The 56,645-nt window shown below is 68.9% G+C and carries 53 protein-coding genes and 1 tRNA gene (1 of these 54 running past the window's edge); 38 read left to right on the top strand and 16 right to left on the bottom strand.

The features are described from left to right. The 6 genes from ABZX37_RS15365 to ABZX37_RS15340 all read left to right on the top strand — a co-directional run. Positions 1-562: the 3' portion of an SDR family oxidoreductase gene (locus tag ABZX37_RS15365; protein ID WP_354739844.1), read on the top strand. The gene continues 182 nt to the left of window position 1, outside the view; 562 of the gene's 744 nt are visible here — the last part of the coding sequence; the start codon falls outside the window, past its left edge; its stop codon occupies positions 560-562. A gap of 26 nt (positions 563-588) precedes the next feature. Beyond that, the gene (locus ABZX37_RS15360) at positions 589-1,545 is read left to right on the top strand and encodes a PDR/VanB family oxidoreductase (RefSeq protein ID WP_354739842.1); all 957 of its coding nucleotides are present in this window, start codon (positions 589-591) and stop codon (positions 1,543-1,545) included. 182 nt (positions 1,546-1,727) lie between these two features. After that, positions 1,728-3,053 carry an MFS transporter gene (locus ABZX37_RS15355; RefSeq protein WP_354739840.1) on the top strand — a complete coding sequence of 442 codons (1,326 nt, stop codon included), beginning with the start codon at positions 1,728-1,730 and terminating at the stop codon, positions 3,051-3,053. Between the two features lie 146 nt (positions 3,054-3,199). Beyond that, complete coding sequence (locus ABZX37_RS15350; RefSeq protein WP_354739838.1) at positions 3,200-3,769, top strand: XRE family transcriptional regulator; 570 nt, start codon at positions 3,200-3,202, stop codon at positions 3,767-3,769. Between the two features lie 73 nt (positions 3,770-3,842). Further along, positions 3,843-4,466 (top strand): DUF4190 domain-containing protein, encoded by a 624-nt coding sequence (locus ABZX37_RS15345; RefSeq protein ID WP_354739836.1) that lies wholly within the window; start codon positions 3,843-3,845, stop codon positions 4,464-4,466. A 76-nt stretch (positions 4,467-4,542) separates the two neighbouring features. After that, complete coding sequence (locus ABZX37_RS15340; protein WP_354739834.1) at positions 4,543-4,851, top strand: hypothetical protein; 309 nt, start codon at positions 4,543-4,545, stop codon at positions 4,849-4,851. Between the two features lie 9 nt (positions 4,852-4,860). Here ABZX37_RS15340 and ABZX37_RS15335 read toward each other — a convergent pair. After that, positions 4,861-4,933, bottom strand: a tRNA-Thr gene (locus tag ABZX37_RS15335). A 209-nt stretch (positions 4,934-5,142) separates the two neighbouring features. Between ABZX37_RS15335 and ABZX37_RS15330 the strand changes: the two genes are divergently transcribed. From ABZX37_RS15330 to ABZX37_RS15305, 6 genes are all read left to right on the top strand, one after another. Further along, complete coding sequence (locus ABZX37_RS15330) at positions 5,143-6,648, top strand: threonine/serine exporter family protein (RefSeq protein WP_354739832.1); 1,506 nt, start codon at positions 5,143-5,145, stop codon at positions 6,646-6,648. 84 nt (positions 6,649-6,732) lie between these two features. Then, a complete protein-coding gene (locus ABZX37_RS15325; RefSeq protein ID WP_354739830.1) occupies positions 6,733-8,184 on the top strand; it encodes a trehalose-6-phosphate synthase in 1,452 nt (483 codons plus the stop codon). A gap of 41 nt (positions 8,185-8,225) precedes the next feature. After that, positions 8,226-10,760 (top strand): trehalose-phosphatase, encoded by a 2,535-nt coding sequence (otsB, locus tag ABZX37_RS15320; protein WP_354739828.1) that lies wholly within the window; start codon positions 8,226-8,228, stop codon positions 10,758-10,760. Positions 10,761-10,890: 130 nt separating this feature from the next. Beyond that, the gene (locus tag ABZX37_RS15315) at positions 10,891-11,424 is read left to right on the top strand and encodes a hypothetical protein (protein WP_354739826.1); all 534 of its coding nucleotides are present in this window, start codon (positions 10,891-10,893) and stop codon (positions 11,422-11,424) included. Between the two features lie 39 nt (positions 11,425-11,463). Beyond that, the gene (locus ABZX37_RS15310) at positions 11,464-12,069 is read left to right on the top strand and encodes a sigma-70 family RNA polymerase sigma factor (RefSeq protein ID WP_354739824.1); all 606 of its coding nucleotides are present in this window, start codon (positions 11,464-11,466) and stop codon (positions 12,067-12,069) included. After that, on the top strand, positions 12,066-13,163 hold the full coding sequence (locus ABZX37_RS15305) for a hypothetical protein (RefSeq protein WP_354739822.1): 1,098 nt from the start codon (positions 12,066-12,068) through the stop codon (positions 13,161-13,163). Before ABZX37_RS15310 ends, ABZX37_RS15305 begins: the two co-directional genes overlap by 4 nt. Here ABZX37_RS15305 and radA read toward each other — a convergent pair whose 3' ends face one another. Beyond that, complete coding sequence (radA, locus tag ABZX37_RS15300; RefSeq protein WP_354739820.1) at positions 13,164-14,525, bottom strand: DNA repair protein RadA; 1,362 nt, start codon at positions 14,523-14,525, stop codon at positions 13,164-13,166. A gap of 43 nt (positions 14,526-14,568) precedes the next feature. Continuing rightward, positions 14,569-15,261 carry a hypothetical protein gene (locus ABZX37_RS15295; protein ID WP_354739818.1) on the bottom strand — a complete coding sequence of 231 codons (693 nt, stop codon included), beginning with the start codon at positions 15,259-15,261 and terminating at the stop codon, positions 14,569-14,571. A gap of 274 nt (positions 15,262-15,535) precedes the next feature. Between ABZX37_RS15295 and ABZX37_RS15290 the strand changes: the two genes are divergently transcribed. From ABZX37_RS15290 to ABZX37_RS15235, 12 genes are all read left to right on the top strand, one after another. Beyond that, complete coding sequence (locus tag ABZX37_RS15290) at positions 15,536-16,027, top strand: CarD family transcriptional regulator (protein WP_009084200.1); 492 nt, start codon at positions 15,536-15,538, stop codon at positions 16,025-16,027. A gap of 67 nt (positions 16,028-16,094) precedes the next feature. Then, a complete protein-coding gene (locus tag ABZX37_RS15285) occupies positions 16,095-16,739 on the top strand; it encodes a 2-C-methyl-D-erythritol 4-phosphate cytidylyltransferase (RefSeq protein ID WP_354740058.1) in 645 nt (214 codons plus the stop codon). A gap of 5 nt (positions 16,740-16,744) precedes the next feature. After that, positions 16,745-17,209, top strand: coding sequence for a 2-C-methyl-D-erythritol 2,4-cyclodiphosphate synthase (gene ispF, locus ABZX37_RS15280; protein WP_354740056.1), 465 nt, complete (start codon positions 16,745-16,747; stop codon positions 17,207-17,209). Between the two features lie 203 nt (positions 17,210-17,412). Beyond that, entirely contained in the window at positions 17,413-19,410 is a 1,998-nt protein-coding gene (locus ABZX37_RS15275; protein WP_354739817.1) for a hypothetical protein, read from the top strand. Further along, positions 19,407-20,879, top strand: coding sequence for a hypothetical protein (locus ABZX37_RS15270; protein WP_354739815.1), 1,473 nt, complete (start codon positions 19,407-19,409; stop codon positions 20,877-20,879). Before ABZX37_RS15275 ends, ABZX37_RS15270 begins: the two co-directional genes overlap by 4 nt. Positions 20,880-20,934: 55 nt before the next feature. Continuing rightward, complete coding sequence (locus ABZX37_RS15265; protein ID WP_354739813.1) at positions 20,935-21,621, top strand: HAD family hydrolase; 687 nt, start codon at positions 20,935-20,937, stop codon at positions 21,619-21,621. Between the two features lie 44 nt (positions 21,622-21,665). Continuing rightward, on the top strand, positions 21,666-23,051 hold the full coding sequence (cysS, locus tag ABZX37_RS15260) for a cysteine--tRNA ligase (RefSeq protein ID WP_354739811.1): 1,386 nt from the start codon (positions 21,666-21,668) through the stop codon (positions 23,049-23,051). A gap of 31 nt (positions 23,052-23,082) precedes the next feature. Further along, the gene (gene rlmB, locus ABZX37_RS15255; protein WP_354739809.1) at positions 23,083-24,039 is read left to right on the top strand and encodes a 23S rRNA (guanosine(2251)-2'-O)-methyltransferase RlmB; all 957 of its coding nucleotides are present in this window, start codon (positions 23,083-23,085) and stop codon (positions 24,037-24,039) included. A 36-nt stretch (positions 24,040-24,075) separates the two neighbouring features. Continuing rightward, the gene (locus ABZX37_RS15250) at positions 24,076-24,747 is read left to right on the top strand and encodes a TetR/AcrR family transcriptional regulator (protein ID WP_354739807.1); all 672 of its coding nucleotides are present in this window, start codon (positions 24,076-24,078) and stop codon (positions 24,745-24,747) included. 247 nt (positions 24,748-24,994) lie between these two features. Then, positions 24,995-26,428 (top strand): MBOAT family protein, encoded by a 1,434-nt coding sequence (locus tag ABZX37_RS15245; protein ID WP_354739805.1) that lies wholly within the window; start codon positions 24,995-24,997, stop codon positions 26,426-26,428. Positions 26,429-26,646: 218 nt separating this feature from the next. Next, positions 26,647-27,012 (top strand): hypothetical protein, encoded by a 366-nt coding sequence (locus ABZX37_RS15240; protein ID WP_354739803.1) that lies wholly within the window; start codon positions 26,647-26,649, stop codon positions 27,010-27,012. 36 nt (positions 27,013-27,048) lie between these two features. Next, on the top strand, positions 27,049-27,864 hold the full coding sequence (locus ABZX37_RS15235) for a hypothetical protein (protein WP_354739801.1): 816 nt from the start codon (positions 27,049-27,051) through the stop codon (positions 27,862-27,864). Between the two features lie 4 nt (positions 27,865-27,868). Here ABZX37_RS15235 and ABZX37_RS15230 read toward each other — a convergent pair whose 3' ends face one another. From ABZX37_RS15230 to ABZX37_RS15205, 6 genes are read right to left on the bottom strand one after another with little or no spacing between them, the layout of a single operon-like run. Beyond that, positions 27,869-28,519: a class II aldolase/adducin family protein gene (locus tag ABZX37_RS15230; protein ID WP_354739799.1), complete on the bottom strand. Its 651-nt coding sequence runs from the start codon at positions 28,517-28,519 to the stop codon at positions 27,869-27,871. Beyond that, entirely contained in the window at positions 28,520-29,968 is a 1,449-nt protein-coding gene (locus ABZX37_RS15225) for an FGGY-family carbohydrate kinase (RefSeq protein WP_354739797.1), read from the bottom strand. Beyond that, positions 29,965-31,005 carry a 2-hydroxyacid dehydrogenase gene (locus tag ABZX37_RS15220; RefSeq protein WP_354739795.1) on the bottom strand — a complete coding sequence of 347 codons (1,041 nt, stop codon included), beginning with the start codon at positions 31,003-31,005 and terminating at the stop codon, positions 29,965-29,967. The genes ABZX37_RS15225 and ABZX37_RS15220 overlap by 4 nt, the downstream gene beginning before the upstream one ends. 53 nt (positions 31,006-31,058) lie before the next feature. Continuing rightward, positions 31,059-31,514 (bottom strand): ribose-5-phosphate isomerase, encoded by a 456-nt coding sequence (locus tag ABZX37_RS15215; RefSeq protein ID WP_354739793.1) that lies wholly within the window; start codon positions 31,512-31,514, stop codon positions 31,059-31,061. Then, the gene (locus ABZX37_RS15210) at positions 31,514-33,199 is read right to left on the bottom strand and encodes a dihydroxyacetone kinase family protein (protein WP_354739791.1); all 1,686 of its coding nucleotides are present in this window, start codon (positions 33,197-33,199) and stop codon (positions 31,514-31,516) included. Before ABZX37_RS15210 ends, ABZX37_RS15215 begins: the two co-directional genes overlap by 1 nt. A gap of 3 nt (positions 33,200-33,202) precedes the next feature. Next, entirely contained in the window at positions 33,203-33,886 is a 684-nt protein-coding gene (locus ABZX37_RS15205) for an HAD family phosphatase (protein ID WP_354739789.1), read from the bottom strand. A 104-nt stretch (positions 33,887-33,990) separates the two neighbouring features. Between ABZX37_RS15205 and ABZX37_RS15200 the strand changes: the two genes are divergently transcribed. The 4 genes from ABZX37_RS15200 (at position 33,991) to ABZX37_RS15185 (ending at position 38,248) form a co-directional block, all read left to right on the top strand. Continuing rightward, a complete protein-coding gene (locus ABZX37_RS15200) occupies positions 33,991-34,602 on the top strand; it encodes a histidine phosphatase family protein (RefSeq protein ID WP_354739787.1) in 612 nt (203 codons plus the stop codon). Between the two features lie 7 nt (positions 34,603-34,609). Beyond that, positions 34,610-35,404, top strand: coding sequence for a DeoR/GlpR family DNA-binding transcription regulator (locus tag ABZX37_RS15195; RefSeq protein WP_354739785.1), 795 nt, complete (start codon positions 34,610-34,612; stop codon positions 35,402-35,404). 76 nt (positions 35,405-35,480) lie between these two features. Then, positions 35,481-36,812 (top strand): MFS transporter, encoded by a 1,332-nt coding sequence (locus ABZX37_RS15190; protein ID WP_354739783.1) that lies wholly within the window; start codon positions 35,481-35,483, stop codon positions 36,810-36,812. Continuing rightward, positions 36,809-38,248 (top strand): FGGY family carbohydrate kinase, encoded by a 1,440-nt coding sequence (locus ABZX37_RS15185; RefSeq protein ID WP_354739781.1) that lies wholly within the window; start codon positions 36,809-36,811, stop codon positions 38,246-38,248. Before ABZX37_RS15190 ends, ABZX37_RS15185 begins: the two co-directional genes overlap by 4 nt. Before the next feature lie 107 nt (positions 38,249-38,355). Here the strand turns inward: ABZX37_RS15185 and ABZX37_RS15180 are convergent, their stop codons facing one another. Both ABZX37_RS15180 and ABZX37_RS15175 read right to left on the bottom strand, forming a co-directional pair. Next, entirely contained in the window at positions 38,356-38,826 is a 471-nt protein-coding gene (locus ABZX37_RS15180) for a hypothetical protein (protein WP_354739779.1), read from the bottom strand. 615 nt (positions 38,827-39,441) lie between these two features. After that, complete coding sequence (locus tag ABZX37_RS15175; protein ID WP_354739777.1) at positions 39,442-41,121, bottom strand: hypothetical protein; 1,680 nt, start codon at positions 41,119-41,121, stop codon at positions 39,442-39,444. 130 nt (positions 41,122-41,251) lie between these two features. Here ABZX37_RS15175 and ABZX37_RS15170 point away from each other — a divergent pair, with 130 nt between their 5' ends. The 5 genes from ABZX37_RS15170 (at position 41,252) to ABZX37_RS15150 (ending at position 47,221) form a co-directional block, all read left to right on the top strand. Further along, the gene (locus ABZX37_RS15170) at positions 41,252-42,481 is read left to right on the top strand and encodes a DUF445 family protein (RefSeq protein ID WP_354739775.1); all 1,230 of its coding nucleotides are present in this window, start codon (positions 41,252-41,254) and stop codon (positions 42,479-42,481) included. Between the two features lie 133 nt (positions 42,482-42,614). Then, positions 42,615-43,790, top strand: coding sequence for a DUF445 family protein (locus ABZX37_RS15165; protein ID WP_354740054.1), 1,176 nt, complete (start codon positions 42,615-42,617; stop codon positions 43,788-43,790). Between the two features lie 46 nt (positions 43,791-43,836). After that, positions 43,837-45,060: a DUF445 domain-containing protein gene (locus ABZX37_RS15160; RefSeq protein WP_354739774.1), complete on the top strand. Its 1,224-nt coding sequence runs from the start codon at positions 43,837-43,839 to the stop codon at positions 45,058-45,060. A 53-nt stretch (positions 45,061-45,113) separates the two neighbouring features. Next, entirely contained in the window at positions 45,114-46,430 is a 1,317-nt protein-coding gene (locus ABZX37_RS15155) for a hypothetical protein (protein WP_354739772.1), read from the top strand. 104 nt (positions 46,431-46,534) lie between these two features. After that, entirely contained in the window at positions 46,535-47,221 is a 687-nt protein-coding gene (locus tag ABZX37_RS15150) for an NAD(P)H-binding protein (protein WP_354739770.1), read from the top strand. On the opposite strand, the gene ABZX37_RS15145 is transcribed toward ABZX37_RS15150, so the two are convergent. From ABZX37_RS15145 to ABZX37_RS15135, 3 genes are read right to left on the bottom strand one after another with little or no spacing between them, the layout of a single operon-like run. Further along, positions 47,218-48,102: a metal ABC transporter permease gene (locus ABZX37_RS15145; RefSeq protein WP_354739768.1), complete on the bottom strand. Its 885-nt coding sequence runs from the start codon at positions 48,100-48,102 to the stop codon at positions 47,218-47,220. The genes ABZX37_RS15150 and ABZX37_RS15145 overlap by 4 nt on opposite strands. A gap of 3 nt (positions 48,103-48,105) precedes the next feature. Beyond that, positions 48,106-48,942 carry a metal ABC transporter ATP-binding protein gene (locus ABZX37_RS15140; protein ID WP_037808198.1) on the bottom strand — a complete coding sequence of 279 codons (837 nt, stop codon included), beginning with the start codon at positions 48,940-48,942 and terminating at the stop codon, positions 48,106-48,108. Then, entirely contained in the window at positions 48,942-49,853 is a 912-nt protein-coding gene (locus ABZX37_RS15135; RefSeq protein WP_354739765.1) for a zinc ABC transporter substrate-binding protein, read from the bottom strand. Before ABZX37_RS15135 ends, ABZX37_RS15140 begins: the two co-directional genes overlap by 1 nt. A gap of 178 nt (positions 49,854-50,031) precedes the next feature. Here ABZX37_RS15135 and ABZX37_RS15130 point away from each other — a divergent pair, with 178 nt between their 5' ends. The 4 genes from ABZX37_RS15130 (at position 50,032) to ABZX37_RS15115 (ending at position 53,732) form a co-directional block, all read left to right on the top strand. Further along, a complete protein-coding gene (locus tag ABZX37_RS15130; protein WP_037809317.1) occupies positions 50,032-51,132 on the top strand; it encodes a LacI family DNA-binding transcriptional regulator in 1,101 nt (366 codons plus the stop codon). Positions 51,133-51,296: 164 nt separating this feature from the next. Continuing rightward, positions 51,297-51,788, top strand: a complete 492-nt coding sequence (locus ABZX37_RS15125; RefSeq protein ID WP_354739763.1) for a carbonic anhydrase — start codon at positions 51,297-51,299, stop codon at positions 51,786-51,788. Between the two features lie 23 nt (positions 51,789-51,811). Beyond that, entirely contained in the window at positions 51,812-52,687 is an 876-nt protein-coding gene (locus ABZX37_RS15120; protein WP_354739761.1) for an A/G-specific adenine glycosylase, read from the top strand. A gap of 91 nt (positions 52,688-52,778) precedes the next feature. Beyond that, positions 52,779-53,732 carry an N-acetylmuramoyl-L-alanine amidase gene (locus ABZX37_RS15115; RefSeq protein WP_354739759.1) on the top strand — a complete coding sequence of 318 codons (954 nt, stop codon included), beginning with the start codon at positions 52,779-52,781 and terminating at the stop codon, positions 53,730-53,732. 46 nt (positions 53,733-53,778) lie between these two features. On the opposite strand, the gene ABZX37_RS15110 is transcribed toward ABZX37_RS15115, so the two are convergent. Further along, on the bottom strand, positions 53,779-54,531 hold the full coding sequence (locus tag ABZX37_RS15110; RefSeq protein ID WP_354739757.1) for an alpha/beta hydrolase: 753 nt from the start codon (positions 54,529-54,531) through the stop codon (positions 53,779-53,781). Positions 54,532-54,588: 57 nt separating this feature from the next. On the opposite strand from ABZX37_RS15110, the gene ABZX37_RS15105 reads away from it, so the two are divergent. Further along, a complete protein-coding gene (locus ABZX37_RS15105) occupies positions 54,589-56,013 on the top strand; it encodes a M1 family metallopeptidase (RefSeq protein ID WP_354739755.1) in 1,425 nt (474 codons plus the stop codon). Here ABZX37_RS15105 and ABZX37_RS15100 read toward each other — a convergent pair. Next, positions 55,989-56,435, bottom strand: coding sequence for a hypothetical protein (locus tag ABZX37_RS15100; RefSeq protein ID WP_354739753.1), 447 nt, complete (start codon positions 56,433-56,435; stop codon positions 55,989-55,991). The genes ABZX37_RS15105 and ABZX37_RS15100 overlap by 25 nt on opposite strands. Positions 56,436-56,645 lie beyond the last annotated feature (210 nt).

Raw genomic sequence — 56,645 nt, 5'->3', positions numbered from 1 at the left:
GCGGGATCGCGCGGCGCTCGCGCAGCTGAAGAACGACGTCGTCCGTGATTTCGGCAGTGTCCAGGTGCTGGTCAACAACGCGGCCCGCACGCAGGCGGCACCGCTGATGGAGATCACGCCGGAAGACCTCGACGCGGTCCTCGCGGTCAACTTCACCGGCACGTTCACCGCCTGTCAGATCTTCGGCGCGTACTTCGCCGAGCAGGGCTACGGGCGGATCGTGAACATGGCGTCGCTGGCCGGGCAGAACGGCGGCACGGCGACCGGCGGGCACTACGCGTCGTCCAAGGGCGCGATCATGTCCGCGACGAAGGTGTTCGCGCGCGAACTCGCCGCGCGCGGGGTCACGGTGAACTCGGTGTCCCCGGGGCCGCTGGACAGCCCGATGGTGCATTCGATCGTCGGCGAGGACAACCTCGAGGCCTTCACGAAGAACATCCCCGTCGGACGGCTCGGCGACCCGGCGTTCATCGCGCGGATGGTGTCGCTGCTCGCCTCGCCCGGCGCGGCCTCGGTCACCGGGGCGTGCTGGGACGCCAACGGCGGCCTTTACCTGCGCTGAACCGCTTGCCCTGAAACGGAGAGCCGATGCCGAACACCGTGGTCCGCGTGGCCGAGGTCGTCGAGGAAGCACCCGGTATCCGGGCGCTTCGCCTCGTCCGCGCCGACGGCCTGCCGTTCGACCCGCACCCCGCCGGCGCGCACGTCGACGTCACCGGCCCGACCGGGATCCTGCGCCAGTACTCGCTGTGCGGGCGGCCGGACGACACGTCGTCGCTGCTGATCGCGGTGAAACGGGAGCCGGATTCGCGCGGTGGTTCCGAGGCGCTGCACGCCGTCGCGGAGAACGACAAGCTCGAGGTCGGAGAGTCCCGGAACCTGCTCTCGCTGGCTCCGGACGCGGACCGGCACGTGCTGATCGCGGGCGGCATCGGCATCACTCCGTTGCTGAGCCTGGCTTATCAGCTGCACGCGGACGGTGCGGAATTCGAACTGCACTACTTCGCGAGCAGCCGGGAGTCAGCGGCTTTTGTTTCCCTGCTTGAAGAACAGGCTGCATTCCGGGACCGGGTACTGCTGTATTTCGGCGTACCGCGCGGCGAACAGCCCGCCGTGCTCACGGAAGTGGCTGCCGGGCTCGGTTCCGCCGGGCACGTCTACACCTGCGGCCCGGAAGGGTTCATGGAGCAGGTCACCGGCGTGTTCGCACCGGTGGTCGGCGAACCGCAGGTGCACGTCGAGCATTTCACCGCGGCCGAGGTCGACACGAGCGGCGATCAGCCGTTCACCGTCGAGCTCGACACCGGCGAGGTGTTCGAGATCCCGGCCGACCGGTCGATCCTGTCGGTGCTGACCGACAACGGGATCGAGGTGTTCAAATCGTGCGAGGAAGGCATCTGCGGCTCGTGCGTCTCCGGGGTGCTGGAAGGCACGCCGGAGCACCGGGACCAGTGTCTTTCGGCCAGCGACAAGGCTTCCGGCGACCAGATGGCGCTGTGCGTGTCGCGTGCCCGCTCGGAAAAACTGGTGATCGAACTGTACTGACGCGCCTCGGCCGGGATCCTCGTGATTCCGGCCGTCTTGTCGATTAATTGATCGATTTTATTTATCAATCCGCCGCAAATCGGACTTTGCCTCCTTCGTCACGCTTTCCCTAAGCTGTGTCCACCGTTTCCCCACCACCGGACACTCCGCGCATTCTCGCGCGAGACGACGAAAGGCCTGCTATGGCCAAGCGCGACGAAGCGCACTCTCCCGGCGTGCTGCGGCTCGGATTCGCCGCCGGCGTCGGCACTTCCCTGGAAATGTACGACTTCTCGATCTACGGCACCGCGGCGGCGCTGGTGTTCGGGTCGGTGTTCTTCAAAACCGGCAACGCCTGGTTCGGCACCTTTATGAGCCTCGCGACCTTCGCCATCGGTTTCGTGATGGCCCCGCTCGGCGCGGCGCTTTTCGGCTGGATCGGCGACCGTCGCGGCCGCCGGACCGCGCTGTACGCCGCGTTCCTGCTGATGGGTTTCGCGACGCTGGGCATGGGCGTTCTCCCGCCGTACGCGGTGATCGGCATCGCCGCGCCGCTGCTGCTCGTCGGATTACGCCTGCTGCACGGCGCCGCTCGCGGCGGGGAAAGCGCTGGTGCCGCTGTCTTCGCCGTTGAACACGCGCCGGAAAAACGGCGTGGCCTCTACGGTTCCTTCGTCGCGCTCGGCTCGCCGATCGGCGTCGTGCTGGCGAACCTCGCTTTCGCGCTGGTTCTCCTGCTGCCCAACGACGACATCATGAACTGGGGCTGGCGTCTTCCGTTCCTCGCCGGCGGCATCGTGCTGGCGATCGGCATCTGGGTTCGCCGCGGCGTTTCGGAAAGCCCGGAATTCGAGAAAATGGCCGCCGCCGAAACGCGTGCGAAAAAGCCGCTCGCCGACGTCCTCCGCTCGAATTGGCGACGGCTGCTGCTGATCGCCGGCGCGAACCTCGGCCTCACCGCCTGCACCTTCGCACTGGTCACGTTCATGCTGTCCTACGCGACCGCCGCCGCCCCGGAAGGCCTCGGTCTCCCGCGCGGCCCGATCGTCACCATTTCGACAATCACCCTGCTGTGCCACGCCGCCGCGAACGTCGGGGCCGCCTGGCTGTCCGACCGGATCGGCCGCAAACCGGTGATGCTGACCGGCTCGGTCCTGTCGATCGCCGCCGCGCTCGTGATGTTCCCGATCGCCTCGGCGGGCACCGTCAGTTCGGTGTTCGTCGCACTGCTCTTGGGTTTCACCGCCACCGGAATCCTTTTTGGACCGATGTACACCTGGTTCGCCGAACTGTTCCCGCGAGAGCAGCGGCAGTCCGGCCTCGGCGTGGGCTACCACGTCGGAGCGGTGCTGGGCGGCGGCCTGTCGCCGATGATCGCCAACCGGATCGTGGCCGCGACCGGCGACGCCCTCGCGGTCGGCTACTACCTGGCCGCACTGCTCGTGCTGAGCCTGGTCTGCCTGCTGATCCTCCCGGAAACCGCCCCCGCGCGGCGCGCCGCGAAACCGGCTCCCGAGCTGGTCAGCTGACGCGGATGCACCCCAGTCTCCCTGGTTGGGCGAGACTGGGATGGTGCTAATCCGGCCAAAAGTAGGCCGCCCCTGGAGCGGCACGTAACCGCTGCAGCGAAGTCATTAGGCCGTGGCTGTGGCCGGATTAGTACAATCAGCACAGTATGCGTGAGATCGACGAAGTCCTGGACGCGGTCGGCCCGAGACTGCGAACCCTGCGCAACCGGCGCGGCATCACCCTGGCCGACCTGTCGGCGGAGACCGGCATCTCGGAAAGCACCCTGTCCCGCCTGGAGAACGGCCAGCGCCGGGCGAACCTGGAACTCCTGCTGCCGCTGTCGCGCGCCTACGACGTCCCGATCGACGACCTGGTCGGCGCACCCCGAGCCGGCGACCCGCGCGTCCACCTTCGCCCGATCCACCAGCACGGGATGACCTACGTGCCGCTCACCCGGCGACCGGGCGGGGTGCACGCGTACAAAATGCTGATCCCCGGCAGTTCTGCGGAACCCGCACTGAAAACGCACAGCGGCTACGAATGGCTATACGTCCTCAATGGACATCTTCGGTTAATCGTAGGCGCGAAAGACCTGACGATCCCGCCCGGCGAGGCAGCGGAGTTCGACACGACGGAACCGCATTGGCTCGGCTCCGCCGACGGAGGCGCGGTGGAGCTGCTGATCCTCTTCGGACTGCAGGGGGAACGAGTGCACGTGGAGCCGCGCCCGAACTGATACCGGAAATGGCGTAACACCCGTGGCGACTAGTGCGACCTGTTTGTGCACGGTCGATCACGAAAGGCTCTCAATGTCCGCCCCTGACTATCCCCCGCCGCCCGCACCCCAGGCGGCCCCGCCGGCACCCCAGCTCCCGCCGAAGAACGGCCTCGGCACCACCGGGTTCGTACTCGGGCTGGTCGGCCTGATTTTCTCGTTCATCCCGGTCATCGGGCTCGTGGCGTGGCCGCTGGTGATCCTCGGGATCATCTTCTCGGCACTCGGCTTCGCCCGGACGCGGTCCGGAAAGGCCACGAACAAGGGCCTCTCGATCGCCGGCCTGGTGCTTTCGGTGATCGGCCTGGCGATCTGCATCGTGTGGACCGTGACGGCCGCCAAGGTGGTCAACGAAATCAACACCGAGGCAAACCGCACCGTGACCATCCACTACGAGGTCACCGGCACGGCGAAGGAAGCCTCGATCACCTACACCACAATCGGCGACGCCAACGCGTCCTCCAACCAGGACCAGCCGCAGACCTTGCCGTGGTCGAAAGACATCACCACGAAGGGCCTGGTCAAGGGCGGCAGCCTGTCGGTGACCACCGGCGCCGACGGCGGAGACGTGGCCTGCAAGGTCGTCGTGGACGGCAAGGAAGCCAAGACGGCGAAAGCATCAGGCAACTTCGCGACCGCCACCTGCGACGGCTTCTGATCTTTCCGAACGACGAGCGGGCCTGGCATACGTGCCAGGCCCGCTTTTGTCGTTCCGGATGCGGCATTCTCGCGTTATGGCTTACCTGAACGGCACTGCCACCCGAGTGGTGGACGACGAGTTCCCGGGCTGGGGCGAAGTCCAGTTCTCCGAGGCTGACGGCACCGAAATCACGCTCGTGGAGAAGTTGCCGGTACTGGACGACGACCTGACGACAGCGTCGAAGTACCCAGCGCCGATTCGCGTCCCTTGCCGAGTGGCGAAGACAGAGGACGACGGCGCGGTGGCTGTCGTCGAACTGGAGCACGGGGTCACGGACGTCGGTGACCGAAACATGTTTCGAGTGCCAGCCGGCGCGGTTATCTACGGCCGGACAGGCCCATGATCGAAACGGAGCCGGCAAGGGGGTTCGAACCCCTGACCTTCTGTTTACAAGACAGATGCTCTACCAACTGAGCTATACCGGCACGCACCCGACGACGGGCGCGCCCAAAGTATATCGGGCCGCTCCCATCGCACCCGGACAACCCGCCCCAACCCCCAGGTCAGCCCCGAAAATCGACAAGATCCAACCCCATGCGGCACGATCGATGACAGGTGTGGCGGACGCCACTGCAACAGCTGGGGCGGTACGGCCGATGGTCCCCGGGAACGAACGAGGAGGTGGGGATCGATCATGAAGATCAACGAGCGTACCGGCCAGGGGGCCGCGCGCAGACGGTGGCCGATTCTCGAGCCTCCGCACCCGCGGTCGAGCCAGCGGCATCGGCCGAATTTGCTGCGCCGTCGTGCTTGGCACATTCTCGAGGCTCCGACGGCGGAACAGCCCGCGGTCGAGTCCGAGGAGGCGCTCGGGCCCAAGCCGCCCGACGACGCGACCGTCAACTTCGTTCTGGATCTCACTTTGCGGATCGGCGAGGTGCAGATGGCCAGCGGCGCCGGCGCGTCCGACGTCACCGCGACCATCCTCGCGCTCACCTCCGCACTCGGGCTGCCGCACTGCGAGGTCGACGTCATCTTCACGTCGATCACCGTCACCTGCCACCGCGGGACGGACCTCGCGCCGGTCACCGCGTTGCGAGTGGTCCGTTCGCGCAGTCTCGACTACACGCGGCTCAACGAGACCGAGGCGCTCGTGCGCCAGATCGTCCGCGGCAACACCGGGGCGGAGGAAGCGGTCACCGAACTGGACCGGATCACCTCCGCTCCGCACCCGTACGCGCGCTGGACCGCGACCGCCGCCTGGGGCGGGCTGGCCGGGTTCATCACGCTGCTGCTCGGCGGGGGTCTCGACATCGCGCTCGTCGCGATGGTCATCTCCGCCGCGATCGACCGGATCGGCAGGCTGCTCAACAAGTTCAACCTCCCGTTCTTCTTCCAGCAGGTGGTCGGCGGGCTGTTCGCGACGCTGTCGGCGATGATCATCGTCAGCAGCAACATCCTCACCACCGACCGGCCGACGCTGGTGGTCGCCGCGGCGGTCACCGTGCTGCTGTCCGGGCTGTCCACGGTTTCGGCGGTGCAGGACGGGATCACCGGGTACTACGTCACCGCGTCCGGCCGCACGATGGAAACCGCGTTGATGAGTGCCGGGCTGATCGCGGGAGTCGTGCTCGCGCTGCGGATCGCGGTGATGCTCGAGCTGCCACGCACCCCGTTGCCTGACGTCCCCGTCTCGACCGCGCAGGACCTGCCGATCATCGTCATTGGCGGGGCGGGTGCGGCCGCCTGCTTCGCGCTCGCCTCGTACTCGAAACTGCGCGCGATGCTCGTCGCCGCCGCGGCGGGCGCGATCGGCGCGCTCGTCTACGGCGCGTTGATCCTCGCGACGCTCGACGCGGTGAGCGCGTCGGCGATCGCGGCGACGCTCGTCGGGTTCTGCGGCGGCGTCATGGCGCGGCGGCTGAAGGTTACTCCGCTCGTGGTGGCCGTGTCCGGGATCACTCCGCTGCTCCCCGGCCTCTCCACCTATCGTGGTCTATACCAATTGGCAGTGTCGCCAGGCGGCAACATCTCAACCCTGATGACCGCGGTCGCCGTCGGGCTCGCCCTCGCGGCGGGCGTTGTACTGGGCGAATACCTCGCCCAGCCGGTCCGCACCGGGCTCGGCAGGCTCGAGCGCAAGCTCTCCGGGCCCCGGCTGGCCGGGCCGATGGAACCGACCGAAAGGCGTTTGGAGTAACCAGTTGGTCACCGGCCGGTCACTCCGCGCGCGCTAGGGTTTCCAGTGGGGCCGCGACCCGCCGATGACGAGGGAGCAGCTGGAGTGACTGACGCGATCGCCGAGGAGAACAGCGCACCGTCCGCGGATTTCGTCGTGGTGGCCAACCGGCTGCCCGTCGACCTCGAACGGACCGCGGACGGGGAACAGCGCTGGACCGCCAGTCCCGGCGGACTGGTGTCCGCGCTCGAACCGTTCCTGCGGTCCCGCAAGGGCGCGTGGGTCGGCTGGCCGGGCGTGCCGGACGTCGAGGTGGACGAGTTCGACGACGACGGGCTCGTCCTGCACCCGGTGTCGCTCACCTCGGCCGAGGTCCGCGACTACTACGAGGGCTTCTCCAACGCCACGCTCTGGCCGCTCTACCACGACGTCGTCGCCCGGCCGGTTTTCGACCGGGCGTGGTGGGACAGCTACGTGAAGGTCAACCAGCGCTTCGCCGAGGCCAGCGCCACCGTCGCCGCGCAGGGCGCGACCGTGTGGATCCAGGACTACCAGCTGCAGCTCGTGCCCCGGATGCTCCGCGAACTGCGGCCCGACCTGCGCATCGGCTTCTTCCTGCACATCCCGTTCCCGCCGGTCGAGCTCTTCATGCAGCTCCCGTGGCGCGCGGAGATCGTGCGCGGCCTGATCGGCGCGGACCTGATCGGCTTCCACCGGCCCGGCGGCGCGCAGAACTTCCTGTGGCTGGCCCGGCAGCTGGTCGGCCTCGAACCCACCCGCGGCGCGGTCGGCGTCCGGTCCCGGCCGGGCATGGTGCAGGTCGGCGACCGCACCGTGCGCGTCGGCGCGTTCCCGATCTCCATCGACGCGGCGGGCCTCGACTCGCTCGCCCGCAGCAAGGGCGTCGGCGAGCGCGCCAAGCAGATCCGGCGCGACCTCGGCAACCCCAAGGCGGTGCTGCTCGGCGTCGACCGGCTCGACTACACCAAGGGCATCGACCTGCGGCTGCAAGCGCTGCACGAACTGCTGCACGAGGGCCGCCTCGAACCCGGCGACGTCACGTTCGTGCAGCTGGCCACGCCGAGCCGCGAACGCGTCGAGCACTACCAGCGGATGCGCGGCGAGATCGAGCAGATGGTCGGCCGGATCAACGGCGAGTTCGCCCGCGTCGGCCACCCGGTCGTGCACTATTTGCACCAATCCGTGAACCGCACCGAGCTGGCCGCCTTCTTCTCCGCGGCCGACGTCATGGTGGTGACTCCGCTGCGCGACGGGATGAATCTCGTCTGCAAGGAGTACGTCGCGTGCCGCCCGGACCTGGGCGGCGCGCTGGTGCTGAGCGAGTTCGCCGGCGCGGCGGCCGAACTGACCAGCGCTTTTCTCGTCAACCCGCACGATCTGGACGGGGTGAAGAACGCGTTGGAGGCTGCCATTACGCTCGACCCCGCCGAGGGCCGACGCAGGATGCGCGCCATGCGTCGACAGGTCCTCACCCACGACGTCGACCGGTGGGCGCGTTCGTTCCTCCAGGCGCTGGGTGCCGAACCGGCCGACTGACCCCCTCCCCCGTACCGCGCTGGACCTCCTGAGGAGGAGTGTTGACCGCCGAGGCGTTGCCCGCGGAGCTACGGCGCGCGATCGTGCAGATCGCCCGTACCCCGCGCCTGCTGGTCGCCTGCGACTACGACGGCACATTGGCCCCCATCACCGCGAACCCGGACGAGGCACGGCCGCTGCCCGAGTCCGTGGGCGCGTTGAGATCTCTCGCCGGCCTGCACGAAACGACCACCGCCGTGATTTCCGGCCGGGCCCTGCGCGACCTCGCGACGCTGTCGCGCCTGCCGTCCGAAGTGAACCTGGTCGGCAGCCACGGATCCGAGTTCGACATCGGTTTCATCCACGCGCTCGACGAGGACGCGAAGGCGCTGCACCGGCGGCTCGAACACGAGCTGGAACAGCTGGTGCTCGACGTGCCCGGGGTGTCGCTCGAGGTCAAACCGGCGAGCATCGCGGTGCATGTGCGCCGCGCCGAGCACAACGCCGGCCGCCGCGTCCTCGCGGACGTGCACGAAGGCCCGGCGAAGTGGGAAGGCGTCACGACCACTGACGGCAAGGAAGTCGTCGAACTGGCGGTCGTGAAGACCGACAAGGGCAATGCCCTCGACACCCTTCGCCACCAGGTCGGGGCCACCGCCGCGGTGTTCCTCGGCGACGACGTCACCGACGAGAAGGCGTTCGCCCGGCTGGCCGGGCCGGACCTCGGCATCAAGGTCGGCGACGGCGAATCGCTCGCCGAGTACCACGTGCCCGACACCGTCGACGTCGCGATGGTGCTCGCGTTCCTGCTGGAAGAGCGGCGCAACTGGCTCTACGGCGAGTCCGCGACGCCGATCGAGCGGCTGTCGCTGCTTGCCAACGAGCGTTCGGTCGCGCTGGTGACGCCGGACGCGAAGCTGACCTGGCTGTGCCACCCCGGCCCGGACGCCCCCGCGGTGTTCGCCGACCTGCTCGGCGGTCCCGGGGCGGGGCACTTCTCGATCAAACCGCACCGCAACGGGCTCCCGCTCGGCCAGCGGTACCTGCCGAACACGATGACGGTCGAGACCCGCTGGTCGCGGCTGCTCGTCACGGACTATCTCGAACCGGAAAGCCCCGGGCACCGCACCGACCTCGTGCGCGTGATCTCCGGCGAAGCGGTGGCACAGGTCGTGTTCGCGCCGCGGCCGGAATTCGGCGGCGTGCCGGTGAAGCTGGTCGCCGAGGCCGAGGGCCTGCGCGTGCTGGGCACGTCGGAGCCGTTCGTGCTGCGCTCGCCCGGCGTCGAATGGTCGATCACCTCCGACGGCCTTCAGGACACCGCGACCGCGCTCGTCCAGCCGACGCCGGAGGAGCCGGTGGTGCTCGAATTGCGGTGCGGCACCACGGATTTCACCGCCCACGAACTGTCCGAAGTGGACCGTCGCGACCGGGCGGGCCGGTACTGGAGCGACTGGGCGGCGAAGCTCAAGCTGCCGACCGTCCAGACCGAACTGGTGCGCCGCTCCGCGCTGACCCTGCGCGGCCTGGTCAACACCGACACCGGCGGCGTGCTGGCCGCCGCGACGTCGTCGCTTCCGGAGGAGATCGGCGGGGTCCGCAACTGGGACTACCGCTATTGCTGGATCCGCGACGCCGCGATGACCGTGCGCGAACTCGTGCACCTCGGTTCGCACGAGGAGGCCGAGGGCTACTTGAAGTGGCTGCACGGCGTGCTCGCCACGCTGGCCGGCCCGGAGCGGCTGCACCCGCTGTACACACTGGCCGGAAGCGTCATCGGCGCGGAGGCGGTCATCGAATCGCTGCCCGGGTACGCCGGTTCGCGGCCGGTGCGCGTCGGCAACCTGGCCAACCACCAGGTGCAGCTCGACGTGTTCGGCCCGGTCGTGGAGCTGGTCGCGACGCTGGCGAAGGTCCGCGGCGAACTCCGCGACGAGGACTGGCAGATGGTGCGCGCGATGGCCGAGGCCGTCACGCGGCGCTGGAACGAGCCAGACCACGGCATCTGGGAAGAGCGGCACGTGCCGCGGCACCGCGTGTACTCGCGGGTGATGTGCTGGGTGACCATCGACCGCGCGGTGCGCCTCGGCGACGAGTACGGCCGCGGCGTCCCGGGAGCCTGGCCCCAGCTGCGCGACCAGATCAAGGCCGACGTCCTCGAGCACGGCTGGAACGACGAGGTGCAGGCGTTCACCACCGCCTACGACGGCACCGACCTCGACGCGGCGTCCCTGTTCGTGGGCCTGACCGGCCTCATCGACCCGGCGGACGAGCGGTTCCAGAAGACCGTGACGGCGATCGAGGCCGAGCTCCGCAGCGGTTCCACGGTGTACCGCTACCGGCGCGACGACGGTCTGCCCGGCGGCGAGGGCGGCTTCCACATCTGCGCGGCGTGGCTGATCGAGGCATACCTCTGCACCGGTCGGCGCAACGAGGCCGAGGAGCTGTTCGCGCAGATCGTCGGCGCGGCGGGGCCGACCGGGCTGCTGCCCGAGCAGTTCGACCCGGTCGCGGAGCGCTCGCTCGGCAACCACCCGCAGGCGTACTCGCACATCGGCCTGATCCGGTGCGCGAATCTGCTGGCCGAGAAGGCTTGATCAGGCAAGATCGTTAGCACGCCTCGGTGACAAGTGCCGTGAAGGCCGCCTTGCCGGAATCGCATTCCGTTAAGGTGGTCTTCACGAGCATTTGCACGTTCGTTCGGGTTGCCGGCGCGGAGGTGATGCGGTGAAGCAGTACTACGGGCAGCAGTCCGCGGAGTACGCCCCGCTGCCGCCGCTGTTCGCCGCCCGGGTGCGCGTCGCTTCCGTGGTAGTCGGGGTCGCGCTGGCGATCGGCACACTGCTCGTTTTCGGCATCACCGCGCTCGTGAACCGTCCGCTGCACGGGCACAGCCTGCCGCGCGGCCTGCTCGGTCTCGCCGCCCTGCTGCTGCCGCTGCTGTCCGTGCTCGCCATCGCCGTGGTGGTGCTGTCCGCGCGCCGCTGCCTGCAAGGCGACTACCTCGTGATCGCCCGGGCTCGCAGCACGCGCGCCGCGCTCACTACTTGTTTCACATTCCTGTCGGTCAGCTGCCTGATCGCCCTCGGGGTGTCCGCGCTGGTGGATCTCTGGGGCAACCACGCCAAGCTCGGCTTCACCGAACTGCTCGCGACGTTCGCGAATTTCGCCATCGGCCTGATCGGCTACAGCGCCGGGCTCTGGTTCGTCCGGCCGTCGGTGAGCACGCTGGAGAAGTTCAGCGACCACCCCATCTGGTAAGGCCGTGAACGCTCGCCTGCCATGCGGGCAAGAACAGGTATGCAGGTGACCCATGACGGTCCCGAGCCGGTGTCGACCGGCCCGCAGGACCGCCCCGACCTGGGCGGACCCGATCCCGCCCCGGCCTTCGGGCGGCTGTTCGACGCGCACGCGGCGACCATGCACCGCTACCTCGCGCGCCGCGTCGGCCCGGATACCGCGCACGACCTCGTCGCCGAGACGTTCCTCGTCGCGCTGCGCCGGCGGGAGTCCTACCGGCCGGAGCTGGGCACCGCGCGCTCGTGGCTGTACGGGATCGCGACGAACCTGCTGCGCCACCACGTCCGCAGCGAAACCCGGGCGCTGCGAGCCACCGCGCGGCTCGCGAATTCCAGCGACCGCGGCCACGGCGGGCACGACACCCGGGTCGCCGAGCAGGTGGACGCGCAGGCCCGCGCGGCACAGCTGGCCGGCGCGCTCGCGAAGCTGAGCGTCGCCGACCGCGACACGCTGCTGCTGGTCTCGTGGGCCGGGCTGGAACCGGTCGAAGTCGCCGAGGCGCTCGGCATCCCGCCGGGCACCGTGCGGTCGAGGCTGCATCGGATCCGCAGATGGCTGCGCACCAATCCAGGCGCATCGAGCCGCGAGGAGGCGAAGGACCAGTGAACGACGACACCGTGCGGCATCTGTGGTCCGACGCCGAACTCGACGAAGCCCTCGCCGCACTGCACCCGCACGAGGCGGCCACCGACCGCGCCGAACTCGACCGAGCCCGCGCGAGCATGATGCGGGCCGCCGCGGCAGTGAGCGAATCGGACGAACCCGTTGCCCCGCAACGAAAACAGCGCTCCGGCGCGTGGCGGTGGATCGCCGTGGCGGCCGCGGTCGCGCTCGTCACCGGCGGCGTGGTCGTGGTCCGGGAACTCGCCAGCGCGCCGACGACGCTGGCTCCCGCGGGTCCGGGCTCTTCGACGGACCGCCGGGAAGCGGGCGCGCCGTTCACCCACGTCGTGACCAAATACAGCCGCACCGCCTGGGTGGAGGGCAGGAGCGCGTTCACCATCCGGGAACAGCTGGACCTGTGGATCCCGGCCAACCCGGCCGGAACCTGGAAAGGCCGGTGGACCCGGTCCTCGCCGCCGGAGCTGATCACCGGGAAGGAAAAGGACAGCGGGGGCCTGCCCGGGCCGTCGCAGTACGAGGAATCCGCACCCGGCGGGCGCTTCACCCAGAACCTGCCCTTCCCGAGCCGCTCGCCGTCCGACTTCCTCTCGCCGGGCTGGTACCACCCGACCCCGGAATTCGTCGCGAGCCTGCCGACCAACGCCAGCCAGCTGACCGCTCGCCTCTTCACCGACCTCAACACTCCGCAGCCGCCCGAGGGCGACGGGCCGATGCCGCAGCCGATGAACTACAGCGGCACTCCGCAGTTCCCCAGCCGCATCAGCTATCCGGAGGGAACCGCGATGATCCTGAACGTCTTCGCTTCCGGGTACGCATCACGGGAGCTGCGAGCCGCTTTGCTGAGTGTGATGGACAAGCCTGGGTTCGGCTTCACCGCCATGCGGGAACCCCCGGACACAGCGCAGTACACGGCGTCCTCCGGCCTGTACAACCTGCTCGTCTCGGTGGACCCCGCGCAAGCCCAGCTGACCAATATCCAGGTGACCGCCCGGAACAAAAACGCCGGAGTCCCGCCCGGCACCTTGGTCAGCTCCGCGCAGTTCTCCTCCGAGACCACCGAGCGGGCGGGAGACTGATCATTTCGCGTGATTCGCCGCGTTGAGCGCGCTCGCCACGTCGGGCACCTCCAGCACCCGGATGCCGTCCGGGAGCTTGCCGGAATCCGGCGGCACCAACGCGTGCGTGAAGCCCAGCCGGGCCGCCTCGGCCAGCCGGCGGGCGACGTTCGGGACCCGCCGGATCTCGCCCGCCAGCCCGACTTCGCCCACCGCCACCAACCGCGGCGACAGGGCCACGTCGTGCAGTGAGGAGGTCAGCGCGAGCACCAGCGCCAGGTCGATGGCGGGCTCGGTGATCTTCATGCCGCCGACCGTGGCGACGTAGACGTCCTTGTCTCCCAGCTTCATCCGGCCGCGTTTTTCCATCACGGCGAGCACCATGGCGATCCGGGCCGAATCAAGGCCGCTCACCGCGCGTCGCGGCTGCGGCATGCCGCTGCTCGACACCAGCGCCTGCACCTCGCCCAGCAGCGGCCGTTTCCCTTCGACCGCGACGGTGACCGCGGTGCCCGGCACCGGTTCCGCTGTCCGGCTCAGGAACAGCCCGGACGGGTCGGGCACGCCGACGATGCCTTCCTCGGTGAGCTCGAAACAGCCGATCTCGTCCGCCGCGCCGAACCGGTTCTTGATGCCGCGCACCATCCGCAGCGTCGAATGCTTGTCGCCCTCGAATTGCAGCACCACGTCCACCAGATGCTCCAGCACGCGCGGACCGGCGACCGAACCGTCCTTCGTGACATGTCCCACGAGCACGACCGGCAGCCCGCGTTCCTTGGCCAGCGCGACGAGCCCGGAGGTGACCGCGCGGACCTGCGTGACCCCGCCCGGCGATCCCTCGACCTGCGGCGACGCCATGGTCTGGACCGAATCGACGATCAGCACGCCCGGCTTCACCGCGTCGACGTGCCCGAGGATCGCGGACAGGTCGCTCTCCGCGGCGAGGTACATCTCACCGTGCACGTTGCCGGTGCGCTCGGCGCGCAGCCGGACCTGTCCCGCGGATTCCTCGCCCGTGACGTACAGCGAACGCCCGGCCGTGACCGCCCATTGATAGGCGACTTCGAGCAGCAGCGTGGATTTGCCGACCCCGGGTTCGCCCGCCAGCAGCGCGACGGCGCCGGGCACGAGGCCGCCGCCGAGCACGCGGTCCAGCTCCGGCACGCCGGTGGCTTTCGCCCGGGCCGCCTCGACGTCCACCTCGGCGATCGGCCGCGCGGGCGCGCTCGGCGCTCCGGCGGCCACCCGCGCGATCGCCGGTTTCGCGGAGCCGCGCTCCTCGAGCGTGCCCCACGCATGACATTCCGGGCAGCGGCCGACCCACTTCGCCGCTTCGTACCCGCATTCCGCGCACCGATGGACGGTGCTGGTCTTCTTCACCACGCCGCGAGGCTATCGGCGAGCACCGACAGAAACGCGGCGGCGATCAGGAGCGCGGGTGCGCCGGCGCGGCGACCGGCAGCTCGACCACGATCGGGCCGGCGTTCTGGAAGGTGAAGGTGACCTTGATCGTCGCGCCCGGCCACAGCGGCTGCTTCAGGCCCTGCAGCACGACCTTGCCGGTGCCGAGCTGGCTCGCCGCGCCGCCGTTCTCGCCCGCCTGCGGCGCGTTCGACGCCGAGTTGGGGGCGGAGTTCGACGCGCTGTTCGAGGCGGAGCCCGGGGCCGAGCTGGGCGCGCCGTTGGCGGCCGAGTTGGTCTCGGAGGCCGGCGTGCTGTTCGCCGATTCCGGCTGCGCCGGGGCGCCCTGCTCGACCGCGTCGGCCGGGCCGATCACGAGCGAGTGGCCGGCGACGATCGCCGAGTCGCCGGAGATCTGCGCGGGCCCGGTCGCGCCCTCGGAGGTCACCGAGACGAGCTTGTCGTCCTTCTGGCCCTGGTTGATCACGGTGAGCGTGAGCGGGGCGGGCGAACCCGCCGCGTAGCCGGGGCCCTGCGCCGGGTACTGCACCGCGACGTTGCGCAGCACGATCGTCTTCACCTGGGCGTAGGTCCCGTTGACGGCGGGCTGCTGGGTGTCGGTCTGGGTGATCTGACCGGCTCCGCAACCGGCGAGCACGAGTGCGGCGCCGAGCGCCGACACGCCTGCGCCGAGCACGCGGCGATTCTGCAGCCTCACGTCAGAGTCCTTCCCTTTCACGGCCTCGTCCTTCCCGAAGACTAGCCGGGCGGTTCTCCGCGCGCGGAACCGGTGTGCGTTCCCGGCCGATCGACCGTCCACAAAGGATCCCACGGTGCCGGTCGGGGCGCTGTCGGCTCACCTGCATGAGCACGGCGAAAACCGGTTTGTCAAGCCCTGCCCAGGCCGCTGACCTGCGACGACGATCCCGGGTCGCTAGGTGGCCGCCGAACAGCCGTGATAGGATGGAGTCAGCGAAAGGGGCAGAGGACACATGGTTTTCAAGGTCGGAGAGACCGTCGTCTACCCGCACCACGGTGCCGCACTCATCGAAGCCATCGAGACCCGCGTGATCAAGGGCGAGGAAAAGAAGTACCTCGTCCTCAAAGTCGCGCAAGGGGATCTTACGGTTCGCGTGCCCGCTGACAACGCCGAGATCGTCGGCGTACGCGATGTCGTCGGGCAAGAAGGACTGGACAAGGTCTTCGATGTTCTGCGTGCTCCGCACACCGAAGAGCCCACGAACTGGTCTCGTCGGTACAAGGCCAACCTGGAGAAGCTCGCCTCGGGCGATGTGAACAAGGTGGCCGAAGTGGTGCGCGACCTCTGGCGGCGAGAAAAGGACCGCGGACTTTCAGCCGGCGAGAAACGCATGCTGGCGAAGGCACGGCAAATCCTGGTCAGCGAGCTCGCGCTCGCGGAGGGCACCGACGAGGGCAAGGCGGAAACGCTCCTCGACGAGGTTCTAGAGACCGCGACGGTCTGACCCCGGGTCCTCCGGTTCGCCGCCGAGGCAACCGGTTCCCTACGATCACGACCTGATGAACCCACAGGTGCTCAGTGTCGCGTTCGTGACTGTCGCGCACCGTCCGGCTGATCCCGAGCTCGCGCTCACGGCGGTCGGTGGTGCAGCACTACTCACGCACACCGTGCGGGGGCTGCTCGGCACACCGGAGATCGATCTGGTGGTCGCCGCAGCCCCCGAGCGGTGTGCGAAGTCGTTTTCCAAGGCTGTGCGCGGCCTCGATTGCCGGGTCGTTCCCGGCGATTCGCTCCGGCAGGCATTCGCCGCCGTCGAGCCCATTCTTTCCCCCAACGCCGTCGTGCTGGTGCACGACGCGCTGCGGGCGTTCACTCCACAACGGACGGTCCGCCACGTGCTGGCCGCGGTCCGGGACGGCGCTCCCGTCGCGGTGCCGGTGCTGCCGATGTCCGACACGGTGAAAACCACTGACGACAACGGAATTGTCACCGCCACGGTGGATCGCGACGGTCTCCGCAGCGCGCAAACCCCGGTTGGTTTTTCCCTTTCCGCATTCCGCTCCGCACTCGCCGATTCCGCCGACCCCGGCCTCGCCGACACCGCGGGCGCCGCCACCGTCCCCGGCGACCCGGACGCGATGCGCGTCGCGAGCGCCTTCGAACTGACCCTCGCCGAGGCGCTCGTCGCGGGCGGGGACCGAGAGGATCCCCTGTGACCGATCTGCGGGTAGGCAACGGCGTCGACGTCCATCCGGTCGAGCCGGGCCGGGAATGCTGGATGGCCGGCTTGCGGTGGCCCGGCGTCGACGGCTGTGCGGGCCACTCGGACGGCGACGTCGCGGCACACGCCCTGTGCGACGCCCTGCTGTCCGCCGCCGGTCTCGGCGACCTCGGGGCGGTATTCGGCACCGGCGATCCACGCATGGACGGCGCGCACGGCACCGACATGCTCGTCGAGGTGCGTGCGTTGCTGCGGGCGGAGGGCTGGCAGGTAGCCAACGCGACCGTCCAGGTCATCGGGAACCACCCGCGGATCGGGAAACGGCGCGACGAGGCGCAGCAGGTGCTGAGCGACGCGATCGGCGGACCGGTGAGCGTCTCGGGAACGACGTCGGACGGGCTCGGCCTCACCGGCCGCGGCGAGGGCATCGCGGCGGTCGCGACCGCGCTGCTGGTGCGCGGCTGAGCGAAATGCGCTCGCGCGGGAAATCGTGATATTCCATTTTCCCCGATACTTGACCAGCGAGAACAACACGGCCCGGTAAAACGATCTTCGTCGATCGGGCAAAGATCTCCGCTAACTTCTGCGCTCGTACCCGCGGCTCATTATAGTTATTTCGCGACGTTTGCGGCGGCAGGGAGCGGGGCCGCCCGGGCCAAAGGGGGACGATGCCCGTCGATGCGCATCGGTTGTCCGGAGTACGTTCGATCACCGGGAGGCTGGTCGAAGAACTGCTGAGCCGTCCGGGAGGACAGAGCAGACCACTGCCGATCGCGGTGGCGCTAGGCGTGCGCGGCTCCGGGAAGTCGGCGCTGCTGGAGGAATTGCGCACCCGATGCGAGGACATCCCGCACGCGCTCGTCGATTTCGAGCGGCGCGACTGGGAGCAGATTCAACCCCGAGAACTGCTGGGCCACTTGGCGTTTGATCTGGGGAGGCAATGGCGGCAATTCGGCCGTATCGCGTTTCCCCGGCTGTGGCTATGCATGCTCGTGCTCAGCGCGCCGGTGGAACTCGGCGACCGCAGGGCCGCGCTGCGCAAGCTCCGGGACCTGATCGGGAAAAACCAGCCGCTGGAACGCAATCGCGACGCGATCGTGGACGTCGTCAAGCTCGTCGGCGGCGTCACCTCAGGCAACAGCCTGCCCGGCTGGAACGAGGCGACCGAACTGCTGCTGCGCGGGCTCAGCTGGTATGACCGGCGGCGGCTGATGGGCAAGGTCAAGGCCATGCCGACCGGGCACGGCAACCACCAGGACTTCCTGATCGAGATCGCCAAGCACGCGCACGGCGACGAGGACGACCGGGCGGCGGTCGACGCGATCATCTGCGACGCGTTCCTCGCCGACCTGCGCCGTGCGTACTCCGGCCTCTCCGGCACCCGCCGGACGATGAATTGCCTGGTATTGCTGGACAACGCGCACACGAAGGGCGGACAGGACTTCCTGCGCGCGCTCGCCGAATCGCGCAGGCACACACCCGACGAGGCGGACCCGCTCGTGGTGATCGCGACGAGCCGGACGTGGAATCCGGACTGGGGCGAAAGCTGGTCGATGGTCACCGCGCATCCCGGCAGCGACCGGGAAATCCGCCGGAACCCCGAGCATCGGACGAGCGGTCTGGAATGGCCGGTGCCGCGGCTGCCCGCGCACGTGGAGACCGATTGGATCCCCGGCCAGCCGGACAACCGCTGGTCGCCGTGGTATCTGCTGGAACTCGGCACGCTTTCCAGCGGCGACGTCGTCGATGTCGCCGCCGCGCACGACGTGCATCCGACGTCGCGGCTGCCGCGGTTCCTGTCCCGGCTCACCGACGGACATCCCGGCGCGGTGCGGGAGGTGCTGCACACTGTCGCCGCGCGCTACGAGCCGGCCAACCCGAACACGTTGCGGGAAGCCTTGTACACCAAGGTAACCGCGGAAGACGGCAGCGATTCCACTTTGCTCGCTGAGATGTGCGACTACCTGCTGCAGGACTTTTCGACCGCGAGCCGCCAGGAACTCGTCACCGCGAGCGCCGCGGTCGACGTGGAAATGCTGTTCCACAAGGAAATTCTCGATCTGCGCAATCCGATGGGCGAGGGACCGCTGTTCAAGCAGCTCGCCGACCAGCTGTGGCTGCGGGCGGATCCGGACGATCCGTCGCGCTACGTCCTGCACCCGTGGCTGCGCCGGTTGCTGCTGCGGAAGCTGGCCACGCGCGCCGACGATCACCCGTTGAACTGGGAGAAGGTGCACACGCGCTGCCGCGATTTCTACGAGAAGAACGGCCGGGTCGCCGCCGCCCGCTACCACGATCTGGCGCTCGAAAACGTCGAGGCGGTGGTCACGCACCTGTGCAAGCCGCTCGCCGCGGCGCACGCCGAGTTCGACGTGCCGACCGCGGAAGCGTGGCTCGCCGAACTGGACACGATCACCGCCGCGCCCAACCGCCTGGTGGAGAACGCGGATCCGTACACCCAGGTGCAGCAGCACGTCGGGGAGTGGGAAGGCGAACTGGAGACCACCGTGGCGTGGCTGGTCGTTTCGCTGTGGCTGGCGCGCGATCCGCTCGGTGACCCGGGCGGCACCCTCAACGCCACGATCGAGAGCGGATTCCACCATCTGGCCCAAGGCCGGGGACGAGGATCGATGCTGCTGCACGAGCGAGCGGAGCGCTACCGATGACGCAACGGATCAAGCCGCCGCGGCCGACGTGGGCGAAGTGGCTGTGGGGCGGCGGCGCGGTGCTGCTGGTCGTGGTCATCGTCGTCGCGGCGTTCGTCGTGGTCCCGGCGATCAGCGAGGCGAATCGCACCTGCGGCACCGGCGTCGAGGAGCGCGGTGAGAATTCCGAATGCATCGGCACCACTGACGGCGAATTCGTGTTCTCCCCCGACCTCGCGGATGTGGAAAACAGAATTCATCAGGAAAATACCGAAACCGTCGGCTCCGGCAAACCGTACGTGACCATCGCGGTGCTCCTGCCGATGACGCTCACCGACCACGACATTCTCTCCCGCGAATGGGTGCGGCATCAGCTCGAAGGGGCGTATGTCGCGCAGCACCGGGCCAACAAAACGCAGTCGTGGGGCAGCGTGCCGCTCATCCGGCTGCTGCTCGCGAACCCCGGCAGCCAGCTCAAACAGTGGGAGCCGGTGGTCGACGACCTGATCGGCCGCACCGGGGCGGACCGGATCGTGGGCGTGACCGGGATCGGGCTGAGCCTCGACACCGCGCGCAGCGCCATCCAGAAGCTGTCCGACCACCGCGTCCCGGTCGTCGCGTCGCATCTGGCCGCCGACGAGTTCTCGCAGATCCCCGGGTTCCTGCGGGTGTCCCCGACCAGTTCGACCTACGGCAGTTCGATGGCCGGCTACGTGAAGCCGACCGCGCACACCGCCACCGTCGTGCAGGACCAGAACCCCGACGACCTGTACCCGAAGACGCTGGCCACGGCGTTCACCAAGACGTTCGCCGACGCCACGCACCGGATCGTCGGGCGCACCGAGTCCTACGACTCCAGCCTGCCCGGGATCGAGAACACGTTCTTGCAGATGATGCCCAACATCTGCGGCGACAACCCGGACGTCGTCTACTTCGCCGGCCGCGAGGACCACCTGAAGTCGTTCGTCGCGCAGCTCGCCCAGCGGCCGTGCCTCGAGAAGCACCTGACCGTGCTGACCGGCGACCTCGCGCAGGTCGGCCCGCCCGGTCCGGAAATGCGCCGCGGTCTCCAGGCGAACGTCACGGTCCTCGCGCCCGGGCTCGCGCACCCGCAGGCCTGGCGCGACCACCCGGAGTCGTTCAACAAGGCGGCCGTCGCGAGCTTCGAAGAACCAGGGTGCGACGGCTGCTTCACGGCGGTCTTCCCCCGGGAGCGGCTGGACGACGGCATCGCGATCCTGGCGCACGACGCGGTGCTGACCGTGGTCTGGGCCATCCGGGGGATCCCGCGGGTGTCTCCGGAGCAGGTCACCGCGCAGGACGTGCTGCAGGCCAGGAACCGGCTGCACGGACAGTCCGCGGTACCGGGAGCGAGCGGGATGATCTCGTTCGACGACCGCGGCGACCCGGTGAACAAGGCGGTGCCGATCCTGAAGGTCCGGCTCGACGCGACGCCGGAGTTCGTGGAGCTGTACGTCCCGACCGGATGAGCTGGGGGCCACAAACGGGCGGCAGCGCACCCGGAACGCCCGATAGGGTTGGCGCGTGGCCATCAACGCGGTGTTGTTCGATTTCTCCGGCACTCTTTTCCGGCTTGAGCAGCAGGACGGCTGGCTCGACGACGTACGCGACGACGACGGTTCGGCGCTCGACGTCGAAGCCCAGACCGAGCTGATGCGGCGGATGACCGCGCCGGTCGAGCAGTCCGTCGAACTGGACGAGGAGCACCTGCACGCCTGGCACAACCGCGACCGCGACCCGGAGCTGCACCGGAAGGTGTACCTGGAGGTCCTGCGGCTGTCCGGCGTGCCCCGGCGCGACCAGGCCGAGGCGCTGTACGCGCAGCTCATCGCGCCCGACCAGTGGACGCCGTACCCGGACACCGAAGCCGCGCTGAAGGCAGTCGCGAGCAGCGGGCGCAAGGCGGGCGTGCTGAGCAACATCGCGTTCGACATCCGGCCGGCGTTCGGCCAGCGCGGCTGGGACGCCCACGTCTCCGAGTTCACCCTGTCCTTCGAGGTCGGGGCCGTGAAACCGGAGCCGGAGATCTTCCAGGCGGCGATCGAGCGGCTGGGCGTCCGCGCCGAGGAGACGCTGATGGTCGGAGACAGCGAGGAGGCCGACGGCGGCGCCCGGGCGCTGGGCTGCCGGTTCGCCCTGGTCGACCCGCTGCCCACCGCGCAGCGGCCGGACGCGCTGCTGGGCGTGTTGCGGGAGCACGGCGTGCTCTGACGTCCTGCGACGTCTCCCACAGTGCTGCCGGTACCCTTTACCTCGTGGCTTTGCACCTGTACGACACCGCGACCCGTGCCCCCCGGGAGTTCTCTCCCGTCCGCAGCGGAACGGCGTCGATCTACGTGTGCGGGGCCACCGTGCAGGGAGTACCGCATATCGGGCACGTCCGCGGCATGCTGAATTACGACGTGCTCCGCCGCTGGCTGCTCCACAGTGGACTGGACGTGCTGCTGGTCCGCAACGTCACCGACATCGACGACAAGATCCTCACCAAGGCCGCCGACGCCGGACGGCCCTGGTGGGAATGGGCGGCGACGCACGAGCGGGCGTTCGAGAAGGCGTACGAGGATCTCGGCTGCCTTCCGCCGTCGGCCACGCCGCGCGCGACCGGGCACGTCACGCAGATGGTCCAGCTGATGGAGCGGCTGATCGAAGCCGGGCACGCGTACGCCGTCGACGGCGACGTGTACTTCTCGGTGAAGTCGTTCCCGGAGTACGGCACGCTCTCCGGACAGCAGCTCGACGAGGTTCAGCAGGGCGAGACGCCCACCCGCGGGAAGCGTGATTCGCGCGACTTCACGCTGTGGAAGAGCGCGAAGCCGGGCGAGCCGTCGTGGCCGACGCCGTGGGGCGACGGGCGGCCTGGCTGGCACCTGGAGTGCTCGGCGATGGCGACCAACTACCTCGGCGCCGAGTTCGACATCCACGGCGGCGGCGTCGACCTGGTGTTCCCGCACCACGAGAACGAGCGCGCGCAGTCGAACGCGGCCGGCGACGGGTTCGCCCGGTACTGGCTGCACAACGCGTGGGTGACCATGTCCGGCGAGAAGATGTCGAAGTCGCTGGGCAACACGGTCGCGATCCCGGCGATGCTGGAGCGCTACCGTGCGCCCGAACTGCGCTACTACCTGGTGCAGCCGCACTACCGGTCCACGGTGGAGTACTCCGAGGGCGCGGTTTCCGAAGCCGCGCAGGGCTACCGGCGGATCGAGGCGTTCCTGCGCCGGGCGGAGTCGGCCGGCACGGTGGACGTCGGCCCGGTCTCTTCGGAATTCGCCGCGGCGATGGACGACGACCTGGCGACGCCGGCCGCGTTCGCCGTGGTGCACAACACGGTCCGCGACGGTAACGCCGCCCTCGACGGCGGCGACACCACGAAGGCACTCGAATTGGCCGGCACGGTCCGCGGGATGACCGGCGTGCTCGGCATCGACCCGCTGTCGCCGGACTGGGCGGACGGCGGCTCGGACACTCCCGTCCGCGACGCGCTGGGCACGCTCGTGGAAGCCCTTCTGGCCGAACGCCAGGAGGCCCGTGCGGCGAAGGACTTCGCCCGCGCGGACGCCGCCCGCGACCGTCTCGTGGCGGCCGGGATCGCGGTGGAAGACACCCCGAACGGTCCGCAATGGACAGTCAGGAACTCCTGACTTCCTTCGCGGCAGCAGAGATTGAGGATTCATGGCAGGCAACTCACAGCGCAAAGGTGCCATCCGCAAGACCGGCACCAAGAAGGGCGCCGTCGTCGGTTCGGGCGGGCAGCGGCGCAAGGCGCTCGAGGGCAAGGGCCCGACCCCGAAGGCCGAGGACCGGCCCGGGCACAAGGCGTACCGCGCTGCCAACGCCGCCACCAAGCGTGACCAGGCCCGGCAGAAGAAGGCCGACCGGCCGGAGCTGATCGCCGGCCGCAACCCGGTCGTCGAGGCACTGCGCGCGGACGTGCCGGGCACGGCGCTGTACGTCGCGCTCAACATCGACATCGACGACCGGGTCAACGAGGCCGTCCGGCTCGCGGGCGACAAGGGCATCTCGATCCTGGAGATCCCGCGCGAGGAGCTGGACCGCAAGACCAACCGCGCGATGCACCAGGGCCTCGGCCTGCAGGTGCCGCCGTTCGAGTACGCGCACCCGGACGACCTGATGCAGGCCGCGCGCGACTCGGGCAACACCCCGCTGTTCGTCGCGCTCGACGGCGTCACCGACCCGCGCAACCTCGGCGCGGTGATCCGGTCCGCGGCGGCGTTCGGTGCGCAGGGCGTGCTGCTGCCGGAGCGTCGCAGCGCCGGAATGACCGCGGTCGCGTGGCGTACCAGCGCCGGTACCGCGGCGAAGCTGCCGATCGCTGTCGCCACGAACCTCACCCGCCAGCTGCGCGCGTGGGCTTCGAAGGGCCTGATGATCGTCGGCCTCGACGCTGACGGCACGGTCGACATCGACGCGCTCGACCTGGCTGCGGACCCGCTGGTCATCGTGCTCGGCTCGGAGGGCCGCGGCCTCTCCCGGCTGGTGCGCGAGACCTGTGACGCGACGGTGTCGATCCCGATGGCCGCCGGTGTGGAATCGCTGAACGCCTCGGTCGCCGCCGGCGTGCTGCTGGCCGAGGTGGCCCGCCGCCGCCGGATCGCCGGACGCGTCTGATCTCACTGGAATCACCGGCCTGTTATCGTCGATAACATGCCCGACGACGCCCGCGCCCGCATCATCGCCGCCGCCCTGGACCTGCTGTCCACCGGCGGCCCGGACGCGGTGTCGACCCGCGCGGTGAGCTCCGCGGCAGGCGTCCAGCCGCCGACGATTTATCGGCTGTTCGGCGACAAGGACGGCCTGCTGGACGCCATCACCGTCCAGGGCTACGCCGACTACCTGGAAGCGAAAACGGCCCAGCCCCCCGCCGAGGACCCACTGGAGGACTTGCGGCGGGGCTGGGACCAGCACCTGGAGTTCGGCCTGGCCAATCCTGCGTTGTACCTGCTGATGACTACCCGTCCCGGCCCCTCTCCGGCTTTGGAGAAGTCGCTGGAGATCCTCGGCGCGAGAGTCAGCCGCATCGCCTCGGCCGGACGGCTCCGAGTGCCCGAGCCGCTCGCCGCTGCTTTGATCCATGCCGCCGGGTCTGGGACGACGTTGAGCCTGATCGGTGCTCCGCCGGATTCCCGCGACCTGGCGGTCTCGGTCGCGGCTCGAGAAGCGGTGATCGCGGCGATCAGCACGGATCGGCCGGTGTCCCGCACTCCTGGACCCGCCGCGGCGGCGACGGCGTTGCGGGCGGTGTTGCCGCAGGTGTCGGGGTTGAGTGCGGCGGAGAAGGCTTTGATGGGCGAGTGGTTGGGCCGGATCACCGACTGAGCCCGGGCTGGAATTGGTTCGCGAGAGCCCCTGTTTCGGATCTCCGCTGCGGGCAACTCCCCGACGAGCCTTGCCGTCGTCGCCTCCGCAGAACGCTCGTGTCCCCCCGCCCTTCCCCACCGCGAGCGGCGGAATCCTCCCAAATCCGTCACCCTCCGTGATTCGTGCTGTGATCCGTCGGGCATCGCCCCGCAGGGCCACCCGCTCGGGCTAAGGTCTCCTCCGGAACCGAGGGGGTCCGTCACCGATGTCGTTCGTTTCGCCGCTGTTCTTGTGGTACTTCATGCCCGCGGTGCTGATCGCGGTCCTGGCGTGCCCGCGCAGCTGGCGCAACGGCATCGTCGCGGTCGCGAGCCTGCTGTTCTACACGATCGGCGCCGGCCCGTACCTGTTCCTGCTGCTGCTCTGCATGGCGGTGAACTTCCTGGCCGGACCGGCGCTGGAGCCCAGCCCGTGGGACGTCCGCGGCAAGCGCCGGAAGCGGATCCTGATCGGCGTCATCACCCTCGACGTGCTCGTGCTCGTCATCTGGAAGTACGCCGGTTTCGCGACGCAGCAGATCGCGGCCGTCGCGCACTGGTTCGGCGGCGACCTGGGCGTCGCGAACATCGTGGTGCCGATCGGCATTTCCTTCTACACCTTCCACCACATCTCGTACGTGGTGGACATCTACCGCGGCGAACGGCACGCGCTGCGCAACCCGGTGTCGTTCGCCGCGTACATCGCGATGTTCCCGCAGCTCGTGGCGGGTCCCATCGTGCGGTACCGGGAGATCGCCGACCAGCTTCCGCAGCGGCGTTCGCACCGGCTGGACGACATCGCCGCGGGCTTCCCGAGGTTCGCGCTGGGCCTGTGCAAGAAGTCGATCATCGCCGACTCGCTCAGCCCGATGGTCGAAGCCTGCTTCTCGACCCCGGCGAACCAGATGACGTTCACGACGGCCTGGCTCGGCGCGATCGGCTACACCCTGCAGTTGTTCTTCGACTTCTCCGGCTACTCGGACATGGCGATCGGCCTAGGCCGCATGCTCGGTTTCCGGCTGCCGGAGAACTTCGCCCGCCCGTACTCGTCGGTGACGATCACGGAGTTCTGGCGCCGCTGGCACATGTCGCTGTCGCGCTGGTTCCGCGACTACGTCTACATCCCGCTGGGCGGGAACCGTTCCGGCGCCGGAAAAACGTACCGGAACCTGTCGATCGTCTTCGTGCTGACCGGTTTCTGGCACGGCGCGCAATGGACGTTCCTGATCTGGGGCTGCTACCACGGCGCGCTTTTGGTCATCGAACGCCGCTTCAACCTCGGCGACTCCCCGGCCAGCCCGGTCGCCCGCATCGCCCGCCGGGTGCTGACGCTGATCCTCGTGGTGTTCGGCTGGGTCTTCTTCCGCTCGGCCGACCTCGGCCACGCGCTGTCGATGATCGGCCACATGCTGATCCCCGACTTCGGCGGCCTCGGCGACGTCGTGGAAAGCGCGCTGACGAACCAGCGACTGGTGATCCTGCTACTGGCACTGATCGTGTTCATCCTCCCGGCGCACCCGGTGACCGGCCCGCTGCTGGAATCCTCCCGAAGCCGCGGCGCGACGGCGCTGCGGATCGGCGTCATGACGGTCGGCCTGATCTACGCGGCGATCCTGGTGGCTACGGGAACTTTCAGCCCGTTCCTGTACTACCAGTTCTGATCTCGCCGCACTGCGGGACACTGGTGGCAGACATGCTTTCGGCCTCAAGGGGAAATGCCGCGCAAGCCGCCGGGCGCAGTGCGCACTGGGTTATTCCGGAACTCCCTGCGAAAGCCCCGAAGTTCAGCGAAGTCGGGGACTTCGGGCTGGCACTGACGCTCCCGGATCCCTGCGCCGAGGGTAAGATTCGTCCGTTGCCTACCGGAAGGCCCGGAACGATGACCGACCCGACCGAGCCGCCAGATTTGGCTTCCACTCCGAACGTGATCCCGTACGTCGACCCGCATGACGGGCCGCGCCGGTTGCTCACGATCGATATTTCCACGCATATTTTCCACGCCGGCGCCTACATCCCGTTCGCGGGGATCGACGGTCGGCAGTACGTCGTTTCCTGGGGCGCGGTGTCGTTCGAGGTTCCCGCTGACCGCAACGTGCACGTCAGCGTGCACCTGCAGAGCAACGGCGGGGCCGGTTACACGCCGTCGCCGTTCGCGTCGATCATTTTGTACCCGAATCCGTTACCGCAACGGTTGGCTACGCAGTTCGCACGGGCAGGCATGGGGGCGCTCGTGCCGCTACCGTAAGAGGACGACGGAGGGGGAAGTATGGGTTATCCCGGCATGCCCGGACCAACCAAACAGGCGCGGAACCTCGCTCTGGTGCTCGCCGGAGTGCTCGGACTCAGTGAGATAGTCGTGCTGTGGGCCGAAGCCGCGACCATGATCAACCATGGTTGGGACAGCGGCAGTTATGTGCATCCGCTGTTGGCTGTGCTGAGTATCGCGGTGTTGCCTGGAGCGGCATTGCTCGCGACGCGAGGTCTGCGCCCGGCGCGTTTTCTCGTCGTTCCCGCGGTTGTGCAAGCGGTGGTGGCCATTGTTTCGCTGTCGCGTTTGCTCTCGCGGCACGTGCTTGCCGTCGTGGAACTTCAGACGGGCATTGCAGCTGTCGTCGCCGGGCTGACGGCGATCGCGCTGCTGCTGCCTCCGGTCGCCAAGCTTCTTCCGGGCGCGCAACCCGCCGGAACGGGCTACGGTCCGGCGGCTTGGACAGCAGCGCCGTACCCGCCGCAGGGATACGCCGGGCAGGTCCCGCAAGCTGGGTACACGCCTCAGCCGGGCGTTACGTATCCGGGTCAGCCCGGGATTCCCGCACAGCCTGGGTTTCCTGTGCAGCCTGGGTTTCCTGCGCAACCCGGATCTTCACCGCAGCCCTGGGCTCCTGCTCAGACCGGGTATCCGATGCCGCCGCCCGGGCCGGGGAATCCCTTGCCGCAGAACGGCTACCCGGCGGCACCAGCTGCACCACAACCTGACTATCCGCCCCAGCCCGGGTACCCGCCCCAGCCTGGGTATCCGCCCCAGCCCGGGTATCCGCCCCAGCCAGGGTATCCGCCGGGCCAAGGCGACCAGGGCGGGCCGCCGCCCTCGCACTGATCAATCAGCGTTGGCCGTATCCCTTCAGTTTCTCCACCACATGCTCGATTTCCGCTGGCGGCAACAAACCCGGGCTACCGGCTGAGCGGGCCAGCAGCCACACCTGGCAGACCCATTCCAATTGCTGGGCACGGCTATACGCACTCGACAACGAGTCGCCGTAAGTGATCGTGCCGTGGTTCGCCAGGAGGCAGCCTCGGCGATCGGCCAAGGCCGCCAGCATGGCATCGGCAAGCTCGGTGGTGCCGTAGGTCGAGTACGGAGCCACGCGAGCCGTGGGTCCGATTGCCGCGAGCATGTAGTGGATCGGCGGGACTTCGGTAACCAAAGTGGACACTGCGGTGGCGTGCACCGAATGCGTGTGCACCACCGCGTTCACCGGGGCGGACTCCGGATCGACGGCCCGGGTGTACACCGCCAGGTGCATCGGAAGTTCGCTCGTCGGCTTCAGGGTGCCGTCCGCGGGGTTGCCGTCGAGGTCCACCACGGGGATGTCGGCGGGCGTGAGGGCGGCGTAGTCAACACCGGTCGGGGTTACCGCGACCAGGTCGCCAGCTCGCGCCGACACGTTGCCTGACGTGCCGACGACCAAGCCGTCCGCGGTCAGGCGGCGGGCGTACTCGCACACGGCGGCACGCTCGTTCTCCAGGATCATTCACAGCCTCCACAGTCCGCGCGCGGCAGACAGGGAAGCCTGGTAGTCGGCGTAACCGCGCTCGTAATCAGCCACATTTTCGGGCCGGGCCTCGACCGTTCGCGAGTTCGCGGCCCAGCGATCCCGATCGTACGGCCTTCCCAGCGCGTCCGCGGCGGTGAGCACGGCACCGCGGGCGCCGACGCCGGGATCGCTCGGGATCACGACCGGACGGCCGAGCACATCGGCGAAAATCCGCAGCCATTCGGGCGAGCGCACTCCTCCGCCGCAGGCGTAGAGCTGTCCCGACAGGCCGGCGGCTTCAAAGCAATGCCGTGCGGCGTAAGCGATCGACTCGCAGAGCGCCCGCACCAGGTCGGCCCGGCCGGTTTCCAGGCTCAGCCCAGAGAATTGCGCGCGAGCTCCGGCGTCGACGAATGGCGCGCGTTCGCCGGATACCGAGAGGAACGGCAGGGCGCGCACCCCGCGAGCGCCGGGACTGCTGCTCGCCAGCAGCGGGTCGATTTCCTCGACGCTGATGCCCAGCAGCTCGCAGGCCCAATCGATGCCTGCCGTACCGACCATCGCTGGCATCGCGTGCAGGTATTCGTGCTCGTCGGGCGTGCACAGGAACATGCCCGCCGGTTCCGCTTCAGGGTCGAAAGCGGGATCTGCGGTGAGCACCTGGCAAGCGAGCGTGGTCCCGGCGGTGAGGATGCCGTCGCCCGGTTTCCGTACGCCAGCACCGATTGCGCTGGCTGGGAGGTCGAAAGGCCCTGCGGTGACTGGCAGTCCTACTGGCAGCCCGAGCAATTCGGCACCGCGCCGGTCGAGCCGGAACACCGACTTCGCCGGGGCGGGTTTCGCGAACAACGAACGACGATGTCCCAGACCGCAGGCCTCGATCGCCCCGTCGTCGTAGCTGCGGGTGGCCGGGTTCAAGAACGGCAGCGACGCATCCGAAACGTCGACCGTGATCTCTCCGGTGAGCCGCTGCAACACCGCGTCCACGCAGTATCCGGCCACGGCGGCACGGTCGAGCACCTCGGGATCATGAGTGTCCAAATAGGACATGATGGCCGCGGTGCAGCCGGGGAACATGCCGGAACCGGTGCGGCGGAAGACTTCCGCGGTCACGCCGTCGGCCTGCCATTTCGCGAGCACCGTGTTCGCCCGGCCGTCGAGCCACGAGATGGCCGGGTGCACCGCGGCACCCGTCTCGTCGCGGAGCCACAGGCCGTCGCCCTGTCCGGTCAACGCCAACGCGGACGCCGGCTCGGGCAGCGCGGCCGCGACCTCGCGCACCACCGTCGCGACCGTGCCGACGACCTGGTCGAGGTCCTGCTCGACCCGGCCGCCCGGAAGGTGGCGCACCTCGGACGGCGTGCACGCGCTCGCGATGGAGCTGCCGTCCTCGTCGAACACCACGGCCTTGGTGAGCGACGTCCCGATGTCGACCCCGACTATCACGGCCGTCGCTCCAGCACCTCGGGATTCGCGAGGTTGGCGAGCTGCTCGCCGCGCGCGTACCGGCCGACCTCCGCGGCGACGATCGCGGCCGCCCGCTCGGCGGTCTGCCTGCTCGCGCCGGCGAGGTGCGGGGTCGCGATCACGTTGGGCGCGTCGCGCAGCGCCCAGTCCGCAGGCGGCGGCTCGACGTCGTAGACGTCCAGCGCGAGCGCGCCGAGCCGACCGGAACGCAGAGCCTCGGGCAGCGGCGCGTAGTCGAGCAGGCCGCCGCGGGCGGTGTTCACGAGGACCGCGCCCTCCGGCAGCAGGTCGAGTTTGCTCGCGTTGATGAGGTGCCGGGTTTCCTCGGTGAGCCGTGCGTGCAGGCTCACGACGCGACTCTGCCGGAGCAACTCGTCCAGCTCGACAAGCTGTGCGCCATCGGCCTCGACCGCGGCGCGGTCGGCGTAGGGGTCAGCCACCAGGACGTTCGCCCCGAACGCGACGAGCACCTTGGTGACCCGGGACCCGATCGCGCCGTACCCGACGAGGCCGACGGTGGTGCCGCCCAGCTCGAGCCCGGCCTGGTCGTAGGCGTAGTAGTCGCCGCGCCAGGTGCCGGCGAGCAGTTCGGCCGAGGACGTCGAGATCCGCCGCATCGCGGCGAGGATCATGCCGACGGCGAACTCGGCCGCCGCACCCGCGTTGCGTCCCGGCGCGTAGGTGACGGCGACACCCGCCTCAGTGGCGGCAGCGAGGTCGACGTTCACCGGCCCGCCCCGGCACACCGACACGAGCTTGAGCGCCGGCGCGGCGGCGAAGACCTTCTTGGTGAACGGAGCCATCTGCGTGACGACGGCCGCGGCACCGGCGAGTGCCTCGATCACCTGGTCTTCGGTACCGCTGGCCTCCAGCACGTTGCCGACCGGCCCGAACGGCTCGACCGGCCACGGCAGCGTCAGCTCGGCGACCTCGTGGTCGCCGCCGAGTTCCGCGCGGACGGCTCCGGCCAGCAGGCCGGGGCTGACGAAGTGGTCTCCCGCAGCGAGAATGTGCAACTCTGCTCCCTCACTCGCTCTGTGCCGATTGTGCGCCACGGCGGACGCCTTGGTCAGTGGGCGTTCTCGTACTCGGTGATGTGCGCGACCTTGGTCGCGCTGGCCGACGCCGGATCGAAGCGGTATCCGACCCATTCGGCCACGATCTTCTTCGCCACCTCAGGACCGATCGCGCGGGCTCCGAAGGTGATCACCTGGCAGTCGTTCGATTTGATCGACCGCTCGGCGGAGTACGAATCGTGCGCGACCGTCGCCCGCACGCCGGGAACCTTGTTCGCCGAAATCGCCATGCCGATGCCGGTGCCGCAGACGAGGACGCCGCGGTCTGCCTCGCCGCGGGCGATCGCTTCCGCCGCGGCCAGCCCCAGCAACGGGTACGCCCGGTCGTCCGCCGCGTCCAGCACGCCGAGGTCGGTCACCTCGGTGACCCGTTCGTCGGCCCGCAGCAGGTCGCGCAGCTGATTCTTCAGTTCGACCCCGGCGTTGTCCGCCGCCACCACGATGCGCATCAGTCAGCGCTCCTTTCCAGCTCCTCGCCGACAGCCGTGACCAGCAGCGAGAACGACACCGCACCCGGGTCCGAATGCCCCTCGCTCCGTTGCGCGAGCCGCGCAGCGCGTCCCTTCGCCGGACGCAAGTGCGCGGTCTCCTGCGCGGCCACAACCGCGGCTCCAGCGGCCTTCCGCCATGCCTGCACTACTTCCGAGCCCGCCTGCTCTCGCAGCGTGGCCCGGAACGGCTCGATCGCGTCGAGCATCGTCTTGTCGCCCGGTTCGGCCTTGCCCAGCTCGCAGAACGCCCGAACCGCACCGTCGACCGCGTCAGCGAGCATCACCGTGGTGACGTCCGCGGCGGCCACGCCGCTCAGACCGGCTCCGGTTTCCGCCAGCAGCACGCCGTACAACGCGCCCGAGGCACCGCCAGCCGCATCGGCGAACGCGGTGCCGGCGGCCAGCAGCGCACCGGAAACCGTGTCCGGCTCGCGCCGAGCGGCGGCGACGGCGGCGCGCATTCCGCGAGTCATGCCGAGCCCGTGGTCCCCGTCCGCGGCCACCGCGTCGAGCCTGCCCAGCTCGGCTTCGTTCTCCTCGATGCTGCGCAGAGCCGCGGTGAGGACCCGGTCGACAACGCTGGTCCCCGGAGCCTCCTCGGTCAGCAATTCGTCCACTGTGGACTCAAGCTCGACCGTGGTCAGCTCGGCACCGCTGGTGCGATAGCCCGGGGTGTCGCACGGCGCGGCGTACAACTCGGCCAATTCGTCGTCCAGCACCAGGATCGACAGCGAAACCCCGGCCATGTCGAGCGACGTGACGAACTCCCCGACCTCGGAGTGCACGGGGCTGATCCCGGCTTGGGCGAGCCGTTCGTGCACGCGGGTGTAGGTGACGAACATTTCCTCGTATTTGGTGCGGCCGAGCCCGTTCACCAGCACGACCACCCGGCCGTCGCCCTCGGGCAGCTCCGGCAGGAGGCCGTCGACCAGCTCGTCCGCCAGCTCCGCCGCGGACAACCGGCCCACCGTGCGCACGCCTGGTTCACCGTGAATGCCGAGACCCAGCTCCATTTCCCGGTCCGCGACGGTGAACAGAGGCGCGTCCGCACCGGGCAGCGTGCAGCCGCCGAACGCGACGCCGAACGTCCGCGTGCGAGCGTTCGCTTTCGCCGCGACCTCGTGCACTGCCTCAAGGCTGTAACCGCGCTCGGCCGCCGCGCCCGCGATCTTGAAGACCAGGAAGTCGCCCGCCACGCCGCGCCGACGCTCCGGTTCGGTCGCCGGGCCGCTCGCGATGTCGTCGGTGACCAGGATGGTGCGGCTCGGAATGCCCTCCGCCGCCAGCCTGCGGGCGGCGAGTCCGAAGTGGAGCACGTCGCCTTGGTAATTGCCGAAACCGAAGAGGACGCCGGCGCCGTTGTCCGCCGCCCGCGCCGTGCGGTAGACCTGCTCGGCGCTCGGGCTCGTGAACACGTCTCCGACCACCGCGCCGTCTGCAAGGCCAGGGCCGACGAGACCGGCGAACGCGGGGTAGTGCCCGCAACCGCCGCCGATCACGACCGCGACCTTCGGGCTCGCCGGAGCCTCGCGGCGAACGACGCCGTAGGCATCCGGCACCTTCTGTACCGTGCGGCCGTACGCGGTGACGAACCCGTCCAGCCACTGCCGCTTGAACGTGTCCGGGGAACCCAAGGTGGTCATGGTTCAGTCCTTCGCAGCCACCGGCTCGCCGGCCAGATAAGCCAGGAGCTTCAGTCGGACGTCGTCATTGCTCGCCGCCACCGCGCTGGCCAGCTCCAGCGCGTCCGGCTTCGGCGGGTACGTCGGGTTGGGCAGCGCGATCACGGTGAGCCCGGCCGCGGCCGCCGCCCGGATGCCGTTGCTGGAGTCCTCGACCCCGAGGCACTCGCTGCCCGCTTTGCCGAGCCGGGCCGCCGCCTCCAGGTACACGTCCGGGTTCGGCTTGCCCCGCGCGACCTCGGCGCTAGACACCGTCGCGGTGAACTCGCCGGTGAGCTGGTGTTTCTCCAGCACCGCGTCGATCACCCGGCGGGCGGCCGACGACGCGAGCGCGACCGGGACCCGCTCGCTGACCTCGCGCACCATCGCACCCGCGCCGGGCAGCAGCGGCGCTTCTCCCGCGTCGATCGAGGCGATCATGCCGTCGACCACCGCGCGTTCCACCTCGTCCGCCTGGTCCGGCACCCCGCACCGGCGGGCGAGATAGCCGGCCCATTCGGGCGCGCTCATGCCTTGTACCGAGGCCGTGTCCTCCGCCGTCCACTCGACCTGGTGGCGAGCGGCGAAAGCGACCCAGTTCTCCTCCCAGAGGTGTTCACTTTCCACCAGGACACCGTCGAGGTCGAACACCACCGCGTCGAGCGTCATCCACCAGATCCCTTCAGAGAGCGAGCCCGTTTCACACGAGCAATGTTAAGTTAACAGCGACGATGAGAAGTTCGCAAGGGTGTTCACACACAAGGAGGGCACGAGTGGGCGCACGGCTGCTGCTGGCCAGGCACGGGCAGACCGAATGGCACGCGGAGAACCGCTACGCGGGCACCAGCGAGGTAGCGCTGACCGAGGAGGGAATCCGCCAGGCCGGCGCGCTGGCCGCGTACGCCCGCCGGGTGAAACCGGACGGGCTGTTCTGCTCGCCGCAACGACGTGCCCGGCGCACGATCGAACCGGCGGCCGAGGCGCTTGGACTGGTCCCGGAAATCCTCCCCGACCTGCGGGAAACCTATTTCGGGATCGCCGAGGGCCGCACCCGCGACGAGGTGCGCCGGACCGACCCCGAGGCGGTCGAACGCTTCCTCGCCGACCCGATCGCCGGCGCGTTCCCCGGCGCCGACGATCCGACCGAAGCGGCCGAGCGCGGCGCTCGCGCGATCCGGGCGATTGCCGCCGCGACCAGCGGAACCGCACTGGTCGTCGCCCACAACACGCTGCTGCGGCTCACGCTTTGCCAGCTGCTCGGCATCCCGCTGTCCCGCTACCGCGGCGTGTTTCCCCGGCTGGACAACGCGGCCGTCACCGAACTGGAGGTGAGCGGTGACCGAACTGCCCTGGTGCGCTTCAACCTCCCAGTGGAACCGCGATAATCACGGCATGTCGAGCGAAAAGCCTGCCGGGCACCCCCGCGAGAACCGTCAGCAGCGGCTGACCGAGCACGTGTTCCAGCGGGGTTCGGCGACCATCGGCGAGCTCGTCGACCTGCTGGGCGTCAGCATGATGACGGTGCACCGGGACATCGACGAGCTGTCCCGGCGTGGCCTGGTCCGCAAGTACCGAGGCGGGGTCTCGGCGATGCCGTCGACGGTGTTCGAGAGCAACGCCGAATACCGGATGAACGCGCACGTCGACGCCAAACGGCTGATCGCGATGCACGCGGTGGAGCAGGTCGAGCCCGGCATGTCGGTGCTGCTCGACGATTCCACGAGCGCGCTCGCGCTGGCCCGGCTGCTGGTCGACGTGACCCCGCTGACCGTGGCCACGAACTACCTCGCCGCGATCGACGTCCTCAAGAACGTGCACGAGCTGCGGCTGATCTGCATCGGCGGCGACTACTCGCCCACCCACGACTCGTTCCTCGGCATGCAGAGCATCGAGTCGATCGAGCGGCTCTCGGTGGACATCGCGTTCGTGTCGACCTCGGCGATGAGCACGTCGATGAGCTTCCACCAGGAGCCCGAGATCGTGATGATCAAGCGGGCCATGCTGGCCGCCGCGCGGCACAAGGTGCTGCTGATGGACCACAGCAAGATGAAGCGCACGGCACTGCACCGGCTCGCCCCGCTGGACGACTACGACCTGCTGATCGTGGACGAGGAGGCCGATCCGCACTACGTCGACGAGCTGCGCAGCCGGGTCGAGGTTCAGGTCGCCGAACATCCCGACAACTGATCGACTTCATAACACTCTTGCGTGCGAAGTTCACACAGTCCATGATACGTTTGATCTCGACGTCATGGAGGCGTGTATGAACGAGTCGGCAACAGCGGAGTTGCCCAAGTCGGGCTTCGGGCGCTTGCTCACGAAATGGGGGCTGCCCGCGCCCCTGTTCCTCGGGTATGTCGGTCTGCTCCTGTTCATGATCGGCGACGGAGTGGAGTCCGGCTTCATCGCGCCGTACATGGCGGACAACGGCGCGGGCACGGAAATCAAAGCGTCGTACGTGATCACCGTGTACGGCATCGCCGTGATGCTGGCGTCGTGGCTTTCGGGCGCGCTGTCCGAACTGTGGGGGCCGCGGCGGGTGATGATCATCGGCCTGGTCATCTGGCTGGTGTTCGACGCGCTGTTCCTGACGCTCGGCCTCGCCAGCGGAAACTACGCGGCCATGCTGATCTGCTACGGCATCCGCGGATTCGGCTATCCGATGTTCGCGTTCGGCTTCCTGGTGTGGATCACCGCGGTGGCTCCGGTCGCGCGGCTCGGCGCGGCAGTCGGCTGGTTCTACTTCGCCTTCACCGGCGGCCTCCCCACGCTCGGCGCGCTCGTCGCGAGCTTCACCAACTCGCTGTTCGGCCACTACGGCACGCTGTGGGTGGCGGTCGTGCTGCTCGGCATCGGCGGACTCGTGGCGGTGCTCGGCGTCCGGCAGCGCACGGGATACCGCAGGCTCGCGCCGCCCGACGTGAAACCGGTGCAGAGCCTGGTTTCCAGTGTCTCGATCGCGTGGAAGAAACCGCGGGTCGGCGTCGGCATGATCGTGCGGGTCATCAACACCGCGCCCGAATTCGGCATGCTGGTGTTCTTCCCGACGATCTTCATCTCCCAGATCGGGTTCGGGGAGAGCCGCTGGCTGCTGCTGGTGTCGGTGATCTACGGGACGAACATCTTCTTCAACCTGATCTTCGGCGTGCTGAGCGACCGGATCGGCTGGCGCACCACGATTTTCTGGTTCGGCGCGATCGGCTGCGCGATCTCGATCCTGCTGCTGTACTTCGTGCCGGTCGCGATGGGCGCGCAGTACTACTGGCTCGCGCTGATCGTCGGTGCCCTCTACGGCGCGACGCTCGCCGGGTTCGTGCCGATCTCCGCGCTGCTGCCTTCGCTGGCCCCGGAACACAAGGGCGGCGCGATGGCGCTGTTGAACCTCGGCGCGGGTGCCGCGGCGTTCGTAGGTCCGGCGATCGTGTCGTTGTTCCTCGGACCAGCCGGTGCCGCTGGGGTGGTCATCATCTTCGCCGCGCTGTACCTGGTAGCCGCGGTGCTGGTGCGATTCCTGAAACTGCCTGAGGAAACCGAAAAAGCGCTCGCTAGCGACGGCAGCCTGCAGGACGTCGAAGAAAGGGTCAGCACGGCGTGAACGAGCAGGTCTCGGTCGGCATCGACGTCGCCACCGCGGGGGTTCGTGCCTTCGCGGTGCGCGGCGGCTCGGTCCTCGCCACCGCATCGGCGTCGCTGCCGGCACCGGTGCGCGCGGGCGGAGGCCGCAGCGAACAAGATCCGTCGGCGTGGTGGCCCGCGGTCTGTTCGGTGCTGAACGAGGTCACTGCCGCGCTGCCCGAGCGCGGCGCGGAAGTCTCGGCAGTGGCGATCGCGGCGACGTCCGGAACGATCGTCGGCGTCGATGCCGCGGGCGAACCGGTTACGCCCGCGTTGATGTACGACGACCGGCGCGGCGCGGACTACAACGCGAAAGCCGTAGAACTAGGCGCCAACCGGTGGCGGGCACTGGGTTCGGGAGTCTCGCCGACCGCGGCCCTCGGCCGGATCGCGTGGCTGGCCGAGCACACCGAGGCGGCGGCCGTCCGGCACACGCCGGAAATGATCGCGGAAAAACTGACCGGACATCCGGTCGCGGCGGATTGGTCGCACGCGCTCAAAAGCGGCTACGACCCGCTGGCTGAGGAATGGCCGTCCGAGGTGTTCGCCGGATTGGGCGTGCCAGACGGAATGCTGCCACCGGTGGTCGCGCCGACAACCGTGCTCGGCGAGATTTCGACGCCAACAGCCGGGTTGCCCGCCGGATGCCTCGTGGTGGCAGGCATGACGGACGGATGCGCGGGACAGCTGGCCGCAGGCGCGGTCGAACCGGGACGGTTCGTAGGGATTCTTGGGACCACTTATGTCCTGAAAGGCGTCACAGAATCATTGGTGCCGGATCCCACCGGAGTCATGTACAGCCACCGGCATCCAGACGGCTGGTGGTTGCCAGGCGGCGCGTCGAACACCGGCGGCGAGTCCGTTTCGGACAGTCCACGCTTGGCCGAGCTGGATACGGCCGCTGCGGCTCACGGACCAGCCAAGGTGGTGGCGTTCCCATTGCGACGCAAGGGAGAACGTTTCCCCTTCGCGCGCGGCGATGCGGAAGGCTTCGTCCTAGGCACTCCGACCGACGAGGCCGAACTGCACCGGGCTCAGCTGGAAGGAGTTGCCTTCCTGGAACGACTAGCACTGGATCACCTGCGACGACTGGGTGTCCCGGTCCTCGAACCGCTCCTCGCGGCGGGTGGCGGCAGCAAAAGTCCTTTGTGGACTCAGATCCGAGCTACCGTGAGCGGGCTTGGACTGCAAGTGGCACCGCAGGCAGAAACGGGCTACGGCGCGGCGTTCCTTGCGGCGGCAGGGTGCACGCCGGGCGGGCTGAGCGCGGTGTGCGAGGGGATGCCGGCGGGGTCGCTCGTCGAGCCGGATCCTCGTGAGAAAGCGGCGATGTTGGCTTCGTACCAACGGTTTTGCCGAGAGCTGCGGGACCGCGGCTGGATTGACGAGGAACTGTTCACCGTGGCGGCGGGGTGATGCGACTGGGGTAGTTGCGAGGCTAAGCCTCGGTACGTGGTCGGCCTTTGCGGGATGGGCAGCGACCGAAGGAAGGTGCGTGCCGGGGTTGGCTTTCCGCTACCGGGTCAGCGGCGCGGCGGCCGCACCGTCGCGGAGACGAGCGCGGCGATCGCGGTAAGGAACGCGAAGATCGTGGCCAGACCGATCGGCACCCCGTTGCTCTTGTGGAAGCCGAGCACGAAGTCGAGGTGCGCGCCGAAACTCGTGCCCGCCGGCATCGGCACGGCCACAACCACCACCACGTACAGCAGGCACAGCCCGAACAAGGTCCAAGCCGCCCAGACGTGCCGCGCGAGCAGGAAGCCGGCTGGCACGACCACGGCGAATGCGGAGATCAGACCGCACACGACGTTCACCCACACCATGTCCGACCACTCGCCAACCGGGCCGCCGATCAGCACGTTCGCGAAGACGAACCACACCAGCGCGATCGCCGTGCAACCAGCGAGGGCAGCCGCGACCGTCCCAGCCGGAAAGTTCGCCCGGCGGCGGATCGACGCGGGAGTCGGCGCGGGGAAACCCGGGGGAACGGACATCCGGAACTCCTGACGATCTCGGGTAGCTGCGAGCCTCTCATTCCCCGTGGCTCGATCCACCGTGCTGTCCGGTTCCGGCCATGAGATTCACTGCGAGGGCAGCCGCGACCGAACCGGCCGAAAGTTTGCCTGGCGGTGCTGGCCTCGCATCTCCCTCGACGCGTTCTATCCGACTGTCCTGCCCGACCATGGAATTCACTGCGAGGCCCGCACTTTCGCGGGCACCAGCATGATCAGAACCGCCAGAGGAGTTCGTGCACGCGGGAATTACCGGCCCTGCGTCCGCCGCCGACGTCAATTCGACCGATGACGCCCTCAACCCTGGCACCGTCGCAGGCCAAGCAGCGCTGGTGGTCGGAGTGTCGCAGGAATCAGGGCAGCAGGGCGAGCCAGGAACGGCCCGCGCGCGAGCGGCCGGTTGACAGTGCGGTGCGAGAGGCTGGCGGATGCGACGGGGCGCGGAGTCAACTGAAGGCAGGTCAGGAACAGCCCGAGCGAAGGCAACCCGGGCCACGGCCATTGCCGCTGCAAGAGGCCAGCGGTTCAGCAAATTTGGCAGTTGCTGCGGGCCAACGGCCGCCAGTGCGTCCGGGGCCGCGGAGTCGGCTGGGAAAGTCAGGAACGGCCCGCGCGAGGGCGGCCGGGGCGACGGCCATTGCCGTTGCCGGTCCGAGGGGCGGGCGGGTCTGCGGGTTTGGCGGCTTGCGGCGAGTCCGCGGCCGCCGGGGCGTCCGGAGTGGCGGATGCGGCTGGGCGCGGGGTCGGCTGGGGCAGGGCGGGTGAGTCACTCGGCGAAGGCTCGTCGGATGAAGCCTGCGGAGGCTCCGCAGGCGCCGCTTCCTCTTCCTGCGTACCGAGAAAGCGCAATGCCTCCTGGACGGCCTCGTTAGTGGCAGCGATCCGGTCGGCGACCTTTGTCCGCAGGTCCAGGGCAAGGGTGCGCGACTCGGTGGCTTCGGTCTGCTTCTGGAAGGCGTCGGCGAGCGCGGTCTCGGCCTGTGTCTTCTTGACGGCGATCTCTTCCGACGCTCGACGGTCGGCTTCGGCTCGGACTTTGGCGGCTTCGGCTTCGGCGGCGGCGTCGGTTTCGGCACGGACTCGAGCCGATTCTTCGTCGGCGGCAACGCGAGCGGCTTCGGCGGCGGCATCGGCCTCGGCGCGAGCTTGGGCTGCTGCTTCGTCGGCTTCGGTGCGGACGCGGAGGGCTTCCGCATCCTTCTCGTCGCGGATTCGGCGGGCTTCGGCGTCCGCGGCCAGGCGGGCGTGCTGGGATTCGGCGTCTGCCTTGGCTCGGGCTTCGGCTGCGGCTTCGTCGGCCTGAGTGCGGGCTGCCAACGCCGCTTGGTCTGCTTCGGCGCGGGCCGCTGCGGAGGTCTGGTCTGCCTCGGCTCGAGCGGTTGCGGAGAGTTCGTCGGCTTCGGCGCGGGCGCGGTCGGCGGTCTCGGTGCGGGACGCGATCTCCGCATCGGCCGCGGCGGTCCGGGTGGCGATGTCCTCATTAGCTGCCGCAGTCCGGGAGGCGATATCCGAATCAGCCGCAGCAGTACGGGTGGCGATATCCGAATCAGCCGCAGCCGTGCGAGTGGCAATGTCCGAATCGGCCGCAGCCGTGCGGGTGGTGATGTCCTCGTCGGCCGCTGCCAGGCGGGTCGCGATGTCTTCGTTGCCCGCCTTGAGCCGCGCTTCCAGATCCGCCAGGCGAGCCGCGATCTCCTCATCCGCGGCGGCGGTGCGAGTGGCGATATCCGCTTCCGCAGCAGCAATCCGCGACTCAAGGTCCGCCTGCCGCGCGGCCAAGTCCTTCTCCGCGGCGGCGACCCGGGCGTCCAGAGCCTCCGAGCGCGCGGCCAGGTCGGCGTGGGTCTCCGTCAGCAATTGCTGGCGTTCCGCTTCCGCTTCCTTGGCCGCTTTGTCCGTTGCCCGTTGGGTTTCGTGCGCATAGCGGTCCGCTTCGCCGCGCGTTGAGGTCGCGTCTGCTTCCGCTGAGCGGCGGAGGTCGGCGATCTCCTCCTCTGCCAGCTGCACCATCATCCGCACGCGCTCGGAGATCGCGCCCGCACCAGCCGGGCTCGAGGTGACCCGTACTAGCGCGGCCTTTGCCTCGGACAGCTCCGACTGGGCTGTCGTCAGCGCCTTCGTGAGCTCGCCCGCCGTGGCAACCGCCTCGTCGCGGCCGTGGGAGGTCGTGTTCAGCTCGCTGGTCAGCTGGGCGATGCGGGCGTCGACCTGGTGGGGGTCGTAACCCTTGCGGGTAACAGCAAAGGCGGGGTGCTGCGGCTTTTCGGGCGCGACCATCGGGCTACCTTAGTGATCGGGGCACCCGAGGCACGTACCGCCAAACGGCTGTATTACGAAGCGCGAAACCCGACGTCACGCATGGCATCCTGTCCCCTCGACCTACCGCGCGGGCGAACGGGGCAGACGCATGGACCTTTCAGCCATCGCCGCGGACCTGGCCGCGCACTGGCACGTGTACGCGACCATGCCGTTCATCGCGGCGCTCATCGGCTACCTGACCAAACGCGTCGCGATCGAGATGATGTTCCGGCCGCTCGAGTTCCGCGGCATCCGGCCCTTCCTCGGCTGGCAGGGCGTCATCCCGGCCAACTCTCGGCGAATGGCGACCACGGCGGTCGACCTCCTGACCAAGAATCTCCTCGACCCGCGTGAGGTCTTCGCTCGGCTCGATCCCGAGGAAATGGTCGCGCAGCTGGAAGAACCGCTGCTGAAGGCGGTCGACGAGGTCACTCGCGAGGTCTTCGAGACTTATCAGCCGCGGCTGTGGGAAATGCTGCCCGCCCGCGCGCAGCAGGTGCTGGTGGACCGCGTCCGCGCGCAGGCACCGGTGGTCGTGAAGCGGCTGATGCGGGAAGTGTCGGCCAATGTGGACGAAGTTCTCGACGTCAACGACATGCTGATCAACGCCATGGTCCGGGACAAATCGCTCACCTGCCGGTTGATCCGCGAGGTCGCCGCTCCTGAGTTCCGGTTCATCGCGCGCAGCGGGATCGGGTTCGGATTCGTCATCGGGCTCGTCCAGCTCATCGCGTGGGCGCTCACGAAACAACCGGTGATCATGCCGATCTTCGGTTTCGTCACGGGCTTCGTCACGGACTGGCTCGCGCTCAAAATGATCTTCTACCCGCGTCAGCCGCGTCGGTTCTTGTTCTTCACCTGGCAGGGAATGTTCCAGAAACGCCGCGCGCAGGTCGCCGCGGATTACGGTGCGTTGATCGCGGAAGAAGTCCTCACCGCGGGCAATGTGCTGGAGGCCGTGCTGACCGGGCCGCGGGCGGACAAGTTGTTCGCGCTCGTCACGCGGGAAGTCCAGCGAACCGTCGACGCGCAGGCTGGGCTGGCGAAACCGCTGGTCGCGCTGGCTGTCGGCGGGCGCGAGTACCAGCAGATGAAGCAGGCCGCCGCGGAGAAGGCCATCGCGTATCTGCCGGAGACCGTGAAGCACGTCGAGAGTTACGCGACCGACGCGCTCGACGTCCGCAACACCATCGTCGAGAAGATGCAGCAGCTGACTCCGCTGGAGTTCGAGGGCATTCTCCGGCCGGCGTTCAAACAGGACGAATGGAAGCTGATCGCGGTCGGCGCGGTGATCGGCGGTCTCGTCGGCGAACTGCAGGTCCTGCTCCTCTTGGGATAATCCGCGGCTCTGCCGTCCGTTGAGGGTGGTGGTGGGGAGGATGCGGAATGAACGCGCGGGTTACCGTTCCGTAGGCAACACGGAGGGGACGCGCGTGCACACATTCGCCGAGCACTGGCCGGTGTACGTCTCCATGCCGTTCATCGCGGCGCTCATCGGCTATGTCACCAAGCGCGTCGCCATCGAGATGATGTTCCAGCCGCTCGAATTCGTCGGCCTGCGGCCCTTCCTCGGCTGGCAGGGCGTGCTGCCCGCGAACGCCGAGCGGATGGCGACGACCGCGACCGAAATGCTCACCACCAACCTCGTCGACCCGCGGGAGATCTTCGCCCGGCTCGACCCGGCGCAGGTCGCGAAGGAGATCGAACAGCCGCTGCTGCGCGTGGTCGAGGACGTCACCCGCGAGGTGATGGAGACCTACCAGCCGCGACTGTGGGAAATGCTGCCGTCCGGCGCGCAGCAGCTGCTGCTGAAACGCGTGCAGGCGGAGGCGCCGCGGGCGATCACGAAGATCATGCGCGAGATTTCCCAGAACATCGAGGACGTGCTCGACCTCAAGCACATGGTCGTCACGAATCTGGTGCGCGACAAGGCTTTGCTCAACCGGTTGATCCGCGACATCTCGCGGCCGGAAATGCGGTTCATCGCGCGGTCTGGGATCTGGTTCGGGTTCGCTCTCGGCTGCGTGCAGCTGCTCGTGTGGACGCTGACGCGCTCGCCGATCGTGCTGCCGTTGTTCGGCCTCGCGATCGGCTGGCTGACCGACTGGCTCGCGCTCAAAATGATCTTCCTGCCGCGCGAGCCGAAACGGTTCTTCGGCTTTTACAACTGGCAGGGCGTGTTCCAGAAGCGCCGCGACGAGGTGGCCGCCGACTACGGCGACATGATCGCGCGCGAGATCATCACCGTGCCGAATCTGCTGGAAGCCGTGCTGCGCGGGCCTAAAGCGGACCGGTTGTTCTCGCTGATCAGCCGTGAGGTGCAGAAGACGATCGACGCGCAGGCGAGCGTCGTGAAGCCGTTCGTCGCGATCGCGGTGGGCACCAAACGGTTCCAGGAAATGAAGCAGGTCGCCGCCGCGAAGGCCGCCGAGCGGGTGCCGGACACCATCCGGCACGCGGAGACGTACGCGATCAACGCGCTCGACGTCCGCAACACGATCGTGGACCGGATGCGCCGGCTCAGCCCGCTCGAATTCGAGCAGCTGCTGCGACCGGCGTTCCGGCAGGACGAATGGAAGCTGATCGCGGTCGGCGCGGTGATCGGCGGGCTCGTCGGCGAACTGCAGGCGTTGCTTCTCCTCGGGTAGCGGCGCACGCGATACGGTTTCCTTCCGGAGCGGGGAGGGAGACCCGGTGGACGCGGTGCTGGACGACTTCGCGCGGCACTGGCCGGTGTACGTCTCGATGCCGTTCGTCGCCGCGCTGATCGGCTACGTCACCAAGCGCGTCGCGATCGAGATGATGTTCCGCCCGCTCGAATTCGTCGGTATCCGACCGGTCTTCGGCTGGCAGGGCGTGGTGCCGAAGCACGGCGGGCGGATGGCCGCGATCGCGACCGACCTGCTCACCGCGAACCTGCTCGACATCGAAGAGGTCTTCGCCCGCGTCGACCCGGTGATCATCACCCGCGAACTCGAGCAGCCGCTGCTGCGCGCGGTCGACGGGATCGCCCGCGACGTGCTCGAACAGCATCATCCGCGGCTGTGGGAGGTCATGCCCACGATCGCGCAGGAACTGCTGATCAAACAGGTGCAGGCCAGCACGCCGCAGCTGGTGCGGGAGTTCCTGGACGAGGTCCGCGACAACCTCGACGAGGTCCTCGACGTCCGGCACATGACCGTCGAACGGCTCACCCGCGACCGCGCGCTGCTGGTCCGGCTGATCCGCGAGACGTCCCGGCCGGAGATGACGTTCATCGCGCGCGCCGGGATCGTCTTCGGCTTCGGGCTCGGTCTCGTTCAGGCCCTGGTGTGGGCGCTGACCCGGCAGCCGCTGGTGCTGCCGATCTTCGGCGGCGCGATCGGGCTGTTCACCGACTGGCTGGCGATCAAGATGATCTTCCTGCCGCGCGAGCCGGTGCGGCTGGGCCGGGTCATCCTGCAGGGCAAGTTCCAGCGGCGGCGAGCCGAAGTCGCCCGGCAGTACGGCGAGCTTGTTGCTAACGAAGTGCTGACCGTCCCGAATCTGCTCGACGCCCTGCTGCGCGGCCCGAAGTCGGACCGGCTCGTGGCGATGGTCGAACGCGCCGTCGGGCACGCGGTGGACGCGCAGGTCAGCGCCGCGAAACCGGTGGTCGCGCTCGCTGTCGGGGCGCAGCGGCTGCAGGAGATGAAGCATGCCGCGGCGCAGCGGGCGCTGGCTGAGATGCCGCTGACCGCGCGGTACGCCGAGGGGTACCTGACCGAGGCGATGGACGTGGCGAAGATGGTCGAGCAGCGGATGCTCGCGCTGACGCCGCTGGAGTTCGAGGGCCTGCTGCGGCCGGCGTTCCGGCAGGACGAGTGGAAGCTGATCGCGGTCGGCGGCGTGATCGGGTTCCTCGTCGGCGAGCTGCAAGTCCTCCTCATGCTCGGCTGACTTTTCGGCGGTTGTTCGCGCCGGGCTCACTCGAACTGACTAACCTCAGTGACGTGTCCGAGCCACCGCAGCTGCCCGCAGTCCACGAGGCCTACCTGCCCCGCGAGCACGCGCTGCATCGCCCGCGGCACGGCAAGCGGCAGCTGACCGCGCTGGTCAGCGCCCTGTTGTTCTTCGTGACGCCCACCATGCTGTGGGTCGTCGGGGTCCGGCCGAGCGAGATCGAGAACCACAAGCTCGCCGGATTCCCCAGCCTCGGCGAGGGGTTCACGTTCTTCACCAACCTCCCCAAATGGGCGACGGACCAGCTGTCGTTCCGCGCGGGCGCGATCAACGCGGCGAACGGGATCAGCGAGGGCGTCTTCGGCGAGGCCGCGCCGCTCGACCAGGGTTCGGCGTCGAACAACGGCCCGATCCCGGCACCGCCGCTGCAGCAGCCGGGCGCGCCGAACACAGGTCCGACGGTGCCGAGCGGACCGGGTTCCAGCCAGGCCGGCTACCGCAAGGTGGTTCAGGGCGCGGACGGCTGGCTGTACTACGGCTACGACTCCGAGGCGAAGTGCACGCCGACCCAGGACATCGACACCACGATGAAGCGGATCGACGAACTGCGCGCGGCTGTCGAGGCGTCCGGCCGGAAGTTCGTGTTCGTGGTGACGCCGGACAAGACGACGATGGTGCCGCAGTTCCTGCCCGCCAGCTACCCGGGCAAGGAATGTTCGCAGGCCGCCTCGCCGAACGACTGGTACAAGATCACCACCGAAGGCCACTCGCTCGACCTGCGCCCGCAACTCGCCGCCGAAGCGGCCAGGGTCGGGCACCCGATCTACGCCCCGAACGACACGCACTGGCGCGACGAAGGCGGCCTCGTCCTGACCCGCGCGCTCGCCGAGACGCTCAAGCCGGGCTCCACGAACAGCTGGCTGAGCGCCCCGGACGGCCAATACGACGCGGTCGCGGACCTGCCGCTGCTGCTCGGCCAGACCGGCGTCAAGACGAACACCCGGTACAACCTGCGCCCGGACGGCGTCACCGACCGCGCGGGAGAATTCGTCGGCAGCATCGACCAGCCGGTGCACCGCTCGGCCCCGCCGATCGTCGGCACGATCGACCAGCCGACCCTCGTCTACGGCGACTCGTTCAGCCTCGCGTCGTCGCGGTACCTGGAGGCGGCGTTCACGAATCTCACGTATCTGGCGTATTCGACGGACAAGACGCCGCAGTCGCAGGCGGTGGACCAGTTCGTGAACTCGCACGTGGTGGTGCTGCAGGCGGTGGAGCGGAATGTCGCGGGCGGGTTGGTGCCGTTTACTGACGAAGGGTTTATTTCGGCGGTGAAGACGGCGTTGGCGCAGCATCCGATCCGGTAGCCAGTGAGCGCAGATCGGCCTGAGCCGCCAGCAGATCGCGCAGGGTTTCGTCCACGGTTTGGCATTGCTGGTGCCCACAGTTTCCCGTGAATACCGTCGCGCGCATGGCACCCGAACAGCGAAACAGCCCGGTCGTGGTTTTCGGCGCGGGCGGCCGCGCCGGGCTCGCCATAGTCGCCGAGGCTCTGCGACGCGGACGCCCAGTGCTCGGAGTCGTTCGCGACCCGGCCCGGCACTCCGAATTGGCAGCCCGCGGGGAGGGCGTCACTGTCGTCGCGGGCGATCTGACCGCCCCGGACAGCGTCGCGGCTGTGGTGCCTGACGAGGTCTCGGCATTAGTGAATGCGGTGACACCGTTTACCGCACCGCCTGAATCGTTCGAAAACTTCGACCCCGACTACTACGTGCGTTTGGTCGAGAACCTCGCCAAGGCCGCGCGAGGATCAAGAGTGATCGAAATCGGTCTCGCCGCGACTCTTCGTACCGGCAGCGGCCGAGTGTTCGAGGACGACTCGGCCTTTCCCGCTTTCTTGCGCCCCTTCGCCGAAGCCCGGTTGAAGGGCCTGGCCGCCTGGCGGGAACAAGCCGCGGCAGTGGACTGGCTGGTCATCACTCCGCCACCCGGGTTGTCGCTCGAAGCACCGGCGACCGGCGAGTACCGGATTGCGGGCGACGTCCTCGATTCCCGAGCAGCGGCAATCCCGTTGTCCTACGCGGACCTGGCGACAGCCGTCCTCGACCAGATCGACCAGACGACGATGTCGCGCCAGCAGGTGACCGTCTACGGCTAACCGACCGGAACCGGAGCCGCTTCCACCGGGCTGGTCCGCACCCCGCGCCGACGGTCGCGGACCCACGCGAGCACCCGGCACACCAGATAGATCAAGAACGAAATCGAAGTCACGAACGCGCTCACCGGCAGCCCCGGCGCGAGCGACAGCACGATCCCGCCCAGTGCGGAAATCTCCGCGAACACCACGGACAACACCGTCGCGCGCAGCGGGCTCGCCGTCACCCGGGCAGCGGCCGCGGCAGGGGTCACCATCAGCGCGACCACCAAGAGCGACCCGACCACCTGCACGCTCAGCGCCGTCGCGACACCGACCAGCAGGGAAAACAGCACCGTCAAAGTCTTGACCGGGACCCCGCGTGCCTCGGCTACCGCGCGGTCGACGCTGGCGAACAGCAGCGGGCGGTAGATCAGCGCCAGCACCGCCAGGACCGCGGCGGCGGCGATCGCCAAGGCGGTCAGGTTCGTGCTGTCCACGGTGATGATCTGGCCGGTCAGGATCCCGAATTTGTTCGCCGACCGTCCTTTGTAGAACGACAGCAGCAGGACGCCCATGCCCAGCCCGAAAGACAGGATCACGCCGATGACCGAATCGCGGTCGGAGTCGCGGATTCCCAGGATTCCCAGCAGCAGCGCGGCAGCCACCGCACCGGCGAGCGCGCCGTATTCCACGCCGACGCCCAGCAGCAGTGCGCCAGCGGCACCGGTGAAGGCCAGTTCGGACGTGCCGTGCACCGCGAAGGACATGCGGCGCATCACGATCAGCGGGCCGAGCACCCCGGCCAGCAGGCCCAGCACCGCGGCGGCGATCAGCGCGATCCGGACGCTGTCCAGTTCCGCGATCAGCTCCCACGTCTTGGCGAAGTCGAACATGCCGTCCAAGGCTCAGCCCACTGCTTCCTGCTCGTGGTGATGCGGTTCGTCCTCGCACAGCGCGCTTTGCGCACCCGCGATGTGAATCTGCCCGCCGACGCGCAGCACCTCGATCTTCGTCCCGTACAGGTCCGACAGCGTCTCCGAGGTCATCACCTCGTCCGGCTTGCCGATCCGGAACTGGCCGTTCACCAGGTACAGCACGCGGTCGACGAACTGCAGCACCGGGTTGATCTCGTGTGTCACGAACAGCACCGCGGACCCGGCTTCCCGCCGTCGCGCGTCGATCAATTCGCTGACCGCGCGCTGGTGCGCCAGGTCCAGCGACAGCAGCGGTTCGTCGCACAGCAGCACCGTCGGGTCGCCGACCAGGGCCTGCGCCACCCGAAGGCGTTGCTGCTCGCCGCCGGACAAGCGGCCGACCGGCTGTTTCGCGTAGCGCGTGCCGCCGACCGATTCGATCACCGACGCGACGCGGCGTTTCCGTGCGCGCATTCCGGCCAGGCCGGGGCCCCAGCGGTGGCCGTCCAGGCCCAGTCCGACGAGGTCGACGCCGCGCAGCGTGAGCGAATCGTCGATCGCTCGCTGCTGCGGGATGTAGCCGACCTTGCGGTTCGCGCCGCCCGGACGGCCGCCGGCGATTTCCACCGTGCCCGCCGACAGCGACTGCATTCCCAGCAACGCTTTGAGGAAGCTGCTTTTGCCGGAACCGTTCGGGCCGAGGACGGCCAGGAATTCGCCCGGCTCGACGTCCAGGTCCAAACCGGACCAGAGGGTGCGGTCGCCGAAGGCGAGCCCGGCCCCGCGCACGCGGACCGCGGGGCCGGCTTCCGGAAGCTGGACGGACATCAGCTGTTCAGAGCCCCCGACAGCGCGTCCACATCCTTGGTCATCCAGTCAATGTAGCCCGTGACGTTCGCCGGGAGCGTCTCGGATACGTCGACCACCGCGACCCCGGACGCCTTCGCGTCGGCGACGGCCTGCTTGGTCAGCGGGGTGACCGTCTGCACGTTGTTGACCAGCGCCTTCACCTGCTTTTCCTTGATCAGCTTGGTGAAGTCGGAGACCGCCGCGGCGGGCACGTCGGTCTCGTTCTCGATCGCGTCGGAGAAGGCCTTCGGGGTGGCGTCGGCGATGTTCGCGGTCTTCAGCAGGTAGTGCGCGACCGGTTCGGTGACGACGACCTTCGTGTTCGGGTGCGCGGTGCCGAGTGCGCCCGCCTTCTTGATCAGGCCGTCGAGCTGGCCCTTGAAGGTCTTGGCGTTGTCCTCGAACTTCTGCTTCGACGCGGGCTGGATCTCGCCGAGCGCGGCCGCGACCTGGTCGGCGACCTTCTCGACGCCCGGCAGGTCGTACCAGACGTGCTCGTTCTCCTCGCCCGGCTTGGCGATGTCGTAGGCGACCAGTTTCTTCGCCGAAGCCGCCTCGCCGGACAGCTTGGTGAAGAACTCGTCGTAGCCGCCGCCGTTGGCCAGCGTCAGCTGCGCCTTCTTGGCGGCGAGCGCGTCGTCGGCGGTGGATTCGTACGAGTGCGGGTCGGCCGACGGGTCGTGAATGATCGACGTGACCTGCACTTTGTCGCCGCCGATGGCGGACGCGACGCTGCCCCAGACATCGGTGGAGGCGACGACCTTCACCTGGTCGCCCGTTCCCCCTCCCGCCCCGGAACCGGTCGAGGACGTGCTGGAGCACGCGCCGAGCGCGAACACAGCCAAAGCCGACGCGGCGGCGAGAACGCTCGTGGTGCGGCGGGAAGTCATCGGGCACTCCTGGGTCGAACTGCTAATGGAAACCGTTGTCAGATTCACTTTACCCCATCCGAACGGCGAGCCTCACTCCACCGGGTGGCCGTACCCGCTCTTGATCACCGAGAGGATCGAGACACTCACCACAGGGGTGTCGCTTCTGGAAAACCATCTGAACCGTTACGGTTTGCGGATGGGCCGTCCTATTCGCACCCGGAGGCAGGCGACATTGGCGTCGCTCGCGGCGGAACTCGGGGTGTCCAGGACCACCGTGTCCAACGCCTACAACCGCCCGGATCAGCTCTCCCCAGAACTGCGCCGCAGGGTGCTCGAGACCGCGCGCCGGCTCGGCTACCCCGGCCCGGACCCGGTCGCGCGTTCGCTGCGCACCCGCAAGGCGGGCGCGGTCGGATTGTTGCTGACCGAGAACCTTTCCTACGCTTTCCGCGACCCGGCCGCCGTCGGCGTGCTCGAAGGGCTCGCGCTGGCCTGCGAGGACGCGGGTGTCGGCCTGCATCTCGTGCCCGCCAGCCCCGGTCGCGAAGACCTCGCCGCAGTGCACCGCGCGGGCGTGGACGGGTTCGTCGTGTACTCCGTGCCGGACGACGACCCGCATCTCGCGGCCGTCCTGGAACGGCCCGTGCCGACGGTGATCATCGACCAGCCCCGCATCGAGGGCGTCGACCGCGTCGGCCCGGACGACGCGGCCGCCGTCACCCAGCTCGCCGACCATCTGGTCGCGCTCGGCCACCGGCAGATCGGCGTCCTCTGCATGCGGCTCGGCCGCGAGCGCAACGACGACTTCGTGACCTCCGAACGCCAGAGCGGCGCGCACTTCCACGTGCAGCGCACCCGGCTGGAGGCGCTGGCGACGGCGTTTTCCTCGGCTGGCGTCGACTGGGCGACCGTGCCCGTGGTCGAGCGCTTCGACCACACGGTGGACGACGGTGCTTCTGCCGCGCGCCAGCTGCTGGACGCGTATCCGCAGGTCACCGCGCTGGTCTGCACCTCGGACATTCTCGCGCTCGGTGCGCTGGCCGAGGCCGCGCGCCGCGGGCTGCGGGTGCCTCTCGACCTCACGGTGACCGGTTTCGACGGCATCGCCGAGGCGGAGCGCTCCGGGCTCACGACGGTGCATCAGCCGGTGCTGGAGAAGGGCAAGGTGGCCGGACGGCTGCTGCTCAGCTCGGCCGAGCGGGTCGGGCCCAAGGTCATCACGCTGCCGACTGAGCTGCGGGTGGGACGCACGTCGGCGCCGCCGCGGACGGTCGAGGAGCCTTGGTTCGGCGGCTGAGGTCGTGAGTGCGTACGCCGGTTAGAACCGGCATAAACACGCACAAGTCACCCCAGCCTTTGCCGTGATTTCGGGCCCACCGCATTGTGTGCGCGCCCGCGGGCCGGTTCCATGGACGGGAACCGCCCGCGTCCCGCGGGGAAGCGCAGGCCGAAAGGTGCCCCATGACCTCCATCGACGTGCTGCTCAAGCGCAATCAGGAAATCGGCGACATCGTCCCCGGCGACCGGTCCTCCCCCAAGCCGTCGCTGCAGGTGTCCATCCTGACCTGCATGGACGCGCGGATCCGGGTGTTCGAGATCTTCGGCCTGCTCCAGGGCGAGGCGCACGTGCTGCGCAACGCGGGCGGCGTGGTCACCGACGACATGATCCGCTCGCTCGCGCTCAGCCAGCGCAAGCTCGGCACCCGCGAGGTGCTGATCGTCCAGCACACCGACTGCGGCCTCTCCACGGTCACCGAGGACGAGTTCAAGGACGAGCTGGAGTCCGCCACCGGACTGCGGCCGACCTGGGCGGTCGAGGCGTTCCGCAAGGTCGAGGACAGCGTGCGCACCTCCGTGGAGCGCGCCCGGCGCAGCGACTTCCTCCTGCACAACGACAACGTGCGCGGATTCGTCTACGACGTGAAGGCCGGGAGCCTGACCGAGGTCAAGTAAGAGCCGTCGTATTCAATGGCGGGGTGGCAGTAGACACCGAGGTGCTGATCGATTGGTTCGCCGACGTCGGCCGGGACCTGCCGTGGCGGGAACCGGACTGCTCGGCGTGGGGCGTGCTGGTCAGCGAAATCATGCTGCAGCAGACGCCGGTCTCGCGCGTCCAGCCGATCTGGCTGGAGTGGATGGCCCGCTGGCCGGTGCCCTCAGCGCTGGCCGCGGAGACCACCGGCGAGGTCGTGCGCGCGTGGGGCAAGCTCGGCTACCCGCGTCGCGCGCTTCGGCTGCACGCCGCCGCCACCGTCATCGCTCAGGAGCACGGCGACGTCGTTCCGTCCGATGTGGACACTCTGCTCGCGTTGCCGGGCATCGGCGCTTACACGGCGCGAGCGGTGGCGGCGTTCGCGTACGGCAAGCGTGCGCCGGTCGTGGACACGAACGTCCGCCGGGTAGTCGCGCGGGCCGTGCACGGCGCGGGGGACGCTGGTCCGGCGTCGAATACCCGCGACATGGCGGACGTCGAGGCGTTGCTTCCCGCCGAGGACGCGCCCGCGGCGAAGCTTTCCGCGGCGTTGATGGAGCTGGGCGCGCTGATCTGCACCGCCCGGTCGCCGAAGTGCGCGGACTGCCCGATTTACGCCGAATGCGCCTGGCAGCACAACGGCCGTCCCGAATACGCCGGTCCGGCCAAGCCGGTGCAGAAGTTCGCCGGCACCGACCGGCAGGTGCGCGGACTGCTGCTGGACGTCCTGCGCGGCAGCGAGGGACCGGTCGAGAAGGCGCGGCTGGACCTCGTGTGGCACGAATCCGGCCAGCGCGACCGGTGCCTGGATTCGCTGCTCGTGGACGGTCTGCTGGAGCAAACGCCCGACGGGCTCTTCGCGCTTCCCGGGGAACACTGACGCACTACGACGAAAGTCGGCAAAAAGTTGTCCCCTCCGGGGCGCCGGGTTAGCTTTCCTCCCGTCGCACTTCCGGGCTGAGGAGTTCCGCATGGGGGAAGCAACGCGTCGTGCCGTCTTGAAGGGCGGCCTCACCGTCACCGCCGTGGGCGCTTTGGGGTTCGCCACGGCGAGATCCGCGGCCGCCGGCACCACGCCGACGATCCATTCGACGGCCGAGTGGAACGCCCGGCCGCCGTCGGGCGCGATCGTGGTGGAGAACCACAAGCCGACGTACATCGTGGTGCACCACACCGTCGATCCCGGCAACAACACCGACTACTCGCTGGCGCACGCCCTGCAGATCTCGCGGGACATCCAGAACTTCCACATGGACACCCGCGGCTGGATCGACACCGGCCAGCAGTTCACGAACAGCCGCGGCGGCTTCGTCACCGAGGGGCGGCACCGCAGCCTCGAAATCCTGCGCGGCGGGACGCAACACGTGCAGGGCGCGAACGTCGCCAACCACAACAGCGAATGCCTCGGCATCGAGAACGAGGGCCTCTACAGCACGGTCGACGTGCCGGTCGCGCTGTGGAATTCGCTCGTGCAGCTGATCGCCTATATCGCGCACCAATACGGCATCACCCCCGAGTTCATCAAGGGCCACCGCGATTTCAACTCGACCGAGTGCTGCGGCCAGGTGCTCTACGACCGGCTTCCGGAGCTGCGCAAGGCGGTCGGCCAGCAACTCGGTCTGTCCGTCGCTCGGCTCGACGCTCCGGAATGGCCGCTGCTCAAGCCGGGTGATACCGGACCGCGGGTGCGGACCGCGCAAGGCTTCCTGCGCGCGGCCGGGTTCGGCGTGCCCACCGACGGCGTCTTCGGCAAGGCGACCGCCGATGCGGTGTCCTCCTTGGCGGCTGAGCACGGGCTTTCCCGCGACAGCTGCACCGCGGCCCGGGCCAGCGACGAATCCGCGTACCTCGGCTCGGACGTCTGGCCGTTGATCGTGCCGGCGGACCGCTCGACCGCCGCGTGGCGCACCGAGCTGGCCCGCTGACCGGGGACGCCTCACGTGTGTCAGCGAGGGCGGCACACGTGGGGCGTCACAGGCCGGACAGGAACGCTTCCACCGCGCCGCGATACGTCTCGGGAGCCTCGGCGTGCGGCAGATGCGCCGAACCAGACACGATCAGGTGCTTCGCGCCGGGCACCCGCGCCGCGACCTCGGCTTGCTGACCCGCGGGCATCGCGGTGTGCTCGCCCTCGACCAGCAGCAGCGGACAGCGGATACCGTCCACAATGGACCAGTAGTCCCGGCGGCCCCATTCGGCGGCGATCTCGTACAGGTTCTCCAGGTCGGCGATCAGGTGATAGCCGTCTTCGCGTTCCTCGACGCATTCGGTGAAGTAGTCGCCCGCGGTGCCGAAGAACTCGCGCACGTGGGCCAGCGATTCGAACGGCACCGGCCAGCTCTCGAAGTAGCCGCGCCAGGTTTCGACGGTGCGTCCGCGCTGGTCCGGGGCGAAATCCTCGCTGACCACCGCGCGCACCAGCTCCGGATATTTCGCCGCGGTGGCCCACGCGTGGAGCCCGCCCATCGAATGCCCGATCAGCACGGACGGACCGAGGTCGGCCAGCACCTCCGCGACGTCCTCGGCGAACCGCTCGGTGGTCCACGGCCCGGTATGCGGCGCGCGGCCGTGCCCGCGGGCGTCGAGGGCGTGCACGCGGCCGTACCGCTTGAGCCATTGCGCGACCGGCCACCAGGTGCGGGCGCGGCCCATCAGCCCGTGCAGCAGCAGGATCGACACGCCGGGGCGTTCGTCACCGCCGAAGTCGATCAGGCCTGGTCGCATTAGTCCTCCTGGGTTTTCACCGCCACTTCATCACAAACCTGCGCTTAGGGTGAAGGAATGCGCTGCCGACAGACCGCCGTCCTCGCCCTCATCGGCGTGCTCGCGCTGTCCGCGTGCAGCCCCGCCGAGCCCGCTGTTCCTCCGCCGCCGCCGATGCATCCGGCACCGGGCGCGAACAGCGCGGGCGACCCGTACTTCCCCGACGACGGCAACGGCGGATACGACGCCCTCGACTATCACGTCGACGTCAGCTACGACCCGCCGAGCGGCCGTCTCGACGGCGACACGACGGTCTCCGCGAAAGCCACTCAAGACCTCAGCCGCTTCGACCTCGACCTGCGCGGGCTGGACGTCGCCGCGGTGGAGATCGACGGAAAACCGGCGAAGTACAGCCGGGAGAAGAACAAGCTGATCGTGACTCCGGCCGAGCCGCTGCGATCGGGTTCGACGTTCCGGACGCGCGTGCGCTATTCGGGCGTTCCGGCGAAAACCCCGCACGACGGCGGGTCGGAAAACGGCTGGGCCCGCTCCGAGGACGGCGGCGCGTACCTGGTCGGCGAGCCGCATTCCGCGTCGTTCTGGTACCCGGTCAACGAAACCCCGCGCGACAAGGCGACCTTCACGCTGACCGCGCACGTGCCCAACGGCTGGACGGTGCTGTCCAACGGCCGCGAGCAGGGCACCAGCGCCAAAGACGGCAAGACCACCACGACGTGGGCCGATCCGAATCCGGTGGCCAGCTACCTGACCACGATCGCGATCGACAAGTTCACCGTGCAGCGCTCCACGCTCCCGGACGGCACGCCGGTCGTCTCCGGCTACGCGCCCGGCGCCGAACCCCGCGAGGCCACCGGCGACCGGCTGCCGGAGGTGCTCTCGTTCCTGGAGAGCAAGTTCGGCAAATACCCGCAAAGCGCGGCCGGCGGGATCTACCTCGACGAGGACATCCACTTCTCCCTGGAGACACAAACCCGTCCCACTTATGCGAAATGGGCGGAAATCCTGACCATGGTGCACGAGAACGCACACCAGTGGTTCGGCGATTCGGTGTCACTCAACTCGTGGGCGGACATCTGCCTGAACGAATGCTTCGCGTCGTACGCGCAGTGGATGTGGGGTGAGCGCGAGGGCCAGAACCTGGACGACCGCTACCGCGCGGCCGTCGAAATCACCAAGGGCAGCACGGATTTCTGGGGCCAGAAGCTCGTCGACATGGGGCCGGAGCACCTGTTCGAGGGCGCGTACGACAAGGGCATCCTCGCCGTGCACGCACTGCGCCGGGAGCTGGGAGAGCCAGGCTTCGAGAAGGTGCTGCACGAATGGGTGGGACAGCATCGCAACGGGAACGCGACGTGGGCGGACTTCGAGAAGCTGGTGTCGAAGGTCGCCGGACGCGATTTGAGCGGGTTCCTCAACGACTGGTTCCACGGGACTAAGGTGCCGTCGGATGCCGATCTCTATCCGGGCGGGTTGCGGCCCTGACTGCCGAGCAACGACCTGGTCAGGCTGCTGCGCGCGTCGTTCATCTCGGCCAGGGCCTCGCCAAGTTCGGAGTCGCCGACCCGCACTTCGTCGTCCGGCCGAAGTGCCAGCGCGTGCAGGGACGCCCGGCGAAGCAGTTCCTTCATGAATGAGGCCGTGACGCCGTCTGTCGCCTCGACCACCGGTGCCAGATCAGCCGTCAGCTCCAGACCGCGGGAGTACAGGCGCAACAACGCTTCCCGGCCGGCCGCGTCCGGCAACGGCACCTCCACCGCCAGGTCGACTCGCCCCGGACGGTCCGCCAGCGCTTTCTCCAGGCTGCTCGCCCGGTTGGTGGTGAGCAGGAAGGTGACATCCGCGTCGCCGCCGACGCCGTCCATCGCGTCGAGCAGGCTGAACAGCAGCGGTGTCGGGCCGTGCACGAGGTTGCGATCCTCGGCGATCAGGTCGACTCGGCCAAGACGGTCTGCCAGCGCCTTCTCCAGGCTGCTCGCCCGGTTGGCGGTGAGGAGGAAGGGTCGTTAGCGGGTCCAGCCCCGTGCCTAACCGACGTAACCCAAACGCGGGAGCGCGTCGGCGTCTGACGGAGCTGTGTGCACGGCCCCCAGGCCGGGTACGCAGCTCCGTCAGAC

Origin of the sequence: Amycolatopsis sp. NPDC004079, assembly GCF_040610415.1 — a bacterium.
GTDB classification, from domain to species: Bacteria; Actinomycetota; Actinomycetes; order Mycobacteriales; family Pseudonocardiaceae; genus Amycolatopsis; species Amycolatopsis halotolerans.
This window is presented reverse-complemented; position numbering and strand designations above follow the sequence as displayed.

What these genes read in the sequence shown, in the direction of transcription:
- ABZX37_RS15105 (WP_354739755.1), top strand. Translation starts at nt 54,589, where the DNA reads ATGCGCTGCCGACAGACCGCCGTCCTCGCCCTCATCGGCGTGCTCGCG.
- ABZX37_RS15215 (WP_354739793.1), bottom strand. Translation starts at nt 31,514, where the DNA reads ATGCGCATCGTGGTGGCGGCGGACAACGCCGGGGTCGAACTGAAGAAT.
- ABZX37_RS15345 (WP_354739836.1), top strand. Translation starts at nt 3,843, where the DNA reads ATGTCCGCCCCTGACTATCCCCCGCCGCCCGCACCCCAGGCGGCCCCG.
- ABZX37_RS15150 (WP_354739770.1), top strand. Translation starts at nt 46,535, where the DNA reads ATGGCACCCGAACAGCGAAACAGCCCGGTCGTGGTTTTCGGCGCGGGC.
- ABZX37_RS15170 (WP_354739775.1), top strand. Translation starts at nt 41,252, where the DNA reads ATGGACCTTTCAGCCATCGCCGCGGACCTGGCCGCGCACTGGCACGTG.
- ABZX37_RS15175 (WP_354739777.1), bottom strand. Translation starts at nt 41,121, where the DNA reads ATGGTCGCGCCCGAAAAGCCGCAGCACCCCGCCTTTGCTGTTACCCGC.
- ABZX37_RS15190 (WP_354739783.1), top strand. Translation starts at nt 35,481, where the DNA reads ATGAACGAGTCGGCAACAGCGGAGTTGCCCAAGTCGGGCTTCGGGCGC.
- ABZX37_RS15350 (WP_354739838.1), top strand. Translation starts at nt 3,200, where the DNA reads ATGCGTGAGATCGACGAAGTCCTGGACGCGGTCGGCCCGAGACTGCGA.
- ABZX37_RS15135 (WP_354739765.1), bottom strand. Translation starts at nt 49,853, where the DNA reads ATGACTTCCCGCCGCACCACGAGCGTTCTCGCCGCCGCGTCGGCTTTG.
- ABZX37_RS15250 (WP_354739807.1), top strand. Translation starts at nt 24,076, where the DNA reads ATGCCCGACGACGCCCGCGCCCGCATCATCGCCGCCGCCCTGGACCTG.
- ABZX37_RS15310 (WP_354739824.1), top strand. Translation starts at nt 11,464, where the DNA reads ATGCAGGTGACCCATGACGGTCCCGAGCCGGTGTCGACCGGCCCGCAG.
- ABZX37_RS15140 (WP_037808198.1), bottom strand. Translation starts at nt 48,942, where the DNA reads ATGTCCGTCCAGCTTCCGGAAGCCGGCCCCGCGGTCCGCGTGCGCGGG.
- ABZX37_RS15330 (WP_354739832.1), top strand. Translation starts at nt 5,143, where the DNA reads ATGAAGATCAACGAGCGTACCGGCCAGGGGGCCGCGCGCAGACGGTGG.
- ABZX37_RS15125 (WP_354739763.1), top strand. Translation starts at nt 51,297, where the DNA reads ATGACCTCCATCGACGTGCTGCTCAAGCGCAATCAGGAAATCGGCGAC.
- ABZX37_RS15210 (WP_354739791.1), bottom strand. Translation starts at nt 33,199, where the DNA reads ATGACCACCTTGGGTTCCCCGGACACGTTCAAGCGGCAGTGGCTGGAC.
- ABZX37_RS15230 (WP_354739799.1), bottom strand. Translation starts at nt 28,519, where the DNA reads ATGATCCTGGAGAACGAGCGTGCCGCCGTGTGCGAGTACGCCCGCCGC.
- ABZX37_RS15275 (WP_354739817.1), top strand. Translation starts at nt 17,413, where the DNA reads ATGCCCGTCGATGCGCATCGGTTGTCCGGAGTACGTTCGATCACCGGG.
- ABZX37_RS15245 (WP_354739805.1), top strand. Translation starts at nt 24,995, where the DNA reads ATGTCGTTCGTTTCGCCGCTGTTCTTGTGGTACTTCATGCCCGCGGTG.
- ABZX37_RS15180 (WP_354739779.1), bottom strand. Translation starts at nt 38,826, where the DNA reads ATGTCCGTTCCCCCGGGTTTCCCCGCGCCGACTCCCGCGTCGATCCGC.
- ABZX37_RS15130 (WP_037809317.1), top strand. Translation starts at nt 50,032, where the DNA reads ATGGGCCGTCCTATTCGCACCCGGAGGCAGGCGACATTGGCGTCGCTC.
- ABZX37_RS15355 (WP_354739840.1), top strand. Translation starts at nt 1,728, where the DNA reads ATGGCCAAGCGCGACGAAGCGCACTCTCCCGGCGTGCTGCGGCTCGGA.
- ABZX37_RS15240 (WP_354739803.1), top strand. Translation starts at nt 26,647, where the DNA reads ATGACCGACCCGACCGAGCCGCCAGATTTGGCTTCCACTCCGAACGTG.
- ABZX37_RS15205 (WP_354739789.1), bottom strand. Translation starts at nt 33,886, where the DNA reads ATGACGCTCGACGCGGTGGTGTTCGACCTCGACGGTGTCCTGGTGGAA.
- ABZX37_RS15290 (WP_009084200.1), top strand. Translation starts at nt 15,536, where the DNA reads ATGGTTTTCAAGGTCGGAGAGACCGTCGTCTACCCGCACCACGGTGCC.
- ABZX37_RS15165 (WP_354740054.1), top strand. Translation starts at nt 42,615, where the DNA reads ATGCCGTTCATCGCGGCGCTCATCGGCTATGTCACCAAGCGCGTCGCC.
- rlmB (WP_354739809.1), top strand. Translation starts at nt 23,083, where the DNA reads ATGGCAGGCAACTCACAGCGCAAAGGTGCCATCCGCAAGACCGGCACC.
- ABZX37_RS15110 (WP_354739757.1), bottom strand. Translation starts at nt 54,531, where the DNA reads ATGCGACCAGGCCTGATCGACTTCGGCGGTGACGAACGCCCCGGCGTG.
- ABZX37_RS15360 (WP_354739842.1), top strand. Translation starts at nt 589, where the DNA reads ATGCCGAACACCGTGGTCCGCGTGGCCGAGGTCGTCGAGGAAGCACCC.
- ABZX37_RS15235 (WP_354739801.1), top strand. Translation starts at nt 27,049, where the DNA reads ATGCCCGGACCAACCAAACAGGCGCGGAACCTCGCTCTGGTGCTCGCC.
- ABZX37_RS15270 (WP_354739815.1), top strand. Translation starts at nt 19,407, where the DNA reads ATGACGCAACGGATCAAGCCGCCGCGGCCGACGTGGGCGAAGTGGCTG.
- ABZX37_RS15195 (WP_354739785.1), top strand. Translation starts at nt 34,610, where the DNA reads ATGTCGAGCGAAAAGCCTGCCGGGCACCCCCGCGAGAACCGTCAGCAG.
- ABZX37_RS15340 (WP_354739834.1), top strand. Translation starts at nt 4,543, where the DNA reads ATGGCTTACCTGAACGGCACTGCCACCCGAGTGGTGGACGACGAGTTC.
- ABZX37_RS15115 (WP_354739759.1), top strand. Translation starts at nt 52,779, where the DNA reads ATGGGGGAAGCAACGCGTCGTGCCGTCTTGAAGGGCGGCCTCACCGTC.